Here is a 57671-nt window from a genome sequence, read left to right on the forward strand (position 1 = left end):
CCAGAACCGTCCCCATGGTTTCTAAAAAGCAACAAAGTTTAGGAAAAGAGCTTAATACTAAGAAAATCTTAAGATTTACATATAGCGTTTGTTAAGATTTCATGGGTATTATGAATCTAGAAGAGAAAAAGGGACAATTGGAGAGTGAAAATTCATGAACATATTGGTTTGTGATGATGATAAAGCCATTGTGGATGCGATTGGAATTTACTTAGAGAATGAAGGCTATCAAGTATTCAAAGCCTTTGACGGAATAGAGGCCATCGAAATCATCGGTGAGAAGGATATTCAGCTCATTATCATGGATATTATGATGCCTCGGATGGATGGAATACGAGCCACCATGAAAATCCGGGAAGACAATAAAATCCCATTGATTATGCTTTCTGCCAAATCGGAGGATTACGACAAAATCTTAGGATTAAATATCGGAGCGGATGACTACATAACGAAGCCTTTTAATCCACTAGAGCTAATCGCAAGAGTTAAATCGCAGCTGCGACGGTATACCACATTTGGAGGCGCTGAGACCAAGACCAATGTGTATCAAACAGGGGGGCTCGTCATCGATGATGAAACGAAAACCATTACGGTTGATGGGGAGACCGTTCACCTTACACCGGTGCAATATAAGATTTTAAAGCTATTGGCTGCAAACGCCGGAAGAGTTTTTTCGATAGAGGAGATTTATGAAAAGGTATGGAATGAAACGGCCTTTAGCCCGGAGAATACGGTATCTGTTCATATTAGAAAAATTCGAGAGAAAATAGAAATCAATCCGAAAGAGCCAAAATATTTGAAGGTGGTGTGGGGAGTTGGATATAAAGTTGAAAAAATATAGCCACTTATTGATAACAAAGATCATTGTTTTTATGATTATGATTCTTTGTTTTACGGGTGTCATCAAAGCATTTGTTGAGGTAGAAGTAGTTAATGATGGTAATTTTAGTATTGTCTTTGAAGACGATTACCTTTCTAGCAGGGCATTTGTCCAGGAAGGTGAAAATATTGTGGGCGACCTAACAAGACTGCTTGGGGAATTTAAGAATGAAGAGCATATTATTAATGGCGGGACCATCAGTGAGGCAGAGTTAAGAAGTGAAGAAGAAATCCTATTTGAAGATTATCAATTTGTTTCCAAAAGTTACAATCCTAATTTAAGTGTAGAGGAAAACTATAAAAAGTTTCAAGAAGAATATGCAGATAAAATCGATCAGGAAAGAAATAAGCTGATTAAGAATGATTTAAGAGATTTTCATTTAACGCTTCAAAATCTAGATGAGGTCCAGGGACCACTGTATTATGCTAGTGATGGCGTGAATGTCTATACGAACACCACGAAGACAGAAAAAGAACAGTTCAAAACCTATCCTTCTTATATGATATTTGAGGATTATAAAAGAGAGATTTATCCAAAAGAATTAGAAGAGAATCAATATGTAGATCGGAATACTGAAAGAGTTGATGTGTTGGACCCAGAAAGCAATGTTGTTTATGTTGCTTTTACGGAGAAGTTTCTAAACTCTAAGATAAAAGAATGGAAAGAGAATAAAGAACTTGTCTCGAAGAGCTTTTATCTTTTACTCGTATGTTTGGCAGGGTTTATCGTTTCATTTATATATCTTGTCCTTGTTATAGGAAGAAAGTCATTTAAGGATAATGAACTGCACCTGCTTGCAGGAGATAAACTATACAATGATATGAATATAGTTATTTTTATTAGCCTGCTATCACTTTGGGTTATCTTGATAGAAGACTTATTTGAAAATGTCGATAAAGTGATTGTTCCGGTCACCCTGCCAATCGCCATTCTAGGATTTCTACTCGTTCTATCACTTGTGAAGCAACTCAAAAATAGAACGTTTTTTACAAATACATTAATTTATACAATCATCCATAAAGTGGTTCAGTTTATAGGAGAGGTATATAGGAGCGGAAATGTTGCGGTAAAGACTGTCTTACTCGTCATCGGATATCCACTATTGGTGGCGGCAACGTTTTTCATGTTTCCGGTCACCCTGGGAATTGCAGCTTGGTTTGCTTTTAAGCGGGTTAAGAGGTTTACGGCGATCCAGGAAGGGGTGGAGCGAATAAAGGATGGCGATATTCTGCATACCATCCATGTAGAGGGAAAGGGAGAGTTTGCAAAACTTGCTTCCAATATCAACAGCATCACAGATGGTCTGAAAGCCGCCGTTAACAGTGAACTCAAAAGCGAGCGATTAAAAACCGAACTCATCACCAATGTGTCTCATGACATTCGCACACCACTTACTTCGATTATTACCTATGTCGATCTTTTGAAAAAAGAAAAGGATCCATCAAAGGTAGAACAATATATCGAGGTGCTGGACCAAAAATCGAAGAGGCTAAAGGTTTTAACAGATGATTTATTTGATGCAGCGAAGGCTTCCAGTGGGAACATTCCGGTTCAATTTGAGCGAATTGATATCATTTCATTAATCTCCCAAGGGCTAGGGGAAGTGAGTGATAAAATTGAAGATTTGGGTTTAGAATTTAGGTTCAAACATCCAAAGGAGAAGGTATATGTAACAGCCGATGGAAAATTACTATGGAGGTCCATCGAAAACGTATTATCGAATATATTCAAATATGCTCTCAATGGGTCAAGGGTTTACATCGATATAGAAGATGCTGGGAGCGAAATCCTTCTCACCTTTAAAAACATTTCAGCCTATGAGTTAAATATCTCCGCAGACGAATTAATGGAGCGTTTTAAAAGAGGAGATGAATCCAGATCTAGTACAGGAAGCGGGTTAGGGCTATCCATTGCCAAGAGCCTCATCGAAATCCAAAGAGGGCAATTTACCATTGAAGTGGATGGAGATTTGTTTAAGTCGATGATTTCTTTGCAAAAGGCGGTCCTATCACGGTCTTCTTAAAAAGCACATCCATGATACGAAAAATGGGGGAGACACATGGATCTGTCTCCCTCCTATTATTTTGTCTTACTCTTTAACGGTTTGCTTTTCTAATGAGGATTTAAAAAAGGCGATACCTAAACAAAAATTATCGGAAAGTCGCCTTTGATAGTTGATTTCATTTATTTTATACTTCGGCCCATGGCTGGCGAACTGTCCTTACCCTTTCTCGAGAACGGATGGCCTTTTCCATCATAAGACCAAGATATTGATCTTGTGATGCCTCAGGAAGGCTATAAAAGCTTGGACCACCAGCGATATATTCTTTCATTTTTTTTAAGCATGAAGCGATGGCGATTTCATCATCATAGAGCCTTGCAGGAGTAAAAGGATTCCGATAAAGCCATCGTTCTCCTGCCATGATTCCATCCAGATAGTACCCTTCTTGATTTTCCTCTTCACCTCTGTTAATCCGCTTTAAATCTAAGTAAACAGGTGTTGAATAGTCTGCCAATACTGTCAAACGGTTATCGAATATTTCCCCCCTGTCTCCACGAACGGACAAATGATTGGAACGAATCCATGAACGATGCTGGTCCTTTGTAAAATCATATATTCCCAGCTTTTGATCAAAGTCCAGCCAAACCAAGTCTCGCTCAGCTATAATGATCTTTTCTTCCCTTGGCGATCCGCTGCGATCCGGGCCAGCCACTATTGGCGCTTCAAATCTCATTCCCATAATGCTTGCATCCTCAAAGCCAATTCCGAGCATTTTCCTCATCAAGCTTACGCCATGATAAAAATGGGAAATCGAAACCGTTGCTTGTGAGACATTTCCTAAACTTCCTGATTGAATAATGGAAAGTCTCGCTTGCTGTACGGGATGTAAATGATACTGTTCTGCGACTTGTACTTTAGCCCCTCTGCAAGTGAGATCTTCATGCAGGGTTACTAATTCCTCTACTGATTGAGCTGGAGGAGTTTCAGCTAATACAGGGATACCAAGCTCTCCCAATTGAAGCAAATAGACAGGTATAGCTGATCCACTAACGGATACGACCACAAAGTCCGGGTTTTCATTTTCCAAGAGTTGAGCCACATTTCGGTAAGTTGTAACATTCCACTTTTTTTCTAAAAGGTTCCCCTTATCTTCGTCCCTGACCACCATTCCGCATACACGGAATTGCTCAGGAAGAGCCTGAGCTATTCTTAGATAATATTGAGCCCGAAAACTAGCGCCGCCAATAATACTGAATGAAATCATCGATCCTTTCCTCCAACCTTTTTTTGTCAGCCAAACAGGTATTACTTGAAAGTTAAAAACGCTTCACATATACTTAGTTTATATAATGAACAAACAAAGTTCAATACAATAATCCTTTTAGGATTCACGGATGTATTGTTCTATCAATTAGTAGATGGAGGGTTGAAAATGAAGAAAAAGGTAGTTATAACAGGTGGAAGTGGTCTACTTGGCCGAGAGGTCATCAAAGAATTTTTGGAACATGGTTATGAAGTCGTTAATGCAGATATGAAGTATCCAAAGGAAGCACTATGTAGAACAGTCATAACAGACTTAACAAATCTTGGTGAAGTGTATGGGGTATTAGCAGGTGCTGATGCTGTTATCCATCTTGCAGCGATTCCGGTTGCCTATTCCCATCCAAACGAAGTGACCTTTCAAAATAATGTCATGTCCACTTATAACATTTTAGAAGCGGCGGGGAATTTAGGAATTAAAAAAGCGGTAATCTCTTCAAGTGAGTCGTCGTATGGTATTTGTTTTTCAAAGCAAAATTTAAAACCACAATATGTACCAATAGATGAGGATCACCCGCAATTGCCGGAAGAAAGCTATGGTTTATCTAAGATTGTCAATGAGAAAACTGCTGATATGATCCACCGCAGAACGGGAATGCAGGTAGTCTCATTCAGGTTAGGAAATGTCATTGCCCCTGAAATGTATCAGAATTTCCCTGGATTCATTCATAATCCTGAGCAGCGAAAAACGATTTTGTGGAGTTATATTGATACACGGGATGCGGCGACTGCTTATCGATTGGCCGTTGAAACCGACGGACTTGGCTCTGTTGCCCTAAATATCGGGGCGGACGAAACAAGTATGGATATTGAGAGCAAACAACTAATGGAAATATGCTATCCGGATGTTAAAGATTTTAGAAAAGAACTATCAGGCTTTGAGCCGCTGTTAAACAATGAGAAGGCTAAGAAACTTCTAAATTGGAAGCCTATTCATAAATGGAGAAATTACGTAAATCTAAAATTATTAAAAGGAGAGACAAACAACTTTGAGTAGTCTACAAAGTACAACCACATTACACAACGGTGTAAATATGCCGTGGCTGGGCTTAGGTGTCTTTAAGGTCGAAGACGGACAGGAAGTAGTGAATTCAGTAAAGACTGCTCTTGAAGTTGGTTACAGAAGCATTGATACTGCCGCCATTTACGGAAATGAAGAAGGAGTCGGCAAAGCGATTGCTGAATCTGGTGTACCTAGAGAAGAACTATTTATTACCACAAAAGTCTGGAACGCTAATCATGGCTATGAAGCTGCTCTTGCTGCTTTTGATGTAAGTATGGAGAAACTAGGGTTAGACTATTTAGATCTGTATTTAATTCACTGGCCTCTTCCTTCTCAAGGAAAACTTGTAGAAACATGGAAAGCGCTTGAGAAGCTTTATAAGGATGGACGTGTTCGTGCTATAGGTGTAAGTAATTTTAACATTCATCACCTTGAAGAGATTATCGCAAACTGTGAAATAATACCGATGGTAAATCAGGTAGAATATCATCCACGATTTAATCAAAGGGAAGTGCATGATTTTTGTAAAAAGCACGGCATCCAGCTTGAAGCCTGGTCTCCATTAATGCAAGGCGGCCTGCTGGAAGAACCAACTTTGGTTGAAATTGCAAAAAAATACAATAAATCAACGGCCCAGGTCATTATCCGCTGGGATATACAAACGGGAGTAGTGACAATTCCAAAATCAGTAAAGGCTCACCGAATTGCAGAAAATGCAGATGTCTTTGATTTTGAACTTTCACAAGAGGATATGGATAAAATTAATGAGCTCAATCAGGACCAACGTATGTTTGCTGATCCTGATGATTTTAATAGAATATGACAGAGTGACAGGGGGACGGTTCTGGTGGCTTTTTAAGCCATCAGAACCGTCCCCCTGGTTTGTTTTTGGTTTATGCAATCGAACATGCCTGCAATGTATGGCTAGGAAGAGTTTTATTCATCTTTTCTTGAATAAATTGAGCCGCTTCCAGTAATTTGTCGGTTTGTATATTTGTTTGGATCCCCATTCCATTTAGCATATAAAGCAAATCATCTGTTGCTAAATTTCCAGATGCACCTGGAGCGTAAGGGCAGCCGCCAAGTCCTCCTAGTGAACTATCAAACTTTGTTATCCCCATTTCGAGTGATGACAGTACATTTGCCATGGCAGTTCCTCTTGTATCATGAAAATGCATGGCCAATTTATCTGCGGGAAAGCGTCTTAATAAGGTATCTAACACCTTTTGAACTTGTAAAGGGGTGGCAACGCCTATTGTATCGCCAAGAGACAATTCTCTAACTCCCATTTCAAATAGCGTTTCAGATATTCTTATCACATTTTCAATGCTTACCTGCCCCTCATACGGACAGCCAAAGACTGTTGATACATACCCTCGAACGGACTTCCCGGCAGCAATTGATTCTTTTGCCACCTCTTGTAAAATAGGAAATGTTTGTTCAATCGATTTATTAATGTTCTTTTGATTATGTGTTTCTGAAGCAGACATAAATATAGATGCTTCATCAATATTCGCTTCCAATGCCCGTTCTAGCCCTCTATGGTTCGGAACAAGTGCAGCATATGTAACTCCAGGAACACGCTCAATATTCCTAACGACTTCCTCCGCATCTTTTAAGGCAGGAATCCACTTTGGATTTACGAAGGAAGTGACTTCGATATATTTTAATCCAGTATGAGACAACTGATTAATCCATTTGATTTTATCCTCAGTTGATACAAATTCTTTCTCATTTTGGAGCCCGTCACGCGGGCCAACCTCGATAATCTCAACTGTTTCTGGGTAGTTTTTATCAAGAATAGAGTTAAGCAATTTATCTCCCCCTATATTACAGACCAAACAAAGTCATCATAATCCACGTAGACCCGTAAAATACCATGAATTGAACTCCAGATCCTATTCCTAGAATACGATTTAATAGTCCCCCTACTGTTGCCATCGTAAAGGTAAGAACAATCCCAACTAATCCAGCTTCATAGAATGCGAGTAAACATGCTAATCCTATAAACATACCAATGATCGCTTCCTGGCTAATCTTGTTCATTACAAAGATCGTCGCCTTACGGGCATAATTCATTGAAAAAGGGTAAGCAATAAGTGCTGCTACAACTAAACCGATAGCTCCATATAATAAAAACTCCGAAGGACTTAAAAATGAATGAAGGTTATTCACCGGATCACTCGAAAAAACTGGCGGTGCATTAAATAATGGTGAAGCTGGTCCAAGAGCAACAGGACTTAATGGAAGTCCAAATGCCACTAAAGGAATAAGTGCCTCTGCTATATACGTTGATTCCGTTACACCATTCATAACACTCAAACTAGAGGTGGACTTTTTATAAGCCCCTTTTGTACGTGCTGCTGTGATTTCTCCCATTAAAGACGTCATCCCAACTGGACTGAAGACAAAAGTTAATGAAGAGAGAAATGTAGCCCCTGATGTAAATGCTGTTTGTCTGCGTGTTAAAATGCGGAAAGGATTTGGAAAATATCCAGACCAAGCTTTTGTCTCTGGCGCTAAATGATATTCTTTCGGTTTAGGTTTCTCTAAGGTGTGTCGTGAACTAGACGATAAAGCAATAAGAAGGTCTGAAAACATCGGTCCAATCGCTATACCTAAAAAGAAACTAATGGATAAATGCTTTTCGAGAATACTGAAACTAAATGTATCGAGTCCCTTTATAAAAAAGGCGAGTGGAATAATCATCAAGACGCTAACCCATTTACCTTTTGAGAAGAACGCAATAATAACGGCAGCAATTGTAAAAATTAATCCCGTATAGGTTTTGAAAAATTCCCCGAATTGACCAAGAAATTGTCCTAAAAGAATTGCCGTTGGAAGAGCAATAAAAGCTCCAATTACCCCTCCAGATATCATTTTTCTTAATGCAATATGCGGCATTCCAAGTCTTTTCAAGACGGAGGCGTGCTCCATTAATGGGACAGCCATTGTGTCACCAGGAATACCCATTAAGGCTGTTGGAACAGCATGTGTTAAATGCTTAGCCAACACCGCTGCAAGGAAAAAGGCAAGGACTGCTGCTGGAGGAGCACCGAGTAGAATCACTATTAATGTAAATGGAACCATTATTGCCGTTTCATCCGTACCGGAAATTAATCCGATTAATGCGAAGAGTACTGCACCAATAATAGCTGCTATGATGGCAATCATTAATGTAGTCATTTATCTGTACCCTCCGCTGCTTTTTTAAATTTGCCTAGTATACCAAGTTCCTCCATCTCTTGTTTGGTAACCGGATCATTCATAATAAGTTCATACTCTTCACGAGGATCTATTTGTAGATCTCTAAATATTTCTTTCATATCTTCTTCACTTGCTTCTTCCTCTGTCAAAATCCTGTTGGGTTTAAATAAGGTTGCACAAAGGATAAGACAGATTACACTTCCTCCAATACCAAGCAATAAAGAATAAGAATTCACCATCTTTTCTTGTGCTAGTGCTGGGAATATCTTTTGACCCAAAAGGTAACCGCCTAAAGCAAAAGTGATATTTAGTATAACAGTCACAATTAGCTGGAAAGGGAGAACTGTATCTCCCAATATTTCTAGATAACTCTTTTGTTTTCTAGCATTCTCTTGTAAATGCGATTCAATGTTATTATCTTTTCTTACAGCATTAAGAGCCACTGACAACTCCCCTTTGTAATTGTTTGGTTAATTCTAAAATGCGGTCATATCGGAAATCCTTTTCTTTTACAGCCTGGCTAACAACCTGATCAATTTCGTCACCAGCAGCCCCAGCCATTACTGCTAAATTACGTGCATGCAAAGTCATATGTCCTCGTTGAATTCCTTCTGTTGCAAGAGCACGTAAACCTGCAAGATTTTGAGCTAGTCCAGTAGCCGCAATACAGCCTGCTAACTCTTCAGCAGTATTAATATTTAAAACTTTCAGGCCGACACGAGCAACCGGATGTGTCTTTGTGGCACCTCCAATAATTCCAACAGCCATAGGGAGTTCAATAGATCCTACTAAATCTCCATCTTCATTAATTTCATATTTTGTCAATGAACGATATCGTCCAGTTGTTGTTGCATAAGCATGAGCTCCAGCTTCAACAGCTCTTGTATCGTTACCAGTAGCTAAAACAACAGCTGAAATACCATTCATAATCCCCTTGTTATGAGTGGCAGCACGATAAGGATCTGTATCAGCAAACTCGTATGCGTTTACAATATCACGAACTACGTCTTTACCACCTAATGCTTCAGCAGAGAAAACTGCACGTGCTCTTGCTAATCTACGATCTGCAAGATTAGAAATAATACGTAAAATAACGCGCCCGGAAGTAATAGTTTCAACCATCGGTGCAATTGCTTCAGCCATTGTATTAACAGCATTCGCGCCCATTGCATCTTTTGTATCAACAAACAAGTTGAGTATTAACATCGTTTGAGTAGCAGTTTCTATCACATTCACTTCAATATCTTTAGCGCCCCCGCCAAAAGAAACTAAAGTTGGATCTTGTGCATTACATTTTTCTAGAATCTCAGACTTTTTTTCATAGATTCTTATTTTTGCAGCATGTGGATCTTTAACATCGACTACTTGAATCTGGCCTCTCATAATTGACCCGCTTAAAGAAGTAAAGAATCCGCCTTTGTTGTAAGCAATTCTAGCTGCATTACTGGCAGCCGCTACTACAGAAGGCTCTTCAGTTGCCATCGGAATAAACGTATCTTTTCCGTTTATTTTAAAGTTTGTTGCAATTCCTACTGGTATAGGAATGATACCTACAACGTTTTCAATCATCGCATCAGCAGTGCTCATAGGGAATGCCGTCGCACCATATAAAATATCCTTTTCCTCATTACTTAAGTTACATTGCTCTGCAATAATACTAAGTCTTTCTTCAACAGGTAAACGATAAAAACCAGAAATACGACTATTCAATTTACATTCCTCCTATTAAACTATGTAAAATTAAATTCAACAAAGTTGAATACAAGGAAATCTTACAATAATTTCTCAAGAATGTAAATAATAATTATTTTCAGAATAATAAATAGCTATAAATAGGATTTTCCCTCCTTTTATAGCTAGCATAACTAAATTGAACTTGGCTCAATAAAGATGGATAACACCTTGGCTTCTTTCCTATCTACAGGCAGGAAAACATGTGGGACTGTTCCATTAAAATAGGCACTGTCACCTTCTTCTAAAAGATAGTTTTCTCCATCATACGAGAGATAAATGGATCCAGATAGAACTAAGATAAACTCATCTTCTAAATGAGTGTATGGACCTTCTTCCGATGAATCTGGGAGAACGGTTGCGATGATAGGTTCAATTTTACTAAGTTGAGGACGATTTGCGAGCGTCTCATATAAATATCCCATTTCTTTATTGCCCACTTTTGATGTACGGCTTTTGCTAGGAGATATAATTAGGTTTTCCTCTTTATCTTCCCCGAGTACCCATGATAACGATACTTCTAATTCTTTCGTTATTTTGGATAGAGTTGCGATTGCTGAAGCTGTTTGTCCATGTTCAATTTTTGAAATTAAACTCTTTGTTAATCCACATTTATCTGCCAATTCTTGTTGAGTAAATTTCTTTTTCAATCTTGCCTCTTTTATACGTTTTCCAATGTGTCCTATATTACTAATTATGAACATCCCCTTTATTTAAAGTGTTATTAGTCTCATTCAACAATGTTTAATATCATTCAACATTTTAACATAATTTTTAAAAATTTGACATGGGGTGACATGGGGGACGGTTCTGGTGGCTTTTTAAGCCATCAGAACCGTCCCCTTGGTTTTCCTTGGTTTTCAAGTTTAAGAATTTCTTAAGGATTCTATCAATCTTTTCTTAGGTTTTTGTTTGTATAGTGAGAGTAGAAAAGTTGCTGCAGGAACTGGTGAGGAGGGTAAGAATGATGGAAAGAAAGGTTTATATTCTTTTAACAAATACAGGTTCCTTTTTAACAAAGTTGATTAAGCTCTATACGAAAAAACCATATAATCATGCCTCGATAGCATTTGATTACGAGTTGTCAGAGGTATATAGTTTCGGGAGAAAAACAGCCAGAAATCCTTTTATTGGGGGTTTTGTGAAAGAAGATGTTCTAACAGGTTTATTTACACATGCAGACTGTGCTATTTATTCCTTTACCGTAACTGAAGATCAATTGCGAAAGATGTATCAGTATATAGAAGCAATCGAAGCTCGAAAGAAACAGTATCGTTATAATTTTTTAGGATTAATCGGTGTTATGTTTAATACCCCAATAGATAGAAAAAAAGCTTTTTTCTGTTCTCAATTTGTTGCGTCGTTACTAAAAGACTGTGACACCCTTCATTTTGACAAGCCCCTCTCTCTAATCGCACCCTATGACTTGCAGCAGGTACCCAACTTTCAATTCGAGTATGAAGGAAAGCTAAGGGATTATCCTTTTAAAAATAAAGGTGCCGGGCACCATCCAGATACGGCATTTAGACCTTTTCAGTGGGGGAATTTGTTAGGCAGATAAACAGAGGAAAAATGCAGGTAAAATGAAATCTATGCAGGTAAGTGAGTGAGGTTCGCAGGTGAGGAACACATTTGGGCAGGTAGAGAGTTGTTTAATAATAATGGGTAACTAAAAAACAGCTTCCGAGTCAGAGTCTATATTTAATTTCGAGTAAAAATTCAATATATAGGGATTTTGAATACCTACGCCTGTCCTTTTAAACGTTAGGTTTAGGTGCCTGAATTTGTTAGGCAGATAAACAAAGGAAAAATGTAGGTAAAATGAAATCTGTGCAGGTAAGTGATTAAAATTTGCAGGTGAGGAACATATTTAGGCAGGAAGAGAGGTTTTTGATAAAAATGGTACCTTCAAAAACACACCAGAATTAAGAAATTACGTATAATTTCGAGTGTAATATCCATATAGAGGAAAAATAGATACTCAAGCTTGGTCACATCTTGGCTTTTTCAGAGTTGGATATGGGTGCCTGAATTTGTTAGGCAGATAAACAAAGGAAAAATGCAGGTAAAATGAAATCTGTGCAGGTAAGTGAATAAAGTTCGCAAGTAAGGAACATATTTTGGCAGGTAGAGAAATTTTTGACAAAAAGTAAGAAACTACGATTAATTTTGAACAATAATTTTCCCCCCTAACTTCCAAAGACCTAAAGGTTTTATAGTATATTATTTCCAATTCTGGTAGAATAGGTATATTGTAGATTTGGGACAAAGGTCATGTTAGAGGGGGAAAATTAAAGTGTCTAATTTTTTTATGTTGTTGATGTTTTTATTTATTATTGTGATCATCTTAGGTCTAATTAAACCTTCCTTGGTTAAAATGGAGTCAGGGAAAAGTGTAGTAATTAGAGGAGTTTTCGTATTTATCATTCCTTTCATTCTGTTGGGGTGTACAGCACCTGAACAAACTGATGAGGTGTCTGAACAAAAAACTGAACAATCAACGGACGATAAAAAGGAGGAAGCTGCACGTTTAGAAGCAGAGAAAAAGGATAAAGAGGAGAAAGAAAAGGCTGAGGCGGAAGCGCAAAAAGCAAAGGAACTAGAAGAACAAAAGAAAATTGAAGAACAAAAGGCTAGGGAATTAGAGGAACAAAAGAAAAAAGAAGAGGAGCTGGCAAAGCAGCAAGCCGCAGCTGAAGAAGAAAAAAGAAAAGCTGAAGCAGCAGCAGCCTTGAAAGCACAGGAGGAAGCTGCAGCTCAGGCAGCCACCGCTAATACAGAAGCAAACAATACCACAGTGGTAAGTTTTCAAAACTGTACGGAATTGAGAAAGGTCCATCCCAATGGCGTTCCTTCAACACACCCAGCGTATGAACCTAAACATGATAGAGATAAAGATAATTTTGCGTGTGAACGATAGAAATATGAAAGGATAGTTGGCCGGCCATTATGTCAACTATCCTTTTTTATGCCAAAAGTTATTTCTTTCATAACCCGTACGGTTAAAGATTTAATCATTCAGCATTTAAAATGGGACATCGCTTCTGGTTGTTTTTCCACCCATCCACGCTTCGTCAAAGCTAGCAACCCTGTCCTTCGGTTATAATAGGTCCTAAACAAAAATGGAAAAAAGTACGGCTTAACCCATCTTGGATTAAGCCGTACATTTTTAATTTCTAATACACAACCACTGGCTGATGAACACTAAGATTATCATAAACAGCTTTCATGACGTTAGGCGTTACGTTTACACATCCGCCGGATCCACCTGTTAGATAAGCGGTACTGCTCCAGTTTGTCCGCCAGCCGGCATCGTGGAAGCCTTGGCCGCTGTTTGTGAAGGGTGCCCAATAACTTACTGGAACGGAATAATCGGCTTTGCCGACGGCACTGCCCTTCAGTGTATAAGGTGTTCGTTTGAATAAGATATACCACACTCCTGGTGATGTATCTTCCCCGGTGCTGCGCTTGCCGGTAACGACATTTGATGTCAGGACTAATTTTCCGTCTTTGTAGAGCCAAATACGCTGTTCGGCAATTGAAACTTCTGCATAAGTATCCCCAATGCCGTTGTTTGCTGTGGTTTCATAGCCATAGCCCTCACCACTCCAGCCATTTCCCTGAATATTGGAAGCGGAAAGAGTTGTTTCTCCATTTTCAAATGCTGCTTGAATCTGGGCTGCTTCTTTCTCCACATCCAGCGCCCAGCCATATCCTTGCCCTTTCACAGAAATAATCGAACCGGAATGGGTCTTGAAGCTGAAATCTTTACCCAGTGTGGACTGAGCTTCATTAATTTCGGTGATTTTACTGTTAATCGTGCTTGGGTCGATTGAAACCTTTAAATCCTCAGAAATCGTTGCGTTTTTGATGAGTTCGCTGCCACTTAATGTATGAACTTTATCCTGTACTTTATACTCAACCGTATGTTGAAGGAGTGTCTGCAGTTTTTGCTTTTCATTTTTTACCTTCTCACTGTCTTCGTTGAGTGCAAGCAAATAGGTAGGTTTTAGACGAATTTCACTACGATATCCCTGCTTTTCGTATTCTTCCATGATACTAGCGACATCATATTGTGTCCCGTCAACACTTTTCGAGACAACGATATCTCCTTCTACCAATGACACATGTGCATCAACAGGAGCTGTTAAACTCTGATTCATGGTGGTGAGCTTTTGTTCTAGTTCAGTTTTAAGCGTCTCGCTGCGATATTGGTCCTGCTGGCCAGACACTAAGGTATACTCTTTTTCTTTAAAAGTGGGAAAGAATGACCATTGGTCTTTTAAATGTTGTTTTATTCCCGGCAGGTCATCATTTGTGAATCCCATCTCCGTATCTTTTCCATCTACAATTAGTTGCTCACCCAGGTAAATATCATTTTTTAAAAGTGATGCTTGTAATTTTTTTAAAGCCTTGCCAGCACTCATGCCGCCGACCTCGACCCCATTTATCTTTATGTTAGCGTTAAAGTGTGTGGCTTGATAAAAGCTGACGGCGGCAAGAATAAGTGCAATGGTACTTACCGTGATTATCTTCCAATTTTTAAACCATTTCTGTGTATAAAGATCTGCATCAATGGTTTGTTGTGCGGTGCTGCCCATACAAATTACCCCCAAATCCTACGACATTCTTATTAATATAGGTTATTACTACCACATTCTACCAAAAATCTGCGAGGAAGTTTGTCGATATTTGTAGGTTGTCGAGGTTTTATTTGTAAACCAAAACCCTCTTTGGACCTATTTAACCAAAACAATCAATATCGGTAATACAAAAAAGGACAATAGGGTTGTCCAAAGTATCGTTTTGGTTAACACCTTTGGTGAGGCATTGAATTTTTCAGCTAGAATGCCGGCGTTGATCGCAACGGGCATACAGGATAATACTAATAGCGTAGAGAACATAATGCCTTCAATGTTTAATAGAGTTAAGCACAATAAAGCAATGAGTGGTGCGATCAATAATCTCATGCTCATGCCTGTCCAGAAGGTAACGCGTGTATTCCTAGTAATACTTTCTGTTTTCACATTGGCCATTTGTGCGCCTAAAATCGCTAGTACAATGGGCGGGTAAGAGTCTGCAATCATGGAAATGCCGGTGGAGAGACCGCCTGGCAGTGTTAAATCAAACGTGCGTAACACGATGGCTAGCAATACCGCATAAATAGCAGGCAGGGCAAACACCGATTTCATCGCATTTTTTACTGTAAAGTGAGAGCGTGCTGCAAAGAAGATTCCTAATGTATGCATCATGATCATCTGCATAACGATGTAGATGGCTGCCTTTTCAAGCCCCAGCTGACCAAAAGCAAGCAAGGTTAGTGGGATTCCATAGTTGACCGAATTGGTAAAGGAGGAAATTAGGGTTAACCCAGCTATATCATTGGCAGGCAGTTTGAGCAGTTTGCCGAAAAGGTTGGCTGCAACCGCAAGTAAAATCAGATTTAACAGGGAATAGGCAACAGTCAAATAGACATCCTCTCGTGATAATCGCGCCTCCATTAAGGTATCAAAAATCAAGAACGGCGTTATGTAATATAAGACAAAGTTTAAAAGCGGCTTGATTTCCAGCTTCCCAAACCGGCTTAGCAAGACTCCTGCTATCACAGGCAAAGCAAGCGGGACAATCACATCAAAAAGTGTGGCGAAAATTTCTCCTAACATATAAAACTTCCTCTCTAAATATCAAACTACCATCACCCGAAAGGGAAAGACAAAATGGGCATGCCTTCGGATTGATATTTATTATATATTAATCGATTTTTCTTTCCACACCTTCACGCCTATTTTATGAAATAGTTTAGATCAACTCAGGCGGTTGATGTATTTAATAATACTGAAAAACTGCAAAATTAGAATTTTTGAAGGTTAATAGCAGTGGAAGGCAAAGCCCCTTTCATCCTATTGGAAAGGGGCTTTTTTAGTATAAATCAAAAGTATTGGTACTGTGGGAACAAACGCAGAAATTGCCGTCTGTGATAGTGATTATCTGTCCATCGCTTCTGGTTGTTTTTCCATCCAACCATGTTTAACCATAATATTGAAAGAAATTGCACCTGCCTCCATCGCATGGGTAAATACTTTACTATAGGTTACGATGAGATCCGACCTTAGGCTGGAACCTAATGAAGCGCCATAATAAGTAAGAGCTGCATTTACTAAAAAAGCAGCGTGAAACATGATCAATTTATCAGAAAATGGACTTACTGTTGAATCTGTGATCTCGTCATCCCATTTCGCAGGTATTGGTAAACGATCCTGTTGCAAGATAGCGTCAAAGCTTTCGGCATCTTTCCCTGCTAATTTAACGTTTTTCAACATAAAATTCCGAACATCTTCACGTACCGCCACCTGACTAAAAGCCAAACTTAACGACGTGATAAATCCAGTTTTCGTCGAATTAAAGAAAAGAGTGCTGATTTCGGAACTATTTAGTGGTCTTTTGTCTCCGATTAAATTGGAAATGAATCCTGGAGATTCCATAAACTTTGCCCCATGAGGTGATGGTATGGAGGGGACACTTGTATATTTTGGCTGGTTTTTAGACAATTCTACAATTTTTTGGAACAGCTCCTTAGATGATGCCGTACAGTCAAAGAAGTAATTTTGAATGTCTTGTCGCTCCGTGTTTGAAATAGCTAAGCTATAAGCTGTTAGCCCATGTATGGTCATAATATACGAGTAAAAAAGTAGAAATTGGTCAGAAAACAGACGTGGGGCATTCACATTCACATCATTATCTGTAAATCCGATAGGGATTTGGAAATTAGCACTTTTTAGGAAATCGGTAATTTTTGAAATATGGCTCTCAGCTAACTGCAAGGCGTATTCTAAAATGGGTTTTATCTCTTTGTTCTCAACAATCGTAAGAAAATATTTGTACACACATATTGCCATACTATCACCCATATACTGCAGCCAAAGGGCCGAAACTTCTGCAGCAGTTAAGGTGGTTGCCTTGGTTTTATTAAATAATCCCAAAGGAAATACCTCCAATTTTTTCATTTGTTATTCTGAGATTATTTTATGGTAATGGCAATGAAGTATACAGAAAAGCATGAGAAACTTTTGAGCTTATTATTTGGCAGTATTAACTCGGAATAAAATTTATTGGCGGGTTGAATAGTAATGAAGTAAAAGACAAAAGGAGGAATTGCTAGTATGTCATTAAAAACTATGCGATTATATAATATTCTTATGGTCATATTAGCGTTGTCGACATTACCTTTTCTTGGAAGGCGTAATATCAAGAGGTATTTTCCTGCAGCCATCCTTGTTCTAATCATACACTCCATTGAAGCTATATTTGGAAAACAACGTAAATGGTGGGTTTTCTATAGAAATTCCCATTCCTATCTTTCAGGGGAATTCCCTTTTCATATCGGACCATTTTTAGTTGGTGCAATGTGGATTTTAAAATGGACATATGGGGATTTTAAACGTTTTATCACTTTAAACGCAATTGTAGGTGCTATATTTGCTTTTCCTATTATGAAGGTACTTAAAAAACTAAAAATAGTGGCATTATTTCGTATAAATCATTTTCAATTTTTTCTACATATCTTTTATAAAGCAATTTTTCTATATGGGTTCCAATTCTATTTCGAAAATAGAAGAAAATAATGAATACGGCGAGATAAAAAAACCTGTCTTTGTACAACTCTCGACAATCCTTGCAGCTAGCTCATATATAGTGATAGTCCTTGATACTAAAGGGTTTATCCCAAAACTAATCAAGTGTTTGATTAGTTTTTTTCGTAATAAATCCACGGTAGTGCCATGGTATACGGAGGATTACAATCGCAGACAGTTTTATACATTGAAAATGGAATACGATTTGCTTTCCCGACTTAGAAATGGTCGTTTCTAAATACACTCCATCTTTTGTTGCGCAAATTACAAATATACCTGAGAGTAAACTCATTCAATGTGCTGAATGGATCGGCACATCCCAAAAAACCATTTCGAACCTTTTGCAAGGTGTTTATCAGAGCAACATATTAAGGAAATGGCGGAGTTTTTATGAAAAATATTTTTGTATTAGGCATTGTATGCAGAAGGAAAGCCATCTGAAGTCTGACAATAAAAAAATGGATTATAAATAATTTCGATAAACTAAAAATCAGTTTCTCCAAAATGTAAACAAAAGTTGATATTAAATTTATCTTCGATTAGTAAGATCATATTCGAAAGAGACTAAAGGAGGTTTACATTTTTGAGAAAACTGTTATTTCCAATTACAGATTGGGTTTCAACAAAACGAGGGATGTGGATTACGATTATCGCTTGGCTAGTCCTGATGGTCGGATTAAGTGCGGGACCAAGGCTTGGTGACTATAAAGTAACGAATTTTCAATCGCTCCCTGATGAAGCACAATCTTTATTAGCTGAAAAGAAGACAGAAGAGATATTTCCAAATGAGCAAGGGACACCAGGAATCCTTGTATTCCATAATGAAAATGGCAACATCAGTACCGATGAGGTCACACAAATACTAAATGGAATAGTAGAAGAAGATATTAAAGGAATTGAGAATATCCTTGATATAAGCGCACTTCCACCTCAAGCGTTAACGGGCTTTATTTCCGAGGATGGTTCAACGATGATTGTTCCGATGGAATTAGAGCAGGGGCTTGGTAATAGCCAATATGCCGAAATCAATGATAAGGCTTCTGAGATAGGCAATAAGATCGCAGATGGATTTGAAAATATTTCCTTTTATATCACTGGTCCGGCTGGAATTGCTGGGGACACACTCAAGCTTTTTGAACAAGCGGACTTTGTGTTATTACTTGCTACAATCGTTATTATTTTAGTATTACTTATTGTGATTTACCGCTCACCGTTACTTGCGTTCATCCCTCTGCTTGCAACAGTTATTGTCTATCAGGTTGTGAATCAAAGTGTTGCATTACTAGGGGCGGGCGGGTTAGAAATCAATAACTCAACAACCTCCATTATGAGTATTTTACTTTTTGCTGCAGTGATTGATTATTCACTATTTGTATTCTCCCGTTACCGTGAGGAGCTTAACAAGGTTGAAAGCAAATATGAAGCAATGAAACTTGCAATGCGTGCAACTGGGGAACCTGTATTTTTTGCTGGAGGCACGGTGTTAGCGGCGATGTTAGTCTTATTCTTCGCTAATTTCCGTGATTATCAAAACTTTGCTCCAATTTTCGGTCTTGCCATGTTCTTCATCATGTTAGCATCGATCACATTGGTGCCTGCTTTATTTACGCTATTTGGTCGCAGAGCATTTTGGCCGAAAGTTCCAAAGTACGGCCAAGAAAAAGAAGTAAAACACGGAATTTGGGGACCTATTGCGAAGTTTGTGGTGAATAAACCAGGTATATCCGGAGGGATTGTTGGTATTTTTCTTGTCATTACTGCTTTAAATGTGTTTAATCTTGATTTTGAATTTGATACTGTCAAAAAGTTTCCTGAGGATTTACCGTCTCGAGTTGGATATGAAATTGTAGAGACAAGATATGACAAAGGGGAACTAGCACCTACAACATTGTTAATCGAAAGTGATGAAGCTTTAGTAGAAGAAGACGTAACTGCTATTACCGGAAAACTACAAGAATATAAAGAAATTACATCTGTACGATTGACTGCACAATCTGAGGACTCTAAGGCTATAAAGCTTAGTGTTGTGTTAGCAATGAATCCATATTCTACGGAAGCTATGGATATGATACAAGATTTACGTGAAGAATCACCAAAACTATTAAAGGACGCTTCTATATCCGGCGAAGCATACTTTAGCGGAGTAACTGCAAAGCTAGTAGATGAACGAGATGTGAATACGAAGGATATTTTTACCATTGTCGCACTTGAAACATTACTAATCCTAATTCTCTTATTCGCCCTGACTCGTTCCATTAAAATGCCTATTTATATGATGGCGACCATTTTACTTTCCTATGTATCTGCTATGGGTCTTGGCATTTTTCTAGTTGATATCTTGTTTGGTTATGAAGCATTAAGTACTCGTGTACCTGTCTACGCTTTCATCTTCTTAGTGGCGTTAGGGATTGATTATAATATTATCCTTGCCTCTAGATTCATAGAAGAGCGGAAGACGCACCGAGTTAAAGATGCTCTTGAAATTGCAATCCGGAATACCGGTGGTGTCATTTCATCGGCGGGTATCATTCTAGCGGCAACTTTTGCAGCGTTGACTACGATGCCAATTGCTGACCTTTTCGTATTTGGTTTTATGGTTGCAATTGGAATCTTAATTGATACTTTCCTAGTTCGGGGGATGCTTCTACCAGCTTTAATCCTACTATTTGAAAAAGACAGGCAAGTCTCCCATAATGGACAGTAAAAAAGGATACAAAGGACTTCCTATCCTTTGTATTCTCCTTTTAGGAGGTTCCTATAATGAAGATGAAGATTCTTGTTGTAGATGATGATGTATATATTCAACAGCTTGTATCTATCCACTTAAGTCGAGAAGGCTATCAAGTATATAGAGCGAATCATGCTGAAGAAGCCTTAAATCTGTTGGAAGAAAAAACTGTTGATTTAGCAATTGTCGATGTCATGATGCCAGGAATGGATGGGTATGAATTGACAAAGACATTATCAACTGACTACGATCTCCCCGTTATCCTGCTGACTGCCAAAGGGCAGATTGATGACAAAGAACAAGGCTTCTTAGCTGGTTCAGAGGACTATATCGTGAAGCCATTTGAGGTAAAGGAACTTCTATTTCGTGTTGCCGTAGTGTTAAGGCGCGTCGAACGTGCCATGGAAACGGTTATAAAGGTGGGAAATCTCACCATCGATCGGAAAAACTTTGAATTAATGATCAATCAAGAAACAGTCCTTCCACCACTAAAGGAATTTGAATTATTAAGTTTATTAGCTTCACGCGCAAATAAGATTACACCTAGAGCCTTTTTAGTCGAACAAGTATGGGGAGTTGATTATGAAGGCGGAGAACAAACTCTTAATACTCATATAAACCGAATCAGAGATCGTTTAAAAAAATATGATGCATCGGTGGAAATTCAAACGGTTCGAGGGATTGGCTATAAGCTTGAGGTAACCAAATGAGAACTTTATATCAAAAGTTCATTGTTGCAACGCTATTGATTTTAATAATAAGTGTCACGATTGGGATGATATTAGCCAATTTTATTTACATGTCTTCTACCAAGCAGAAGATGGATCAGCAAAATGTAGAGATCGCCCAAACCATTACATTAAACCTTGAGAGTATGCATTCTGATCATTCTTCCTTAGAGCCTTTCTTAGAATCGATTGGTAATCTTGGGTATCAAATATATGTGGTAAACGAATCTGGGGAAGAGGCTTATTTTGGCAAGCCTTTTACAAAGACAGAACTTCCTATAGAAGCCAAGAAGGTAGTCTTGGAAAAAGAAATCTACCATGGTATGAGCCACTTTTCCAATAAGTTTTTAATGATGGGACATTTCTCAAATGATGTTAAGAATACGGTAGGTGTGCCATTCACCATGAGTGGGGAGGAATATGGTTTATTCCTACGTCCCAATAATAAACTGCTCTTTTCTGATATTCATATGATTTTAGCATGGTTTTTTGTAGCAGTTACAGTTGTTAGCATTAGTGGGGTAATCCTGTTTGCAAAGCATCTCATCAAACCGATTACAAGGTTAACAGAAGCGACCAGAGAGATTACTCGTGAGAATTTTCTTTATCCGTTAAAGATTGATCGTAATGATGAGCTTGGCCAATTAGCAGAAAGCTTTAACAACATGCAGAGGCAGTTGCAACATAATGATGAAGCTCGAAAATCCTTTATCAATAATGTGTCACATGACTTTCAATCTCCACTAATGAATATTCGGGGGTATGCTGAGCTTCTACTGTCACAAAACGTAAATGAACACGAATTAAACGAGTACCTGCAGGTTATTGATCATGAATCAAAGCGACTTTCCAATCTAACTAAGCAGCTATTGGTATTAACCTCACTTGATCAGAAAGCATATCCGATGATGATATCAGAGGTGCAATTGGATGAACAGATAAAACAAACCATCCGCAGGTATCAATGGCGACTACAGGAAAAGGAAATTGAAGTTTCTTATAAACTGTCACCTATTCGGATGAAGGTTGATGTCGAACTGATAAGCAACGTCTGGGACAACTTGATAACGAATGCGATAAAGTATAATGCTCATGGAGGGAATATTTGGATAAGTTTATCTAAAAGTGAAGCCTTCATCACGATCATTGTGAAAGATTCCGGAATCGGGATGTCTAAGAAAGACGTGACCCAAATTTTCGAACGTTTTTACCGTGTAGATTCATCTAGAAAAAGTGACGGTACAGGGCTAGGCTTATCGATTGTTAAACAGATTATTGACCTGCATGGAGGAGAAATAAAGGTTGATAGTGAGGTTGGCGTGGGAACAACCTTCACAATCATACTTCCAAATAAAGAAAGAAAATTGGAGGAATAAATAGATGGAACAAACTTGGAGTTTAAGGCTCATTCGTTTTTCAGCGATATTCGGAATAATCGGTACTTTTATTGGTTCTCAAATGTCAGGAAGTATGGATTATTCATTGAGACCCATTCATGCTCATATTCTATTAGTAGGATGGCTTTCGGTATTCGCTTGGGGAATTTTTTATAAGGTGTATAAGATTAAATACAAAAGACTTGTAGCAATTCACAGTATCCTTGGAATGCTGGGTGCTGCAGGTTTGACCGTAGGAATGTGGATGTACAATCTAAATCCATTCAATCTTAATGAAACCTTTGTCATGGTGTTCTTTATCGTGGGTGGAAGCTTACTTTTACTAGCTTTCTTATTATTCGTGCTTATCACCTTTCTAGTTGATAAACAGGAAAATTAAAATTTAATTGGTATTCCAAAAGCAATCGACTTAAAAATGCCGTGAAGGCTGACAAATCACCATTCCTGCAATCCTAACCTTGCCTGCTTTGATGTATTTGTCAAATTAATAAAACCTATAAGGCCCTTCACTCTTCTTCAATAGATTTTTGGTCCATAAGGGGGAATTCTTGAGTAAGGAATAACATTTGACCAAGCATAAAAATCAGGGAACTTCAAATGAAGTTCCCTGATTTTTTGATTTTGATGGAAATGTAATTGACATATAAAATAGCTCACGGAAACGATGGTTTTTCAGCGGTTTCGGACGGTTCTGGTGGTCAAAAGTTTACTAAAAATAAACCATGAGAACCGTCCCTTTGGCACCCCACTAAAGGATTTATCGCCTAACTAATCAAGTGTTTGATTAGTTTTTTTCTTGTATAAAGCTGTCTTAGATTGTAACAAATTGGTGAAGGAGAATTAGGGTAGAATACTAGAAACACTCCATTGCATGTCCAGAGTTAGGCAGGTATAATGGTTTTTATATGAAATTTTCGAATATTGTATTATTTGATGATTCTGACGAAAGAAGGAATCAGTCTCTATTTATGTATATCTACTGTGTAGATACATGGGGTCTCTTCATAAAACTATTATTTCTACAACAAGGGGTGCTAAAAGGATGAATCAATTTACTTTAGGTAGTTTAATAAGAAAGAATGCAGTCCAATATCCTCAAAATGAAGTATTTGTTTCTGAGAATCATCGATATACCTATCAAGAAGCAAATCAAGAGGTAAATCGGATTGTCAACTGGCTGGAAGCGAAGGGAATTCAACATGGTGACCGTGTGGCGATTCTATCGGAAAATAAAGTTTCTTACGGCCTATTTATTTTTGCCATTGCGAAAATGGGTGCTATTTTTGTACCTATTAATATTCGATTAAACAACAGTGAGATTGATTATATATTGAAAGATTGCTCCCCTAAATTAATGTTAACTAGTGAATTGTTGTACGGGAATGCACAAACCAGTGCCAATAACTGTAATGTTCCACTCTATCTTGATACAACTATATTGGAGGAAAGCGGGAATTTCCCTTCACGAGAACCTGACTGTAAAGTGATGACTTCCGATATTTTTACCATCAAGTATACGAGCGGAACCACTGGGTTTCCTAAAGGATGTATCGCGACTCATCAAAATTGGCTGTGGAATGATAATAATATTAACGCTTTTATTAAAAATGGACCGGAAGACAGCTATATTGCGTTACTTCCACTTTTCCATGTAGCAGGGTTTGGGGCATTCCTTACTCATATCCATTATGGTGGAAAAGTAGTTTTCCCATCTGCGAAATTTGATGCCGAAGAAGCCTATCAACTGATTGAAAGAGAAAAGGTCTCTACTATGTTTATCCTCGAACCTCTATTAAGTAGATTCCTATATTCGGATTTTTATGATGTGAAAAAGGTTGAATCACTTAAGAATCTGTTGTCAATGGCTGGGGTTGTTTCTTCTAAAATTGTTACGGATATCAATAACAAGCTTCGTTGCACCTATTTTGGTATTTACGGTTCCACTGAAGCAAGCAGTATTGTAACCGCGATTCACTATAAGGAAGATATGGAAAACTTTAAATCATATGGTTATTTACTGCCAAACTTTGACGGAAAAATCGATAACATCAGCAATGACCCCGATGAGGAAATTGGTGAGCTTTTACTTCGCGGCCCTTCCATGATTCAAGGTTATTGGAATAAAGAAGAGGCAACAAAAGAGTTGTTGGACGGAGGCTGGATTCATACCGGCGACGTATTCCGAAGATCGGCAGATGGAACGCTTGAGATGGTCGACCGGAAAAGGTACTTAATAAAGACAGGCGGAGAAAACGTTTATCCAAATGAAGTAGAAGCGGTTTTGAGGGAGCATCCGCAAATTGGAGATGTCGCCGTCATTGGAATTCCTGATCCAACCTGGGGTGAGGCCATAAAAGCATTCGTCGTAATAGCCCCTGATGCTGCCATTGATGGTGAACAGATTACCAAATGGTGCCGAGACAAGTTAACAGGTTTTAAAATACCAAAGTATTATGAAATGATTAATGAAATTCCAAGAAACCACTCTGGAAAAATATTAAAGCATGAATTACAGGCCATCGGATAGGCTATTTCGTAACGATTGTTGTGAAAATCCTAAAGCCGATTTTAACGTGGCAATAGTTATTTTGTGCCTTTGAATTTAGTATGCAAGCTCTTTTCTTATTAAAATTCATCTGTTTTTTTTCGAAAACACAGGACAATTATTAATTTTTGTTATAAAAAGCAACAAAGTTTAAGAAAAGAGCCATAGGGTAAAAGGAGAGAAAAATGGAGAAATCACTAGAATACATCCTTTATGAAAAAAAGAATAACATAGCCATTATTAAATTGAATCGACCGGAAGTTTTAAATGCAATCAACCTCCAATTATTTTCTGAATTGGAGCATGTTGTAGACGTGATTGAAAATGACCCAGAAATCAGAGCCGTGATCTTAACAGGTGCGGGAGATAAAGCGTTTGTTGCAGGCGGGGATATCGCCATGATGAAAGAAATGACACTTATGGAAGGTGAAAAATTTGTTTATGCCGGTCAAGCCTTTTTAAACAGATTGGAAAACAGCCGTAAAATTGTCATTGCTGCCTTAAATGGATTTACATTAGGCGGCGGGTTGGAAATTGCGTTGGCTTGTGATCTCCGTATTGCAGCAGAGCATGTCCAGTTGGGATTACCGGAAGTAACGGTAGGTGTTTATCCTGGCTGGGGAGGTACGCAGCGATTGGCCCGGCTTGTTGGGGTAGGGATTGCCAAACAGTTAGTTTTTACCGGTGACAGGATTCCTGCGACTGAGGCCAAACAATTAGGTATCGTCAATAAGGTTGTACCAAAGGATCAGTTAATGGAAGAAAGTTTGGCTTTAGCAGAACGGATTTTAAAAAATAGCCCGATTGCCGTTATGCAAGCAAAAAAAGCACTCAATCACGGCGTTGATCTTGCTCTGGAGAAGGCTTTAACATTAGAAGCCGAGGCATGGCTGGTTAACTTCGCCACAGAGGACCGCGTCGAAGGATTACGTGCCTTTTTAGATAGAGAAAAACCGAATTATAAGGGTAGATAACCGAATGCGCCAAAAGCTAACGGAAAGGGGAAAATGATATCCCTTTTCGTTAGCTTTTTTTATGACCGAGGGTGACCAAGGGGACGGTTCTGGTGGTTTTTTGCCAAGCTGTCGTGAAAATAGTATGAATTACAACTAAAATATAATTTCAATAAATATAATTTATATTTAAAACTTTATTTTTATATTATATAATCAAACTATCAATCTACAAGCTGTTTTTGGAGGACATTTACATGTATGTTTTAGGTATTGATGGCGGAGGAACGAAGACAGTCGGTGTTATTGCTGATGAGTTTGGAAAAATTGCTGCTCAGCAAACAGTTGGCGCGACCAATCAAAACGGCGTTGACCGTAAACAGGTAGAATCGGAATTACGAAACTTAGTTACTTCTTTAAGGCTCCAAAATGAAAGCGCATTCTCAAATCTATCTGTAGTGTTTGCTGGAATGAGCGGCGTTGATCGTCCTGATGCGAGAAGCTTTATGGAAAAGAGTATTTCAAAGTTGGTGCCTACTGGTACAAAGGTTGTTGTTGATATTGACGGAGTGAATGCCTTGTATTCCGGAACCTACGGGGCACCGGGAATCGTCCAAATTGCAGGCACTGGCTCCATCACTTTCGGTATGAATGCAAATGGTGATAGAGGCCGTGCAGGAGGGTGGGGCTATTTAATCGATGATGAGGGGAGCGGGTATGACCTTGGTAAGGAAGCATTACATGCAATTTTTAAAGAATATGATGGGCGAGGCAAAAAAACGATCCTAACGGAAAGTATCTTAAAGCATTTCAATGTTAGTCTGCCGCCCGAGTTAATCCAGACCATTTATCAGGTTGGAAAGGCACGTGAAGTCATTTCACCATTGAGCAGGTATGTTGCAGAAGCAGCAGACCAACAGGATGAAATAGCGAGAGAAATCATCCATCACGCAGGGAGAAAGATTGGGAATTCAATTAGCAGTTTAGCACAGCAGCTATTTCATAGTGATGGAACCGTTCCAGTTGTATTGGTTGGAGGAGTATTTAACCGCTCAGACTTATTTATACCTGCGATTGAATCCGTGTTGAAAGATCAAAAAGTACGTGCAAACTTAGTAAAACCGAAGCTTCCACCAGTCGGCGGTGCGGTAATCAAAGCACTCCAATGTAAAAATGTATCCATTCAGGAAGGTTTTGAGGCTGCATTTATTTTTGGCTCTGTTAAGTTAGGGTGTTGATTTGCCCTCCAGTAACCAGGCCAAGTAAAATAAGCGGAGATTTTCCAGTTAAATGAAAAATTGAGCCAATTTTGACTTAAATAAGCGGAGATTTTCCGGTTAAGCATAGAAAAAACCTCCATTTTCATGTTTTTTAGATAAATAGTCGGAATTTCTCCGTCTATTTACGCTATTTTTATTGGTAAATTCGAATTTAGCGGAATTTCTCCGCCTATTTAGATTCCGAAAATGGATTAACACTGCCATATTTTAAAATGTGAAATATTAGTGCGAAAATATTTATAAAATTTTGAATTTTTATTTCAAAAATGAATACATAGTCGTATAATAGTAGATGGAAGTAAAAAACATAATAGTTAAAAACTCGGAGATGTGAGGGGGATGCCAACATGAAATTGATCGGCTGGGATCATCAAAGGCTTAAAGAACTAGTCGCGCTTTGGAACTCAGAAATTGGTATGCAGTTCCCACTGAGAGAAGAACTTTTTATTCAGAATAGCTTTGATGATGCAAATGTATTACGTTCTGGGTCGTTTATTGCGATAAATGATGAAGATCAAGTCATTGGTTTTGTCGTATCTAAATGCTGGCAGGAAAATTTAGACGTTCAAATGAATCACGATATCGGCTGGATTCAGGTGCTTTTAGTGAAGTCGAGCTATCGTTGCAGGGGAATTGGAAGCGCTCTATTAGGAAAAGCGGAGCAGGCATTAAAAGAAAGAAACATAAAAACAGTACATATTGGGCGAGATCCTTGGCACTACTTCCCAGGAATTCCGAAGAACTTTGAGAAGTCAAAAACATGGTTTGAGAAGCGAAATTATGTAAGTGGTTACATCGAGTATGATTTAATCCGTCACGATCAAAACCGGCCAAATTGTTTTAATCCATCTAGATATGATGTTCAATTTACTCTACTTAAAAAAGAAGAAAAACACGAGTTCCTTTCGTTCTTACAGCGTTGCTTCCCAGGAAGATGGGAATATGAAGCCATTCACTATTTTCAAAGAGGCGGTACTGGGAGAGAGTTTGTCATCGCAAAGAAAAACGGGAACATCATTGGGTTTTGCCGAATAAACGACCACAATTCTCCGTATATTGCACAAAATGTATACTGGGCACCGTTGGTGAATGAGGCGTTAGGTGGAATAGGTCCATTGGGAATTGATCCCAATGAACGAAAAAATGGATATGGGCTTGCCATTGTTGAGGCCGGTATTTCTTTTTTACGGGAACGAAATATACATAGTATTGTTATCGATTGGACTGGGCTCGTTAATTTTTACGGAAAACTAGATTTTGTGATTTGGAAGGAATACCAGCAGATGAGTAAGGATTTAAGTAAGGAACTCAAAAGATAAATAGTAAATTTGGAAAGGCGTGTCCAAATGAAAGTGAATATATTAAACCTAACAACAGAGCAGCGCAACCACAAATCAATCCATAGCGATCAACTGTCAACGAGTGAAATCGTTGCCTTAATGAATGAAGAAGATCGAAGCGTGGCAGATGCGGTTCAAAAGGTTCTTCCAGAGATTGAATTGGCAATAGAAGCAATCTATCAATCTTTAAAAAATAATGGGCGTTTATTTTACATTGGTGCGGGTACGAGCGGGAGAATAGGGATTGTTGATGCTTCTGAATGTCCTCCAACCTTTTGTACACCGCCAGAATTAGTGCAAGCAGTTATGGCTGGTGGAGAAACAGCGATGTTCAGAGCTGTTGAAGGTGCGGAAGACAGTCTAGAATTTGGGGAGAAGGATTTAGCACAAAGAGGACTAACTCAATCCGATGTTGTCGTTGGAATTGCCGCAAGCGGCAGAACTCCATATGTCATTGGTGCATTGAACTATGCAAAAGAGGTAGGAGCCGTAACGATAGCAGTATCCTGTAATCCAAATTCAGAGATTGGTAAAATCGCGGATCATAATATTGAAGCGGTTGTTGGACCAGAGTTTTTATCAGGATCTACACGATTAAAATCCGCTACGGCTCAGAAAATGATTTTAAACATGTTTACGACAACCACCATGATTAAACTTGGCAAGGTTTATGGGAATTTAATGGTGGATTTGAATGCAAGTAATGCGAAGTTAATTGAACGAGCGAGAAATATCGTAAGTACGATTACGGGTGTTTCTTACGAAGAATCAGCCAGGGTTCTTAATGAAACGGATCAAAAAGTGAAACCTGCTATCGTGATGATCCTTGCAAATGTTTCTTATGAAGAAGCGAATGAGGCCATCAAAGAAGCGAATGGATTTACGCGAACAGCCATTGAACTAGCAAAGGAAAGGAAGCTCTAGATTATGAAACGGAAAGTTCTTGATTTTCTTCAGAAGGAAATTCAATCGAATCATATTCCTGGAGCTGTGATTTATGTTTCCTTTCAGGGAGAGTGTGTGTTGGAAGAGGCAATCGGAAATCGAGTTGTTTTTCCTAACAAAGAGCCTATGGCCATCAATACTGTCTTTGATTTAGCGTCCTTAACCAAGCTAGTTGCCACACTTCCTGCGATTCTTACACTGGTTGAAAAAGGCACCCTGCATCTCGATGACCCAGTTTCCTTCTTTTTACCGGAGTTTGGGCGATATGGAAAATCAACGATTACGATAAAACAGTTATTAACGCATACATCAGGACTGCCTGCTCATCGAGAATATTTTTTGGAGAATTTAACGACTGAACAAATCTTGAAGCGAATCTATGACGAGCAATTGGTTGCACCCATTGGTGAAAAGGTTATTTATAGTGATTTGGGATATATAACCCTCTACAAATTAATTGAAAGTGTCACAAATGAGTGTTTTCAAGATTATGTCAAAAGAGAACTATTTGACAAGCTTGAAATGACGGAAACGACATTTAACCCGACATTTGAAAGAAGTCGTTATGCAGCAACGGAATATAGTGAAAAGCTAAATGATTACAAACATGGAATCGTACATGACGACAACACCGAAAGCATGGGAGGAATTAGCGGACACGCCGGGTTGTTCTCGACTGTTCGTGACCTTACTAATTTCACTAGGATGATTGAAAATGAGGGTATGTTTAAAAAAGAACAAGTGCTGTCTAAGGCATCGATTGAAGTGAGCAGAAAAAACTTTACAGCTTTTAGTAACGAATACCGCGGACTCGGATGGATATTGAAAAGTCCAACTTTTTCAAGCTGTGGAGATCTTTTTTCAGCGTCATCCTATGGTCACACAGGATTTACAGGCACAAGCATATGGTTTGATCCTGAAATAAAGCTTCATGTCATTTTACTTACAAATCGAGTGCATTTTGGAAGAAAAGATCCTATCCTTCGTCTTCGACCAAGATTGCACAACATCATTCGGTCACATTTTTAAATGAGGAGGAATTGACGTGTCCAATAAATTTCATTTAATGGTGGTTGGCGCACATTGTGGGGACGCAGAAATTCAGGCAGGTGCAATCGCCCATAAATATGCCAAAGCAGGGCACGAGGTGACGTTCCTGCATTTGACTGCAGGTGAAAAAGGGACACCAGCAGGTCTAACGGTAGAAAAGTATCGTGAACAAAAAATTAGGGAAGCGGAAAAAGCTGCAGCTGTATTAGGTGCAAGGAGTATCACGCTTGATTATAAAGACGCAGAATTAAGTGATAACGATGCTACCATCTCACATGTTGCAACCATATTCAGAAAGCTTAAGCCGAATGTAGTCATCACTCATTGGGAAAACAGCATGCATCCAGATCATGCACTGTGTCCAAAAATTGTTCAAGCAGCATGGCTTAAAGCGGCACTGCCTGGTTTTGATTTAGAAGGGCTGCCTCCACATTCGTTAACGAGAATGTTTCACAGTGAGAATTGGGAGGACATGGAAGGCTATTTGCCGGATATATTTGTCGATGTCACCGATGAATTTGACACCTATTTGGAAGCGCTGTCGCAGTACTGGTTTATTATGAATTCATCCTCTTTCCGTTACTATGATTACTACAAAGCACTTGGAACGATGAGAGGATGCCTCAATCGAACTACCTATGCACAAACACTCAAATTCCCAACAGGTGCGAATGTAAGAAAAGGATCAAGCATACCTGGATTTGAGCTTTAAACAAGAAAATGGAGGTGACAAGATGAATCTTCGGAACAAGGTCGGCCAGCTTATGGTCGTAGGATTCAAGGGTAAAACTGCTTCAGAAGAAATAAAAGAATTGATAAGAGATTTCCATGTGGGCGGTATTATTCTTTTTGGACGGAATATTGGAACACCACAGGAAATTTTAGCGTTAACCTCCGAACTACAGAAAACGGCAAAAGAAGCGGGACATGAACATCCACTGCTAATCTGTATCGATCAAGAAAATGGAGTCGTACGCAGGCTGGGGGAAGGTGCAACGATTTTTCCGGGTGCCATGCTGCTAGGTGCAACGAATCTCCCTGACAATGCCTATAAAGTTGGATTAGGAACTGGGAAAGAACTAAAAGCCTTGGGGATTAATTGGAATTTAGCGCCTGTATTGGATGTCAATAATAACGCAGACAATCCCGTCATTGGAGTAAGATCATTTGGCGAGAGTGCAGAAAAGGTTTCATTGTTTGGAAAAATGGCCATGAAAGGCATGCAGGATGCAGGTGTGATTACAACCTTAAAGCATTTTCCAGGCCATGGAGACACCAATGTGGATTCACATTTAGACTTACCTGTTATTGCACACGATATGGAACGATTAGAAGAAATAGAGTTGAAGCCATTTGTAGAAAGCATTCAAGAAGGTGCGGATACCGTCATGTCAGCACATGTCTATTTCCCTGCGATTGAAGATCAACAAGGCGTGCCAGCCACATTATCTAAAAAAGTCATTACAGGACTTTTACGAAATAAGCTGCAGTTTAACGGAGTGGTGACCACTGATTGCATGGAAATGAATGCGATTGCAAACACGATTGGAACAGCTCGGGGTGGTGTAGAAGCTATCAAGGCTGGAGTGGATTTGATTATGGTCTCTCATCTTCATAACCTGCAAAAAGATACCATTGAGGCAATTGCCAGAGCTGTTGAATCAGGAGAAATTGAAGACGCTGCATTGAATGCAGCCTTTGAACGAGTTACTAGATTGAAAGAAAAGTATTTAAATTGGGATGAACTTCAGTTAAAAGATGAAATTTCCGTTCCAAGTGTAGTGGGCTGTGAAGAGCATGAACAGACTGCGAAGGATATATATCGACAAGGCGTAACGGTGGTGAAAAACTCTGGAGTACTGCCGCTTGCAGCTGACAGCACACAGCGTGTATTGGTTGTTTACTCTGAGAACAGCTACACCATGCAAGTGGAAGATAAAAGATATTCATCCATGCTGCTAGGTAAGTCGATAAAGGAAATTGATCCCTCAGCACATGTGGTGGAATTATCAAACCCGCCGACGGAGGAAGAGATTAACACTATTTCTGAGCAAGCGAAAGAATATGAGGCAATCGTTGTCGGCACTTTAACTGCACTTCCTGGTAATTCGCAGATTACATTAGTGGAAAAATTACATGACACTGGAGTACCTGTTGTGGTTGTGGCAACGAGAAGTCCATACGATATTGCGTATTTACCAGATGTTGCTGCCTATTTATGTACCTATGAATTTTCCTATCCGGCGTTAAAAATGGCAGCCGCCGCTATTTATGGTTTAGAAAAAGTATCTGGAACTTTACCTGTTACCATTCCTTCATTTCAAAACAAATAAACGAGTGAGAGAGGGTGAAAAACATGGAAAATGAGAAGTTAGTCGTTGGACTAATGTCAGGCACTTCACTTGATGGAATTGACGCCGCATTAGTGTCAATTAAAGAAGAAAATGAAAAATTTGATATCAAGCTAATCTCTTTTTCAACACTAGGTTTTTCAGGTGTGATGAAGGAAAAATTACTAGAGTTATGTAATCCAGAGCGAGCTAGAATACAAGATATTTCTTCTATGAATATGCTCTTGGGAGAACTATTTGCAGATGCGGCCAAAAAGGTTGTAGCTGAAGCGGGTTTAAACATGAATCAAATCGACATCATTAGTTCACATGGTCAAACGATTTTTCATCAGCCAGAAGCTGTCGAAATCGATGATCACCCTATTACGTCAACCCTGCAAATCGGAGACATTGCTGTCATTGCCGAACGTACAGGTGTGATGACCATCGGTGACTTCAGAACAAGAGATATGGCAGCAGGCGGACAAGGAGCTCCATTAGTACCATATGCTGATTATCTACTCTTTAAAAATCCAGCATTTGGCCGTGTGCTCGTTAACATTGGCGGAATTGCCAATATAACGGTATTACCAGCTGGATGCGACGAACAAGCTGTCCTTGCTTTTGACACAGGACCAGGAAACATGCTAATCGATGCTTTTACTGAACTTGCAACAGATGGGAAACAATCCTTTGATCAAAATGGAGACATTGCCGCGGGTGGTAAGGTGAATGAAGAATGGCTAAAAGAGCTGCTCGCTCACCCTTATTACCAGCTTGAACCTCCAAAAAGTACAGGAAGAGAGCTATTCGGCCATGACTATGCACAGCGGTTATGGAAAGAGTCCAGCCATCTTACGGTGGAAGATCGAATTGCAACCATCACGGAATTAACAGCTCAAACACTAGCAAATGGCATTACTCACTATATTGAAAAAGGCAAGATTGAAGAAGTCCTCATCAGCGGCGGAGGATGGCATAACAAAACATTACTAAAAAGCCTGCGAAATAGTCTCCCGCAACATATCACAATGGATAGTACAGAGCAGGTTGGGTTATCAGGTGATGCCAAAGAAGCCATTGTTTTTGCACTATTAGGGTATCAATGTTTTATGAAGAGAACAAACAATTTACCAGCTGCAACAGGTGCAAAGAAACCTGTCATCATGGGGAAAATCGCCTGGTAAGAATTTAGCCTTGAAGGGGGGCGGGAGCCAAGAGGATAAAAGAATGATTGGTTGATTGAATGGAAAAAAACAAATAATTCTAATGGGGGTACTAACGTGAAAAAAAGAATTCGGTTTATTAGTCTTTTACTTGCAATCGTACTGTTCTTAGCTGCATGCAGCAGTAAAGGTAAGGATGAGAAAGCTTCAGGTGACGCGGAGGAAAAAGAATGGACAGGAACAATTACCATTTGGGATGGACCTCGCTGGCCAGACGATAAAGATAACAAATTCCACTGGATGGAAAGCAAAATTAAAGAATTCGAAGCAGAACATGAAGGTGTTAAAGTTGAATTGGTTCAAGTTCCGTGGGCAGAACTACCTGATAAATTAGGTGTTTCCATTGCTGGACAATCATGGCCAGATATTGCACCAGTTGATATTAGCGGCAGTGCAGTAAGTATAGACCATATCGACCAAGGTGTTATCGAGTCAGTAGATGAGCTTTTCACAAAAGAAGAATTAGAAGATTTTTATCCAAATGCACTTGATGCGTATAAGTTTGAAGGGAAACTTTATGGAGTTCCTAACTCTATGACGGTTCATACGATGCTATTAAACTTAGACCTATTCAAAGAGCGTGGAGTAGAGCCGCCGAAAAATGGTGAGTGGACATGGGAAGAGTTCTTAGCAACTGCAGAAAAACTAACATTTGACCGTGATGGCGATGGAAAAACAGACGTATTTGGCTTCTCAACCTATATTTTACCAGGCTATTATGAAGCATGGCCATTCTTCTACATGAATGGCGGAAGTCCATTAGATAAAGACATGAAGAAATTTACATTTAGTGATGAAAAGGCAGTTAAGGCAATTCAACAGCTTGCTGATTTAAAACTAAAAGATAAAGTATCTCCTGAAACATCTGGCGGACAAGACGTTGGGGGTACATTCCAAGCATGGGCAAATGCTGAACAAAGAACGGTTGCTATGCAGCCGTGGGCAACATGGGCAATTGGTGCTGCACAAGGTAAATATCCAACAAACTTCATGGTAGCAAATTACCCTACTGGTGATTCAGGTAAGCCTGTAACCATCGGCGGTGTTGGCGGCTGGACAATGTTCCACCAAGAAGAAGCTGGTAAAAAGAAAGTTGTAGGCGAGTTTATTAAATACATTTCTTCAACAGAAGAGCAATATACAATGGCAACAGAATATGGTACATTCCCTGCACTTAAGAGCGCTGCAGACAAAGATCCTTATAAAGACAACCCAGAAATGGCACGTGCGCAAGAAATGTCTTCACAGATTGTTATGCTTCCACGTCACCCTGAGTGGAAAAAAATTGATGAGGCCATTCAAACAGAATTACAGCTCGTATTTAATGGCGAAAAGACAGCTAAAGATGCAATGAAAGATGCAGAGAAGAAAGTAAATGAAATACTAAAATAGCAGCATCAAGATTTGCAGACTACCATTTTTTCTTGGTAGTCTGCAAGCTTATGATAAATTGGGGGCGTTAAATTGAAACCCGTTCAACAAACTTCAAATACGATTGTAATCGAAAGAAAACCATCGATCCTTTCTCAAATAAAAAAAAATCTTCCCGCTTATTTGTTTTTATTTCCAAAGTTAGTCCTGTTTATCGCCTTTATTGCCATACCCGTAGTTTGGGCTTTTATTTTATCCTTTCAGGAATATAAAATTTTTGGAAGCGAATGGGTAGGCCTTGATAATTATGTGAAGGTCTTTCAAAGTGAAGCGTTTTTTATCGCACTAAAAAACACGTTTTTATTTACGGTTGTAACGGTACCGTTTAATGTGGTGAGCGCGCTCATCATCGCAAGTCTAATCTACCCTTTAGGAAAACTGTCACAAAGCTTTTTCCGAGCGGCATTTTATTTGCCTACAGTTACATCCATGGTAATCGTGGCCATGGTTTGGCGCTGGATGTATAACACTGATTTTGGGATTTTTAATTATGTTTTAGGCTGGTTTGGCGTGAATCCGATTAACTGGCTGGGGCAATCCTCCTCAGCACTTTGGGCGCTTATTATCATGCAATGTTTAATTCCTTTTGGAGTGGGGATTATTTTATATTTAGCTTCGATGGGATCCATTTCTGAATCTCTTTATGAAGCAGCAACCATTGATGGTGCCAATAGTATCCAAAAATGGATTCATATCACTTTACCATTATTAAAGCCATCAACGCTGTATTTAGTTTTATTAAGTACAATCGGTTCATTCCAAGTATTTACGCAGATTATCATGATGACAGGCGGCGGACCGGGTTCCGCAACAGAAACACTTGTTCATCTTATTTATAAGACTGGTTTTAGGGATTTTGAATTTGGATTAGCTGCGGCACAATCTGTTGTTTTATTCTTTATCATTCTATTATTCTCAATCATTCAATTCCGTGTACTTAAGTACGATGAGTAGGGGGGAACTAAATGCGAAATTCAAGAAGTGTTCAGAAGCTAAATAAGACGATCATCTATGTATTACTAGGCTTTTTTTCAATCGTTTCCCTCTTGCCTCTTTATTGGGTTTTTAGTACATCGATGCAATTAAGCAGTTACCAAGATGAAGAATTAGAACGTTCCGTATCCTATGTAGATTCTAATCCTCCAAAGATGTATCCGATGGGGATTCCTGAGTATTTTGAGCACTGGGGGAAAGCCCGCGAAGCAGATAAAAATGGTGATGTGAAGGAAGAGGAGTATCACCGCGAAGTCATGGACAATATTGTGTCCGATACCTTTTCTGGTTTTACCACATTGTTTCAAAAGAATAATATTGGCCGCTGGTTCCTAAATAGTACCTATATTGCAGTGATTGTCACGATAGGGATTCTATTAATCGATTCGATGGCAGGATATGTCCTGGCGAAGAAACAATTTCCGGGTAGAAATATCATTTTCTGGTCCATCATCGCGACGATGATGATTCCTGGTCAAGTTACCCTCGTACCATTGTTTATGATGGTGAAAAATCTGGGAATCATGGATACCCATTATGCACTTATTTTTCCAGACTTAGCCATGGTATTTGGCGTATTTTTAATGAGACAGTTTATGTACTCGATTCCAGATGAATTACTCGATGCGGCGAAAATTGATGGTGCAAGTGAATGGAAGACCTATTGGAAAATCGTCCTGCCATTAGCAAAACCAGGGCTGGCAGCATTAGGAATCTTTACGTTTATGAGCGTCTGGAATTCATTCCTATGGCCGATCATCGTCCTAAATGATGCCAATCTTTATACGCTGCCAGTGGGTCTAAAATCATTGCAGGATGCCAACCTTGCAAGCTTTAAATTACTCATGAGCGGTGCAGCCATCGCAGCTGTTCCGATGATCATCGTCTTTATCATGTTCCAGCGTCATTTTATCAAAGGTTTGACATTGGGCGGTGTCAAAGAATAATAGCGTTACAACAACAAGAGAGATCTTATCTCTCTTTTTTTTGAAGGCTGTTACGTAACGATTGTTGTTAAAATCCTAAAGCCGATTTTAACGTGGCAATAGTTATTTTGCGCCTTTGAATTTAGTTTGCAAGCTCTTTTCCTACGTTTATGCTGTTTTTCTGTGAAAACACGGGACATTTATTAATTTTTGTTTTAAAAGCAACAAAGTTTAGGAAAAGAGCCTTTTTGAAGGGAGGAATACATGTGAAGCTAGGACTTGATGTGTTTTTTGAAAGGAAGATTCAAGAATTTAAAGGGAAGAGAATCGGACTTGTGACTAATATGACGGGGGTTAACCATCGGCTGGTGCCTACGATTGATCTTTTCCATGGTCATCCTGATATTCAGCTGAGTGCTCTTTTTGCACCAGAGCACGGAATACGCGGTGACGCAAAGGAAGGGGAGAAGCTGGATTCCTTTATCGATCCGTACACGAAGGTTCCGGTCTATAGCCTATATGGAACCTCGAAAAAGCCGAGTATAGAAATGCTTGATAGTGTAGATGTGATCTTTTTTGATTTACAGGATATTGGTGCACGCTATTACACGTTTATTTACACCATGGCCTATGTGATGGAAGCATGTGCGGAACATGGGAAGCATTTTGTTGTATTAGATCGGCCGAATCCTATTTCAGGGTCATTGATGGAAGGGAATTTAGTGAAAAAAGACGTTCGTTCCTTCGTCGGACTTTATCCGCTGCCCAATCGCCATGGGATGACGGTGGGTGAAATTGCGTTACTGTATAAGCATGAATTTGGAATCCATTGCGACCTAACCGTCATTCCAATGGAGGGTTGGGAAAGAGATATGTATTACGATCAAACGGGTTTGTTTTGGGTGCCTCCATCCCCAAACACAACAGGGATGGATATGAGCATCCTGTATCCTGGAACTTGTTTAGTAGAGGGAACAAATTTGTCGGAAGGAAGAGGGACAACTAGGCCATTTGAATTCATTGGCAGTCCATATATAGATGGTTACCGCTTGGCAAAGGTGTTTAATGAAAAAAGCTTACCTGGAGTGCTAGCACGACCGATTTCCTTTATTCCAACCTATCAAAAACATAAAGATACCGTCTGTGAAGGTGTTCAATTACATGTTGTAGATCGGCATTCCCTAAATTCTTTTAAAACAGGATTAACATTAATTGAGACCATTGCCGAAATGTATCACAATGACTTTGAATTTTTAGAGCACAGTAACGGAAAATTCTTCTTTGACTTATTGGCCGGAACAAAGGATTTAAGAGCTCGAATTTTAAGTGGCGATACCAAGACGTTTTTAGAAGAGTGTGAGGAAGAACTACACGCTTTTTCAAAGCAGAAACAACCTTACTTACTATATAATTAAAGGAGGAATAAACTACGTGAATATTTTTCGATATTATCAATCTGGTGATGAGAAGGAAATTGTTCAACTTTGGAATGAATGTTTACCGAAGGACCCCATTACTTCTGTAAGATTTCGAAATTTAGTGCTGTTAGATGCAAATTTTGATCCAAAAGGAATGCGTCTGGCTTTTCATGATGATACATTAATTGGTTGTGTCTATTCTGTAAGAAGATTATTACCGATGTTCGGTGTGGATTTAGAACCTGACAATGGCTGGATTCCTTTCTTTTTTGTAAAAAAGGAATTTAGAAGATCGAATGTTGGCGCTGCCCTTGTTGGTGAAGCCGTTGATTTTCTTGCATCAGAAGGCAGGAAAAATGTCTTTTTCGCGTCCTATGCACCGAATTATATTTTACCGGGCATTGATGAAGAAACCTATCCGGCCGGGTTCCAGTTTTTACAAAAGTTAGGTTTTGAAAAACTGAACTCACCTGTAGCGATGGATCGAAACTTAATCGGATTTGAAATCCCAACAGAAGTAGCGGAGTTAAAAAAGCAGCGGGAGCTTGAGGGATATACATTTTCTTCTGCAGATGACAAAGACCTGTATGAAGTGATTCAATTTGCGAATACAAAATTTAATCCTGATTGGGGACGAGCCATTCGTGAAGGGATCCTCCAGGGTCTTCCACTCCATCGCATTTTCGTTGCGAGAGAAGGAAGCAAGCTTGTTGGCTTTTGTATTTATGGGGGCTATGAAGGGGTGGCTGATCGATTTGGTCCTTTTGGAGTGGACCCAGAGCAGCAAGGTAAAGGTTTAGGCAAGATTATGTTACATGTATGTTTACAGGCAATGCGGGCTGAAGGGCTCCATGGTGCGTGGTTTCTATGGACAAGTGAAAAGACCTCTGCAGGACATCTTTATAAAAAGACTGGATTTGAAGTCACACGTAAATTCCATGTCATGAGAAAAATAATCTAGTTATAGTAGAATTTAAAGAAAAAGTGAGTTGATGGCCATGTCGTTTATGACCGGAGGATTAGTTATGCTTTCCGAAATGCAAAGTAAACTCCCTCCATCTGAAAAGAAAATTACTGAATATATATTAGAAAATCCACATGAAACGATATCCTTAACTGCCAGTGAACTGGGCAAGCGAAGTTCTACGAGCGGTGCAGCCGTCATCAGACTTTGCAAATCATTGGATTTAAAAGGGTTTCAAGAATTGAAGCTGAGGATCGCCGGTGATTTACAGAAAAAAGACAAGCAGGGATTTAGAGATATTGAACCGAATGAATCACCTTTATCGATCATTGAAAAAATGACGAATAATAGTACGAAAACGCTGCATGAATCTGCAGAACTATTAAGTATAGATGAGCTTAATAGGGCAATTAAGGCGATAAAAGAGGCAAGAAATATCCATTTCTTTGGAGTTGGGGCTTCTAGTATTATTGCACAAGATGCACAGCAAAAGTTTTTGCGGATCGACAAGACTGCCACCGCATTCCAAGACATGCATATGGTCGCTACCTTAGTAGCAAACGCACAAAAAGGTGATGTTGTCGTTGGTATATCCTTTTCAGGCAAGACCTTAGAAGTTGCAAAGATTTTAAAGCTTGCAAAGAAGAAGGGGATAACAACGATCAGTTTGACTAAATACGGCACTTCTTTAGTGACAGAGCTTGCAGACATTAAATTATACACCTCTGCTACAAGAGAACCTACCTTTAGGAGTGGAGCAACTTCGTCAAGAATTGCACAGCTGCACGTCATCGATATTCTTTTTATGTGTGTAGCTTCACAGCAATATGAAGAGACGGTTAAGCATTTAGATGAAACAAGGGAATCAATTGATTTCTTAAGGGAAAATATGAGCTTGTGAAATACTAGTAAACTTGTAACTCTATTAGGTCACATTAATAGAGTTTTTTTATTAGTATATAGTCATTCGGGACTTTAGTATTGGAAAAATTTTAATATGGGTGAAATAAAATTTTAAAAGTATTATGAATTATTTGAAATATTATATTGACCTCGATGTATGCGTTTCCTATAATTAAAGAGTAATAGTATAAAAGGGAGGGAGAAATCTTACATATTACCAGCTTTATCTGACAAAAAGAAAACGCTATCAAAATTTAGGAGGTCTATGATGATAATAAAAAAGGTATATAAGTTAATTCGTATAGTAGCAGCAGTCATGCTACTAGTTGGACTTTTTCCACAGCTGTTACCTGGACAGGCGAATGTTTCAGCAAGCTCCTGGGATTTAGTTACAGAAAAGATTATGGCGAAAGATACTGCGAATAAAACGCTAGAATTAGAGATTCATGGAGTTCTGCCACTGCATGAAGATTATGAAGTTACACAGATCATTGACGGGAAAAAAGTTGAAAAATCACTAAAGGATGTAAGAGTCGGTGCAGAAAATGTCACTGTTAGGGTAAATCATAAAGGTGAAATTCATAAAATCTTTATTGAAGGGCCGACTCCAGTTGAGAATATGAGAGTTGGTATCATGACTACAGGTTTTGCATCAATGGACCATGATAAGATTGAAATGAGTTCTCCAACAGGGCTTACGATTCTTGATAAGAGAGCAAATGCAAGTTTTGAGATTGTTGCTAATGAGAAGATTATTTTTACAGCAGTTTCAAATGTAGTCACAGTTAAAAATCAAGATGGTACGGAAGTTTACTCGACCTCAAATCGTCTTTATGTGTCTACAGAAGAGGGCAGTAAAATTAAGGTAGACAATATTACGAGAGCTGCGGGGGTTCCTTCCTATCGAGGAATTTTTGAAATTACAGCAGCTGCTGGTAAACTAAAATTAATCAATGATGTGGATTTTGAAGAGTATTTATACCAGGTAGTTCCTAGTGAAATGCCAGCTTCCTTCGGACTAAGTGCTTTAAAAGCACAGGCGGTTGCAGCTAGAACGTATGCTTTAGGAGATTATTTAGGTGATCGATTTGCTAAAGATGGTTATTTTGTTTTAGACAGTGTCATGAGCCAGGTGTATAACAATACTGCTGAAAATGCTTTAACCACACAAGCGGTACAGGAAACAAAAGGGGTTATTATGTATAGTAAGGATGGCAGTTTAGTAGATGCTAGATACTATTCTACTTCAGGTGGTTTTGGGGCATCTAAACACCAGGTATGGGCCGATGGGGATGGATCATTCCCAGGGCAGGCAGTTCCATATTTACTAGCACAAAGCCATACGTTTGATCCCAATGATTCTAGTAAAATGCTTACTATCGATACGTCAGACGAACAACAAATACTAGACTTTTATAAAACACTTTCTTATAGAGGATATGATGACACATCTGCTTACTTCAGATGGAAAGTAAGTTTCACTAAAGAAGAGCTAGCGAATACCATTAATAGCAATATTAAGGGTAGATATGCTGCTGATCCTAATTTTATTTTAACAAAAAATGAATCTGGTGAATTTGTAAGCCAGCCGATTCCTGCGGAAGGCATTGGAGAATTTTTAAATATGTACGTTATAAAACGTGGTGATGGCGGCAATATTATGGAACTCGTCATTGAAGGTACGACTGGAACCTATAAAATTGTCAAGGAATATAATATTCGTTTCACTATAAGACCAGTAAAAGCTTATACTGGTGGTGGAGATGTATTATTGTACCGTGCTACAGGTGGAAGCACTGGTTATACTGCTGCACCGCTAACAAACTATACGATTCTACCTTCTGCGTTCTTTAGTTTTGAAATCGACGGAGAAAATGGTGTTACCTTCTTCGGAGGCGGGAATGGCCATGGTGTAGGAATGAGTCAATACGGGGCTTCTCAATTAGGTCTAAGCGGATGGGCGTTTAATGACATATTAACACACTATTATCCTAATATGACTTTGACGGATGTTTCTGTTATTGGTAACTAATTGGAGCCAAAATAAAAAAGAGAGGGGGAAGTGCCAATCGGCATTTCCCCCTCTCTTTCTAATGAAGAACACTTACTCGGTATCTACATCTGCCCATTTATATTCGTAGGTTGCTCCAAATGGGTTCACGAACACACCCTTCACTTTTGGAGAAACTAATTGTGCTCTTGAAGATTGGTAAACTGGGGCAATTGCCGCATCCTCAAATAGTACTTTTTCAGCCTCTAAGAAGTTGTTGTATCGTGCCACACTATCTGTAGCAAGGGTTGAAGCTGTTTCACTTACTAACTTGTCATATTCCGGGCTAGAATATCCAGTCCAGTTGTTACCGCTATCCGTGGTCCATAAGTTCATGAATGTAAATGGATCAAGGAAGTCAGGGCCCCAACGGGTAAGCTGCATTTGATAATCCATATTCGAATCTAAATCTAGACGCTGTTCTTTCGGAACTTGTTTAATATTAACCTTTAAACCTTCTAGATTGGTTGAAAGCTGGTTGGCAACATATTCAACTAAATTCTTAGTGGTTTTGTCATCATCTGCTAAAAATTCGAGCTCAACAGAATCGGTACCTAACTCTTCCAGTCCTTTTGCCCAGAATTCTTTTGCTGCTTTTAGGTCATACGTGACAAGATCTCCACTTACTTTACGGAAATCCTCACCTGTTTCAGGCATTGGAGTAAAGTCAGCTGGAATCAGCCCATTCGAAGCGATCGAACCATTGTTTAAAATCTCGCCGACTAAAGCATCTTTGTCAAATGCTCTGCTGATGGCAGCACGAATATTCTTATTTGCCAGCGCATCCGATGTGGTTTGATTGAATTTTATGAAATAGGAAAAAGTTTCTGGTGAAACTATGTAATCATCACTTGTAGAATACTGGTCTACTAAATCGGATGTTAGATCGATTCGATCTACCGTTCCTTCTTCATATAAATCTAAAGCAGTTTGTGGATCTTTTACGACTTTGAACGTCAGTTTATCCATTTTCACTGTATTGGCATCCCAATACTCTTCATTTTTCACTAGATCCCATGAATCGCTTGTGCTTGTCCAATTGGAAATCGTGTATGGTCCATTCGATAATATGTTTTCTGAACTCGTTGCAAAACTATCGCCCTTTTCCTCCACAAACTTTTTATTTAATGGGAAGAATGTGCCGAATGTCGTTAATGTTTCAAAGTACGGTGTGGCGTTTTCTAATTCAACCACAAGTGTAAAATCACCGTCAGCTTTTACTCCCAGCTGATCCACGGCAAGTTCTCCTTTGCTGATCGCTGAAGCATTTTTGATTACGCCGCTCATCATGTATGGTCCATATTCTGATCCTGTTGCAGGATCAACGGCACGCTGCCATGCATAGACAAAGTCATGAGCTGTTACTGGATCTCCATTTGACCATTTTGCATCCTCACGTAAGGTAAAGGTCCAAGTCAGACCATCTTCACTTACTTTATGACTGGAAGCAACCCCAGGAGAGGCTTGTGTTTTTTCATCTAATCGGTATAGACCCTCCATTGTTGCAGCTAAATTAACAAAGGAAGATTCATCTGTAGCTAAAGATGGATCCATGGATGGAATGGCTTCTGGGTTTATAAAGTTAAGTACCTTTTCCTCCGTAACCCCGTCACTTTTTGTACCTGAAGATTTCTTGGATTCATCGCCTGAACAAGCTGCTAATACACTAAGCGCTAATCCAAACATTAAAAGTAATAACCAATTTTTTGCTTTCACTTCTTACTCCTCCTTGATGCGTATTGATTCTGAAAATTATATCTCTACAGAAAGTTGAAACTATAAATGCTAATTATAGGCATTACTAGATTGCTTGTAAAGTATTCTGCAATAATTTTTAGAAGATTTGATTTTTTTGTTGAGTATAGGCAGCTATCATGAACCGGATAATTTTCTGGATTGGTAGACTAATATTTTATCGCGAAGGAAATTACGAAATAGGGCTAGAAAGATAATTGTGCTAAAAATGAAGGGAATATTTTGCAGGCTACAGAAATATATAATGAACGATTACAAGTAAACAAGAAGGTGAAGATCTTGTTTTATGGGAGAGTAAAAAGGCTAAGCTATCACCTCACAGATATCTTAAAAGAAAGGCCTTTGTTGTCTGAAGGGGCCATTGTTTGGTGTGATCTTTTATTAGGGTCCGCAGAACATTCAGGGATTTATGTGGGGAATAATAAGATTGTTGAATTGACGGGGGATGGCGTGGTAAGAGAGGTAGGTTTTGAGCAATTTGTCTCTATAGGAGAAAGTCTGGTGAGAACGGGATTTACTGTTTATGCCCTATGTAATAAAGAGGGAGTCTTGGCTGATCCCAAAATAGCGGAAAGAGCATTGGATAAAAGAGATGACCCAAGGGGGTATAACCTGTTTACAAAAAACTGCCACCAGTTTACGGCAGGGTGTATCACAGGAAACTTTACGAACAAAACCCTGACGTTTGAACAATTAAAATGGGTAACTGCGTTACATTTTGGAATCCTATCACTTACATCTAGAGTGGTTTGCGAGGTTAAAGTTTAACCATTTTACGTGGTGCCTGTCACCGATGTGGTGGAGAAAGCAGCCATATGTTGCTGTACTGTTGATTTGTGCTCCACTTGCCCGAAACCATGGGAGCCCGATGATTTGGGTAACATAGAAACGCCCCACTTGAAATAACGGAATGACAACAGCCATTGTCATTCCGCTATTTTGGGTGTGATTATAGTTGTTATTTGATGTTATAAAGGTAAATAAAGGAATAGGAAATTTATGTTAAAATATAATTGTAGTGAATTTGTCTTGTTCCGTTAAAGGACAAGATTGTCGAATAAGGAAACAGGTTGAATATGAAAATAATAATCGAACTTAACTTTTTATAAAGGAGATGACTTTATGTCGATTGGTATTAGTAAAGTTCAGGACGTTCTAGAAAATTACAAATATGCCGTTTATGAAAAAGATGCTGAAAAATTCCTATCTGCCTATGCTGCTGATGTACATATTTATGATTGCTGGGGAAACTGGGAGTGTACGGGTATTTCTTTATGGAGAGAAAATGTGATTGAGTGGTTTAATGGATTGAGTGAAGACGGAGATATACTAAAAGTAGATTTTAATGATTTAACTATAGAGGAAAATACTAATATTGCATTTATTCATTGTGCCGTTACGTTCGCTGCTTACAAAGAAAAATCTGAAGAGAAACTTCGTCAAATGACAAACCGTTTTACATTTTGCTTAAAAAAAGTAAATGAGTCTTGGCTCATAACACACGAACATTCATCATTGCCAGTAGATATGCAAACTGGAAAAGGTATGTTCAACCTAAAATAATAAGAGTTACAGGTAGTAGGGGAAAAAAGTAAAATAATTTCACATATAATCCCTCTATTTGCTTCTACAATCGGAGGCTTTAATGAAAAAACGCCTCTAAAAAAGGACAAGCTTGGAGTTACTCTGAGCTTTTTTTGTGTGCTATTTAACGTATGATAGAAGTTGCTGAGTGCGGTCTTTTGTTTTTTAAGGAAAATTTTTCTAATACCCTTGTATTGCAAGGTATACCGATTTATACTGGATGTATACCTTGCAATACAAGACATTGAGAGTGGTGAGTGAATGTCACAAACACAAATGATGAAGGGAATATTAGATGGCTGCCTCTTGGCAATCATCTCGAAGAAGGAATGCTATGGCTATGAGATGGCTGAGAGCTTAGGCAGGTATGGTTTTGATACGATCAGTGAAGGCACCATCTATCCATTATTAATGAGAATGCAGCGTGAAGGGCTAGTCACGTCTGTCCTTAGAAATTCTACAGCTGGCCCCAAGAGAAAGTATTACTCTTTAACAAACGAGGGACAGCAAGCATTGAATGATTTTCTAAGTAGATGGGAGCAACTTGAAAAATGTGTGAATGCCGTTATTAAGGAAGAAAATTAAGAGGCGAGGTGGAGAATGTGACAGCAAATCAATTATCAATAAAGAGTAAGAAATTTCTCGATGACTTACGAGTATATTTGTTTTCAAGCGGGAAAAACGACCGAGAGATTAGAGAAATTACGGAAGAACTTGAGGATCATCTATATGAAGCTGAACAAAATGGTAAATCCATTGATCAAATCGTAGGTGCCTCACCAAAGGAATATATGATGAGTATTTCAAGTGAAATGAAGACGGACTATCGTGCTTGGGCAAAATATATACCACTTATAATTGTTGGTTCTTTGTCTTATTTTGTATTTGGAGACCTAATACATGGGACATTAAGCTATAGCCTATTAAAAATTATTGGAAGTATTGTGTATAGCATCTTGTTCCTTGGCGGAGTAATGATTGCTTTTCGCTATATAGCTAGAAATCAACTGTCGAGAATGGTAGAGTTTTTCATCTTATTGGTGCCGGTTATGATTAGTATGTTATTAATCGGAGGAATACTAATCGTTGATTCTATTTATAAAACGCCGGTCATTGATTTTGGAATGATAGGCAGTTTGGTCATTGGATTGTTTACTCTTTGTTTTATTATCCTATTTTCTGTTTGGGCGAAGACGGTTATTTTGCCTGTAACATTACTAGCACTTCACCTGCCCACATATTTATTATCATTTACTTCTTTTAATGTAGTTACACAGTTAATTACGAGCACAGTCATCACTTATGTATGTATTGGACTATATTTATTTTACATGGTGAAGAAGGAAAAAAGGAATAAGGAAATAATCGAATAGAAACCTGCTGATACTTCTAAACTAAATAGGATTACCTATCATATTAAAAGGAAACAATGTAAAAGTAGCGTAACTTTTCTCCATCATCTACAATATAGTCAGACAGCTATTGTGGACAGATCGCTAGAAATTATTAGAGAGGCGGAAAATGGTATGGAAACATCTAAAAAAGTAACAGTAGCAACAACCGTTCAAGCACCAGTAGAAAAGGTATGGGAATATTGGACAGAGCCAACTCATATCAAAAAATGGAATTCAGCTTCAGAAGACTGGCACACACCTATTGCTGAGAATGATTTACGAGTAGGCGGGAAATTCCTTTCAAGAATGGAAGCAAAAGATGGCAGTTTTGGTTTTGACTTTGGCGGAGTTTACGATGAAGTGAAAGTACATGAGGTTATTGCGTATACACTGGGTGATGGAAGAAAGGTAAACATCACTTTTAAAGGTCAAGATCACGCAACCGAAGTCATTGAAACGTTTGATGCGGAAACGGAAAATCCAGTTGAGATGCAGCAACAAGGATGGCAGGCAATTCTAGATAATTTTAAAAAATATGCAGAGGAAACATCTATTTAAAAAGTACTAAACGGAATTAATGGCGTGTGTCTGTGGCGATGATTTTTCAAATTGCCAGGGATACTGCCATTTTTTCTTTGGCTTGTTAGACAGCAATAATAACGGTTGGATTAATTGTGCCCGTAAATCGAGAGGGAAGGAAATAGGGTAACAATAATGGAAGGATTGTGCCCGTAAATCGAGAGGAATGGAAATAGGGTAACAATAGTGGCCCGCCTCTTATTTTGAGGAATCTATTCGTCGCAGTTGAACCAAAGACGACGAAAAGGCTCTCTACGATCCGAAAAAATAGGCCGCCCTAGGCACAAAGTGCGACCGATTATAGAAGGCTGGCTTCTATCTGAGACCGGCCTTCCACCTTTTTAGAAAAACTGCTCCTCAATCAATCATATCAAAAAGAATCCTGCCAATATCACTATTTTCCATTCTTCCACTGAACATGTGTCGGTTAACACCATATGCATAGATGGGAACGTCCTCGCCGGTATGACCTTTGGTCGTCCAGCCCGTACTGGAATAGTGATTGATGATGTTGATGAGCGTTTGACGTGTGTTTTCGACTTCCATTTCTAAAGTAGATTGGATGGTTTTCAAGTCATCTTCCTGAAGGGAAAGCTGCATATGGCGTGTTATGGTTGATAGTTCTTTTGTTTTATGCAGATGTGCTGCAATCTTGGCCGGAGTTGATTTTATCGATCTAATAACACTTGGGTCCCATTTATAATTATCATTACGATCGATACTCATTCCTCCCGTTGAGTGATCGGCTGTTGAAATCACAAGGGTATCCTCTCGAGTTGACGCAAATTGTAATGCCGCATGAAAAGCTGCTTCAAAGTCTTTGACCTCACTCATTGCCCCCACGATATCATTGTCATGTCCCGCCCAATCGATTTGACTTCCTTCCACCATCAGAAAAAAGCCATTTGGATTTTGCTTCAAGCGCTGCAGTGCAGCGTTAGTCATTTGTGAGAGAGAGGGTATGGTTGTTTTCAAATAGCGATCGATGTGTTTAGGAAGTTCCTTTGGAGCAAATAGACCCAATAATTTTTCGTTACGATCGGCAAGAAGCTCAATGGAATTTCTGGCATATCCAAATCCATTTTTTAAAAACTCCTCTACTAAATTTCGGTCATCTCGAGAAAAATAGGAAGTTCCTCCCCCTAGCAGCACATCGATTTTGTGCTTGCCATCAATCCGTTCATCGAGATAATCATCCGCAATTTCATTATAGTTCTCCCTGGATTCATGATGTGCAGCGAACGCCGCAAGTGTAGCATGATTGATTTGACTCGTTCCTACGAGTCCAGTAGATTTGCCGCGAAATTTGGCATATTCTAAAATCGTCGGAACCGCCTGTTTTTCACTATTTAATCCAAGCGCACCATTATAAGTTTTATAGCCTGTTGCTAAAGCAGTCCCTGCCGCAGCAGAGTCTGTGATATTGCTATTTGCGTCTAATGAATAGGTAGATTGTGTGCCAACAAAGTATCGATCAAAAATGGTGGGATTCATGAGTCCCTTTCGAGCGTTATGATTGAAATAACGAAGGCCTGTGGTGTAGGAAAAACCCATTCCATCACCGATTAATAAAATTATATTTTTTACTTTTTTCATTGGGTGGAACAGACCATTCGCCATATAAGGAATACCATTTACATTAAAATCATTTAACTGAATGGTGGAATGTAACAAACAAAACAGCACCTTTCAAATGTAGTTCCATCTTTTTGGGTCAACCATTTGCATGAAACCAATGTAATCATTAATGTCAATCAAGTTATAACACAGAAAAGGGATCTTTTTTCAAAAAATACAATTGTTTAACAAAAACTCAAAAGATTCTTAATAATCGGCTCGAACAATGACGCTCGGCCAGGACGAACGGTAATTTACCTGATAGTGTCACCACTTAACGGGAAACCGCAGTTTTAAAAAGACACAAAAAAGCAGAGATCATCTATTTTTGGATAATCCCTGCTTTTATGGAAGCTAGTTTAGCTGATATAATTAATCTCTTTCTCTTGCTCTTTGTGTATCTCTAATATTCTTTTGAACGGTTATGGCCGCAAAGATACTTAGAACAAATGACATCGCATAAAATCCTTTTTCGCTTAGTACAATACTTCCTGCATTGTATAAGCCGATGCCCATTAAGGAAATCGCAACAATCACGGCAAACCAGCTAATACCATAGTAAATATTCGTAACGGGTATTCCTTCTTCTTTATCCCGTACTGCTTTTTGTAACGATACCGCCGCATAGAGGCCGAATACTAATACTGCAAAGTAATAGCCTTTTTCGTTCAATTGCATTGCCGCATTAAACAAGCCGATAAGATAAGCTGCAACACCTACCAATAATGCTGCCCAGGAAGCCCCGATAAAAGCAGCAGTCGGTTCTCCTTCTTTTCTTACTGCTTTCATTTTTGGTTCCTTTTGTTTTCCTTTATCTACTATAACCTCATTTTCATTAGACATTAATGAATCCCCCCATTTTTTATCTAAATAAAAAAGGAGCTGTTTTGCTCCTGCCTATATCCATTATATAGAAAATTTTGACAAAGAAAAGAGAATTTTACCCCATTATTTACATTGGAAAGAACCGTACCGGCCATCATTAAGTGTTTTTTACTCTCACGTGAAGCCACACAATTAAAAGAGGCCAGTTCTCAAAGAAACCGGCCTCCTCGCTATTAAACTAGTTCATATTCGGTAACATTACGGTCGATTACCCTTGCTCCCTTCACAGAAGCATAGTTCCCGTTTGATGAAGTAAAAACGCCAGACGCGATCATTACTTCCATTGCTTGTTTTACAACTGCTTCCTCAATTGGTTCCTTCGGATTTTCTACCGATAAACGAGCAGGTTTACCAAAATCGGTCACAAACTCTAACTCCAATGTTTTTGCCAATTCATTCACCTCCTATCCTATTTTTCTTTTCTGCTTACGCTAGTAAATCTGAATTGTCGACTCTCTCAATATTTCTGAGATTGTCGCCGGACAAACCAATAATAGCTTGTGCTGCTTGTAACAGCTGTTCAGGAGTTGCAGATTTGTGGATATTGCTGAAGGTCTTCGCCTTCAGAAGTGGTTTGCCATCGTCATCCATGCCAACCTGGAACACCAAACGTAACTTGGTTGTAGTTATCACTGCTTGTGCCATCGTGATCACCTCCTTTCACCCTTTATATATAATTAAGAAGGCGAAAAGGACATGGTGTTTGGAGAAAAGATTTACTATTTTTTTCTGGAGTGCCCCCAAGTGGTAGATGATGGAGGATTTTGGTCACTGCAGGTGAGACTTGAGTTATCGACCAGGCAAAATATCCAATCGATATTCTTATTTTTAAAAAGTTGTAGAAATGTTGAAACCACTCCGTTTGAAACACTTTTAATTAATGCGTTAAGAAAATAATAGTCGGAAATTTTCGATGTTTAGGGGGGGCCTATTAGAAATTTTAAAAAAGTCACCTTAAAAAGGTGAATATGATTTGGTATCAGAGAGTGGTACTTCTCTAGAAAGACTTTAACCTGATTCCAGTAAATAGTTGTTGTGACAAGGATGCAACCTCATTTGGCTGTTAATGTTGTTGCCCATTTTAACAGTTTGTCCAACCATTTTTCCCTACTCTTAATAAACTGAAGGTAAATAATATGTTTTTTAAGATGGGAGAGAGGGTTAATGAAAGGCAATAAGAAACACCATCATCGGAAAGGCCATGGAAAAGATCAGAAAGAAAATAAGAAAGGTCAGCAAAACGACCAGCACCAAGATAAAAATAAGCATGGTAATAATGATCAGCATGATGACTGCAAAAAACAAGATAATGATCACAAGCATGATGATTGCAACTGTAGAAAGAAGAACAATAACTACAAACAAGAAGACTGCAAAAAGCAAGATAATGAGCGCAAGCATGATGATTGCAACTGCAGAAAGCAGGACAATGATCACAGACATGATAACTGCAACTGCAGAAAGCAGGACAATGATCACAGACATGATAACTGCAACTGCAAAAAGCAAGACAATGATCACAGACATGATAACCGCAACTGCAGAAAGCAAGACAATGATCACACACATAATAACTACAACTGTAGAAAGCAAAACAATAACCACAAACATGAAGATTGCAGAAAGCAGGACAACCAATGCAAAGATGATAACTGCAACTGCAAAAAGCAAGACAATGATCACAGACATAATAACTGCAACTGTAGAAAGCAAAACAACAACCACAAACAAGAAGACTGCAAAAAGCAGGACAACCAATGCAGACATGATAACTGCAACTGCAGAAAGCAAGACAATGATCACACACATAATAACTGCAACTGTAGAAAGCAAAACAATAACCACAAACATGAAGACTGCAGAAAGCAGGACAACCAATGCAAACATGATAACTGCAACTGCAAAAAGCAAGACAATGATCACAAACATGATAACTGCAACTGCAAAAAGCAAGACAATGATCACAAACATGATAACTGCAACTGCAGAAAGCAAAACAATAACCACAAACATGAAGACTGCAAAAAGCAGGACAATGATCATAAACATGATAACTGCAACTGTAGAAAGCAAAACAACCAATGCAAACATGATAACTGCAACTGCAAAAAGCAGGAAAATGATCATAAACATGATAACTGCAACTGCAGAAAGCAGAACAATAACCACAAACAAGATGACTGCAGAAAGCAGGACAACAATCACAAACATGATGACTGGGACAACAAAAAGCAGAACAACCACGACGGATATGATGACTGGGACAACAAAAAGCAGAACAACCACGACAGATACGATGACTGGGACAACAAAAAGCAAAACAACCACGACAGATATGATGACTGGGACTACGAAATGCAAGACGACCATGACGGATATGATGACTGGGACTACGAAAAGCAGAACAACCATGACAGATACGATGGCTGGGACAACAGAAAGCAGAACAACCATGACAGATATGATGGCTGGGAGAACAGAAAGCAGAACAGCCATGATAGATATGATGACTGGGACAACAGAAAGCAGGACAACCATTACAGATATGGTGACATGGACAACAGAAAGCAGGACAACCATGACGGATATGATGATTGGGACAACAGAAAGCAGGACAATAAACGCAAACAATGCAGGAACATGGGATGTTTATTTAGATGTAATTGCCGTAAATAAAATAGGGAATCTCAAACTACTGAGCCAGGCTGTACGCCTGGCTTTTTCATTTGGATGCTGTTCCTCCGTTACTAAGTTGGCAGGGTTGTTTGATACAATTAATTAATATAAAATCATTATATTATATATTAATCCGATATCGGATTTCAGCAGCAGGGGGATAAATATGAGTAAGGAGAAGCTGTGGACAAAAAATTTTACCATCGTGTCGCTGATTAACTTCCTAGTAGTACTCGTTTATTTTTTATTGATAGTGACGATTGGCGGTTATGCGGTTGAACAATTTCACGCCTCTACTAGTGTTGCCGGCCTCGTCTCTAGTATTTTTATTATTGGATCGCTAGTTGGCAGGCTACTAACAGGACGTATGATTGAAGGTACAGGAAGCAAAAAAACGCTCGTTATTGGCTTAATTCTGGTTATCCTTGCGAGCGGGTTTTATTTTGTTACGTTGAATTTACCATTATTGCTAATGAATCGATTGTTTCATGGGGTTGCAGTCGGAGTAGCCAGTACAGCAACGGGGACGATTATTGCTCAAAGTGTACCGAAATCCAGAAGAGGAGAGGGAATTGGCTTCTTCAGTTTGAGCGCTGTTTTAGCAACAGCCATCGGTCCATTTGTGGGAATGCTATTCACTCGCTATACGGATTTCCAAATGATTTTCATGTTCAATTTACTTCTGGCAGCTATTTGTTTGGCCATCTCGTTTGCAGTGAAGCCCCCGGTGATATCGATACCTAAAAAGGAAAGCAAACAGGCTGAAAAGGGATTTAAATTATCTAATTATCTTGAGTATAAGGCAGTGCCGATTTCATTTGTGGCACTTGTCGTTGGATTTGGCTATTCTGGCGTGCTATCTTTTCTATCTTTTTACGCGAAGGAAATTCATTTAGTGGACGCAGCTGGCTTTTTCTTTCTTGTGTATTCGATTATGCTGTTACTCTCACGGCCATTTTCTGGCCGCTTAATGGATGCAAAAGGGGCAAATATCGTCATTTACCCAAGTCTGATTGTTTTTGCAATTGGAATGGTATTGTTTAGCCAGTCATATATTGGAGTGATATTATTAGTATCCGCAGCACTTATTGGTTTGGGTTATGGTAACTTCGTTTCTGTTGCGCAAACGATCGCAATTCAAGTCTCACCCACACATCGGTTTGGCTTGGCCACCTCTACTTTCTACATTCTTTATGATTTAGGACTTGGTGCAGGACCTTATTTACTTGGGTATCTGATTCCAATTACGGGATACCGTGGCCTGTTTTTATACATGGCAGGAGTCATCCTCGCAGCGCTCGTCCTTTACTACTTCTTGCATGGTAGAATAGAAAAAGAACTTAGAGGAAATAGAGCGGGGGCACTGCAGGAAAATTGATTTATTAGGGTAGTTGGTGCAACCAGCTGTCTTTTTTGATTGGTGAATGAAGGGTCAGAGTATCTGGAGTGACCGAAGAGCATGTGGAATGAGTAATTGGCTCCGTGCAGGGGGGCAAATATACTTGAACTCTATGAGTGTTAGGTATCGACTTCATTTTAATAGTTAGAATCTTTGAGATATGGGCATAGTAATTACTAAGGATTTGTGTTAGCATTTAAAGCACTGTTGAAAAAGGAAGTGAGCTTACGTGATCAATATAACTGTTCCAAAACCGGACGTTACGATTACCAAACAAGACAATCCAGAGATGAGTAATATTTATGGATTTACAGATTTTCATCTTATCCCACGTGATAAGGGTGGGATCTTCATGTTTTTTAATAAGAATAAAGAGCTTTTATTTGTGGGGAAGGCTAGGAAGCTGCGACCTAGAATTAAGAAGCATTTTGAAGATACAGTATCTCCAATCAAGGACCATCGCGATGAAGTGACGAGGATTGAGGTTTGTGTGATTGACGACCCTGTACATAGAGAAATTTATGAAACCTTTATCGTTAACGAATCCAAGGCGAAGTACAACATCGATAAGGTGTTTTTTAGATAACCAAAGGGAAAGGCAGTAGGTATCCACCTATTGCCTTTTTTCTTTTAAGAAGTCTGTTTTTCGCAACCATTGTTGTTTTTTGAAATCGGGTTCAAATTCAATCAGGTACTCGTCTGATTCCCGCAAGCAACAAATTTTTAGAAAATAGCTTTTAAGAATGAGTCACGCCACGCTTACCCCCTCTTTGTACTTCAACTTCACTTTGTAAACCTTTCTTTAAAGAGAAGCACATGACCACCAAAATAATGGCAAATGGAAGTGCCGCTGCAATGGAAGCTGTTTGCAATACGTTTAAACCGCCAGCTAATAGCAAGACAGCCGCCAAAGCTGATTGAATGACGCCCCATGTCATTTTTATTTTATTGGAAGGATTTAAGGTGCCGCCTTCACTGAGCATCCCCAAGACAAAGGTGGCCGTATCGGCAACGGTTATATAATAAATAGCGACGACCGCAAACCCCAAAATGCTTAACACAGAACTTAATGGCAGATAATCGAAAAAGGTAAAGATGGCCAAGGATACGTTTTCGGTGATATGCTTTGCCAGTTCATGATTTCCTGTGTTTTGTACAATTTCAAGTGCTGAACCGCCAAATACGGACATCCAAAGACAGGTTCCGAGCGTGGGAACGATTAATACGCCAATCACAAACTCCCTTACGGTTCTACCCTTCGAAACACGTGCGATAAACATCCCGACAAATGGAGCCCAGGCAATCCACCATGCCCAATAAAACAGTGTCCAGGATGCAATCCATTCCCCCTCACCAAAGGGCCTCAGCCGTAAACTCATATGGATAAAATCACTAATATAGAGCCCTGTTGTATTAAAGAAAACTTTAATCACGGTCATGGTTGGACCAACGATTAATATCAGCAGCAGAATGGCAAAGGATAAAATCATCGCCGCATTGGATAAGTATTGAATTCCTTTCTCTAAGCCAGTATTGATAGAGATGATAAATATGACTGTCGCAACAACGATCACGATCAGCTGGACGAATAACGTATTGGGAACTCCAAATATATGATGCATTCCGGCTGTCACCTGCATGGCACCAAGGCCTAAGGAGGTTGCGATCCCGAAGACGGTTGCGAAAATAGATAGGATATCAATGGTTTTCCCAATCGGCCCGTAAATTCGATCACCTAGTATCGGATGAAATGCCGAACTGATGGCGGCGGGCAGCTTTTTATTGTATTGAAAAAAAGCTAGTGCTAACCCGATAACGGTATAGATGGCCCATGGATCCAAGCCCCAGTGAAAAAAAGTATATTTCATTGCAGTATTGGCTGCGTCAACGGTGTAACCTTCGCCATAAGGCGGAGTCGTGTAATGGGTGACCGGTTCGGCAACACCCCAGTAGACAATCCCGATTCCCATTCCTGCACCAAACAGCATCGCAAGCCAAGAAGCGGTGTTAAAATCAGGCCGGTCCGTTTTTTTGCCGAGCCGAATATCTCCGTATTTGGAAAAAAGTAAATAAACCGAAAAGATCACAAAGAACAGTGTGGCAGCTAGATAAAACCACCCAAGGTAATCAATCGATCCACTATAGACGATATCTGTCACTTTAGTGAGATTTTCGGTAAAAAAGACACCCCAGATAATAAAAATGAGGGTTAGTAATAAAGAAATGATAAAAACACTGTTACCGCTTCTTTGATTTTTCCTGGTCATAGAAACCTCCTAGTTGAGTGGAAGAGTATTAAATGTATTACTGGTTTCACTTATCGAGTAGATTGTAGAGAAATTCCCACTTCTCACTGTTCATCAACTCTTCCTGCGGGACCTCAAGCCCGCCTCCAAGATATACCGTATGGCCTTTAACGGCGACCACCATTGCTTCAACAATTTCGTTACTGTCGTTCTTTTTATAAATGTCTCCCAATGTCGGCAACGGTTGGTTATTATGGACCGTTGGCGGAAGATCTTCTAGGTTTTCTGTATTACCACTATCACTATTTTGATAATCGATTGGATGACTGTCAGAAGCACGGCCTGGTATCATCAATAGGTATTCATTATGTTTAATTCCGTGAGAGTTACTCGTAATGACCCCATGTTTATCTACCGTTTCCACCACATCGATTTCATTTAACGAATAGGTATCTAGTGAATCCGGAATAGGATTGTGGATTAATACAAAATCACCTTCTTCTGCCTTTCGATCCTTATTGAGTGTATAGGCCTTATGATTGAAGATAAAACTAT

At 39.1% G+C, this 57671-nt stretch carries 53 protein-coding genes (1 of these 53 running past the window's edge); 36 read left to right on the forward strand and 17 right to left on the reverse strand.

Translation table 11 applies throughout. The features are described 5' to 3' along the window. The first annotated feature begins 154 nt into the window (after window positions 1-154). Both V7108_RS14600 and V7108_RS14605 read left to right on the forward strand, forming a co-directional pair. Complete coding sequence (locus tag V7108_RS14600; protein ID WP_335568611.1) at window positions 155-841, forward strand: response regulator transcription factor; 687 nt, start codon at window positions 155-157, stop codon at window positions 839-841. Continuing rightward, on the forward strand, window positions 816-2903 hold the full coding sequence (locus V7108_RS14605; protein WP_335568612.1) for a HAMP domain-containing sensor histidine kinase: 2088 nt from the start codon (window positions 816-818) through the stop codon (window positions 2901-2903). Before V7108_RS14600 ends, V7108_RS14605 begins: the two co-directional genes overlap by 26 nt. A gap of 166 nt (window positions 2904-3069) precedes the next feature. On the opposite strand, the gene V7108_RS14610 is transcribed toward V7108_RS14605, so the two are convergent. Continuing rightward, complete coding sequence (locus V7108_RS14610; protein ID WP_335568613.1) at window positions 3070-4146, reverse strand: Gfo/Idh/MocA family protein; 1077 nt, start codon at window positions 4144-4146, stop codon at window positions 3070-3072. A 168-nt stretch (window positions 4147-4314) separates the two neighbouring features. On the opposite strand from V7108_RS14610, the gene V7108_RS14615 reads away from it, so the two are divergent. Together V7108_RS14615 and V7108_RS14620 are read left to right on the forward strand one after the other, a co-directional pair. Next, the gene (locus tag V7108_RS14615; RefSeq protein WP_335568614.1) at window positions 4315-5199 is read left to right on the forward strand and encodes an NAD-dependent epimerase/dehydratase family protein; all 885 of its coding nucleotides are present in this window, start codon (window positions 4315-4317) and stop codon (window positions 5197-5199) included. Between the two features lie 37 nt (window positions 5200-5236). Then, window positions 5237-6028: an aldo/keto reductase gene (locus V7108_RS14620; protein ID WP_335568885.1), complete on the forward strand. Its 792-nt coding sequence runs from the start codon at window positions 5237-5239 to the stop codon at window positions 6026-6028. A gap of 70 nt (window positions 6029-6098) precedes the next feature. On the opposite strand, the gene V7108_RS14625 is transcribed toward V7108_RS14620, so the two are convergent. The 5 genes from V7108_RS14625 to V7108_RS14645 form a co-directional block, all read right to left on the reverse strand. Then, a complete protein-coding gene (locus V7108_RS14625; RefSeq protein ID WP_335568615.1) occupies window positions 6099-7019 on the reverse strand; it encodes a hydroxymethylglutaryl-CoA lyase in 921 nt (306 codons plus the stop codon). A 16-nt stretch (window positions 7020-7035) separates the two neighbouring features. Next, window positions 7036-8391 carry a tripartite tricarboxylate transporter permease gene (locus V7108_RS14630; RefSeq protein WP_335509735.1) on the reverse strand — a complete coding sequence of 452 codons (1356 nt, stop codon included), beginning with the start codon at window positions 8389-8391 and terminating at the stop codon, window positions 7036-7038. Continuing rightward, window positions 8388-8855, reverse strand: a complete 468-nt coding sequence (locus V7108_RS14635) for a hypothetical protein (protein WP_335568616.1) — start codon at window positions 8853-8855, stop codon at window positions 8388-8390. Before V7108_RS14635 ends, V7108_RS14630 begins: the two co-directional genes overlap by 4 nt. Beyond that, window positions 8845-10122, reverse strand: coding sequence for a hydroxymethylglutaryl-CoA reductase, degradative (locus V7108_RS14640; protein WP_335568617.1), 1278 nt, complete (start codon window positions 10120-10122; stop codon window positions 8845-8847). The genes V7108_RS14635 and V7108_RS14640 overlap by 11 nt, the downstream gene beginning before the upstream one ends. Window positions 10123-10277: 155 nt before the next feature. Continuing rightward, on the reverse strand, window positions 10278-10847 hold the full coding sequence (locus V7108_RS14645; RefSeq protein ID WP_335568618.1) for a helix-turn-helix domain-containing protein: 570 nt from the start codon (window positions 10845-10847) through the stop codon (window positions 10278-10280). Window positions 10848-11107: 260 nt separating this feature from the next. On the opposite strand from V7108_RS14645, the gene V7108_RS14650 reads away from it, so the two are divergent. Together V7108_RS14650 and V7108_RS14655 are read left to right on the forward strand one after the other, a co-directional pair. Beyond that, complete coding sequence (locus V7108_RS14650; RefSeq protein WP_335568619.1) at window positions 11108-11704, forward strand: hypothetical protein; 597 nt, start codon at window positions 11108-11110, stop codon at window positions 11702-11704. Window positions 11705-12439: 735 nt separating this feature from the next. Further along, on the forward strand, window positions 12440-13063 hold the full coding sequence (locus V7108_RS14655; protein WP_335568620.1) for an excalibur calcium-binding domain-containing protein: 624 nt from the start codon (window positions 12440-12442) through the stop codon (window positions 13061-13063). Between the two features lie 256 nt (window positions 13064-13319). Here the strand turns inward: V7108_RS14655 and V7108_RS14660 are convergent, their stop codons facing one another. From V7108_RS14660 to V7108_RS14670, 3 genes are all read right to left on the reverse strand, one after another. Continuing rightward, window positions 13320-14744 (reverse strand): L,D-transpeptidase family protein, encoded by a 1425-nt coding sequence (locus tag V7108_RS14660; protein WP_335568621.1) that lies wholly within the window; start codon window positions 14742-14744, stop codon window positions 13320-13322. A gap of 138 nt (window positions 14745-14882) precedes the next feature. Further along, a complete protein-coding gene (locus V7108_RS14665) occupies window positions 14883-15806 on the reverse strand; it encodes an AEC family transporter (RefSeq protein WP_335568622.1) in 924 nt (307 codons plus the stop codon). A gap of 321 nt (window positions 15807-16127) precedes the next feature. After that, window positions 16128-17123: a DUF3231 family protein gene (locus V7108_RS14670; RefSeq protein ID WP_335568623.1), complete on the reverse strand. Its 996-nt coding sequence runs from the start codon at window positions 17121-17123 to the stop codon at window positions 16128-16130. Window positions 17124-17303: 180 nt separating this feature from the next. On the opposite strand from V7108_RS14670, the gene V7108_RS14675 reads away from it, so the two are divergent. The 21 genes from V7108_RS14675 (at window position 17304) to V7108_RS14775 (ending at window position 42963) form a co-directional block, all read left to right on the forward strand. Further along, entirely contained in the window at window positions 17304-17765 is a 462-nt protein-coding gene (locus tag V7108_RS14675; RefSeq protein ID WP_335515213.1) for a hypothetical protein, read from the forward strand. A 592-nt stretch (window positions 17766-18357) separates the two neighbouring features. Next, window positions 18358-20478 carry an MMPL family transporter gene (locus V7108_RS14680; RefSeq protein ID WP_335568624.1) on the forward strand — a complete coding sequence of 707 codons (2121 nt, stop codon included), beginning with the start codon at window positions 18358-18360 and terminating at the stop codon, window positions 20476-20478. A 62-nt stretch (window positions 20479-20540) separates the two neighbouring features. Then, window positions 20541-21212 carry a response regulator transcription factor gene (locus tag V7108_RS14685; RefSeq protein WP_335515229.1) on the forward strand — a complete coding sequence of 224 codons (672 nt, stop codon included), beginning with the start codon at window positions 20541-20543 and terminating at the stop codon, window positions 21210-21212. Next, window positions 21209-22606, forward strand: coding sequence for a sensor histidine kinase (locus tag V7108_RS14690; RefSeq protein WP_335568625.1), 1398 nt, complete (start codon window positions 21209-21211; stop codon window positions 22604-22606). Before V7108_RS14685 ends, V7108_RS14690 begins: the two co-directional genes overlap by 4 nt. Window positions 22607-22610: 4 nt before the next feature. Further along, window positions 22611-23006, forward strand: a complete 396-nt coding sequence (locus V7108_RS14695; protein WP_335515204.1) for a hypothetical protein — start codon at window positions 22611-22613, stop codon at window positions 23004-23006. Between the two features lie 663 nt (window positions 23007-23669). Next, entirely contained in the window at window positions 23670-25154 is a 1485-nt protein-coding gene (locus V7108_RS14700; RefSeq protein WP_335568626.1) for a class I adenylate-forming enzyme family protein, read from the forward strand. 203 nt (window positions 25155-25357) lie between these two features. Then, window positions 25358-26146, forward strand: a complete 789-nt coding sequence (locus tag V7108_RS14705; protein WP_335568627.1) for an enoyl-CoA hydratase/isomerase family protein — start codon at window positions 25358-25360, stop codon at window positions 26144-26146. Window positions 26147-26382: 236 nt separating this feature from the next. Beyond that, window positions 26383-27363 carry an N-acetylglucosamine kinase gene (locus V7108_RS14710; protein ID WP_335568628.1) on the forward strand — a complete coding sequence of 327 codons (981 nt, stop codon included), beginning with the start codon at window positions 26383-26385 and terminating at the stop codon, window positions 27361-27363. Between the two features lie 389 nt (window positions 27364-27752). Next, on the forward strand, window positions 27753-28724 hold the full coding sequence (locus V7108_RS14715; protein WP_335568629.1) for a GNAT family N-acetyltransferase: 972 nt from the start codon (window positions 27753-27755) through the stop codon (window positions 28722-28724). Window positions 28725-28751: 27 nt separating this feature from the next. Further along, complete coding sequence (murQ, locus tag V7108_RS14720; RefSeq protein ID WP_335568630.1) at window positions 28752-29669, forward strand: N-acetylmuramic acid 6-phosphate etherase; 918 nt, start codon at window positions 28752-28754, stop codon at window positions 29667-29669. 3 nt (window positions 29670-29672) lie between these two features. Then, the gene (locus V7108_RS14725) at window positions 29673-30719 is read left to right on the forward strand and encodes a serine hydrolase domain-containing protein (RefSeq protein WP_335568631.1); all 1047 of its coding nucleotides are present in this window, start codon (window positions 29673-29675) and stop codon (window positions 30717-30719) included. Between the two features lie 16 nt (window positions 30720-30735). Further along, window positions 30736-31452 carry a PIG-L deacetylase family protein gene (locus V7108_RS14730; protein ID WP_335568632.1) on the forward strand — a complete coding sequence of 239 codons (717 nt, stop codon included), beginning with the start codon at window positions 30736-30738 and terminating at the stop codon, window positions 31450-31452. Between the two features lie 22 nt (window positions 31453-31474). Further along, window positions 31475-33073 carry a beta-N-acetylhexosaminidase gene (gene nagZ, locus V7108_RS14735; RefSeq protein ID WP_335568633.1) on the forward strand — a complete coding sequence of 533 codons (1599 nt, stop codon included), beginning with the start codon at window positions 31475-31477 and terminating at the stop codon, window positions 33071-33073. Window positions 33074-33096: 23 nt separating this feature from the next. Continuing rightward, complete coding sequence (locus V7108_RS14740) at window positions 33097-34257, forward strand: anhydro-N-acetylmuramic acid kinase (protein ID WP_335568634.1); 1161 nt, start codon at window positions 33097-33099, stop codon at window positions 34255-34257. A gap of 96 nt (window positions 34258-34353) precedes the next feature. Next, window positions 34354-35688, forward strand: coding sequence for a sugar ABC transporter substrate-binding protein (locus V7108_RS14745; RefSeq protein ID WP_335568635.1), 1335 nt, complete (start codon window positions 34354-34356; stop codon window positions 35686-35688). A 72-nt stretch (window positions 35689-35760) separates the two neighbouring features. Further along, entirely contained in the window at window positions 35761-36681 is a 921-nt protein-coding gene (locus V7108_RS14750; protein ID WP_335568636.1) for a carbohydrate ABC transporter permease, read from the forward strand. Window positions 36682-36692: 11 nt separating this feature from the next. Continuing rightward, entirely contained in the window at window positions 36693-37667 is a 975-nt protein-coding gene (locus V7108_RS14755) for a carbohydrate ABC transporter permease (RefSeq protein WP_335568637.1), read from the forward strand. Between the two features lie 245 nt (window positions 37668-37912). Further along, complete coding sequence (locus V7108_RS14760) at window positions 37913-39061, forward strand: exo-beta-N-acetylmuramidase NamZ family protein (RefSeq protein WP_335568638.1); 1149 nt, start codon at window positions 37913-37915, stop codon at window positions 39059-39061. A gap of 16 nt (window positions 39062-39077) precedes the next feature. Beyond that, window positions 39078-40025, forward strand: a complete 948-nt coding sequence (locus V7108_RS14765; RefSeq protein ID WP_335568639.1) for a GNAT family N-acetyltransferase — start codon at window positions 39078-39080, stop codon at window positions 40023-40025. A 64-nt stretch (window positions 40026-40089) separates the two neighbouring features. Beyond that, on the forward strand, window positions 40090-40929 hold the full coding sequence (locus V7108_RS14770; protein ID WP_335568640.1) for a MurR/RpiR family transcriptional regulator: 840 nt from the start codon (window positions 40090-40092) through the stop codon (window positions 40927-40929). A gap of 270 nt (window positions 40930-41199) precedes the next feature. Beyond that, entirely contained in the window at window positions 41200-42963 is a 1764-nt protein-coding gene (locus tag V7108_RS14775) for a SpoIID/LytB domain-containing protein (protein ID WP_335568641.1), read from the forward strand. Between the two features lie 72 nt (window positions 42964-43035). Here V7108_RS14775 and V7108_RS14780 read toward each other — a convergent pair whose 3' ends face one another. Further along, window positions 43036-44697: a peptide ABC transporter substrate-binding protein gene (locus V7108_RS14780; RefSeq protein ID WP_335568642.1), complete on the reverse strand. Its 1662-nt coding sequence runs from the start codon at window positions 44695-44697 to the stop codon at window positions 43036-43038. Window positions 44698-44958: 261 nt separating this feature from the next. Between V7108_RS14780 and V7108_RS14785 the strand changes: the two genes are divergently transcribed. The 5 genes from V7108_RS14785 to V7108_RS14805 all read left to right on the forward strand — a co-directional run bounded on the left by V7108_RS14785 (window position 44959) and on the right by V7108_RS14805 (window position 48272). Further along, complete coding sequence (locus V7108_RS14785; RefSeq protein WP_335568643.1) at window positions 44959-45504, forward strand: hypothetical protein; 546 nt, start codon at window positions 44959-44961, stop codon at window positions 45502-45504. Window positions 45505-45858: 354 nt separating this feature from the next. Next, window positions 45859-46299 (forward strand): YybH family protein, encoded by a 441-nt coding sequence (locus V7108_RS14790; protein ID WP_335511346.1) that lies wholly within the window; start codon window positions 45859-45861, stop codon window positions 46297-46299. A gap of 282 nt (window positions 46300-46581) precedes the next feature. Beyond that, window positions 46582-46905 (forward strand): PadR family transcriptional regulator, encoded by a 324-nt coding sequence (locus V7108_RS14795; RefSeq protein WP_335568644.1) that lies wholly within the window; start codon window positions 46582-46584, stop codon window positions 46903-46905. Between the two features lie 17 nt (window positions 46906-46922). After that, on the forward strand, window positions 46923-47693 hold the full coding sequence (locus V7108_RS14800) for an HAAS domain-containing protein (RefSeq protein ID WP_335568645.1): 771 nt from the start codon (window positions 46923-46925) through the stop codon (window positions 47691-47693). Window positions 47694-47846: 153 nt separating this feature from the next. Further along, the gene (locus V7108_RS14805) at window positions 47847-48272 is read left to right on the forward strand and encodes an SRPBCC family protein (RefSeq protein ID WP_335511339.1); all 426 of its coding nucleotides are present in this window, start codon (window positions 47847-47849) and stop codon (window positions 48270-48272) included. 378 nt (window positions 48273-48650) lie between these two features. On the opposite strand, the gene V7108_RS14810 is transcribed toward V7108_RS14805, so the two are convergent. The 4 genes from V7108_RS14810 to V7108_RS14825 all read right to left on the reverse strand — a co-directional run bounded on the left by V7108_RS14810 (window position 48651) and on the right by V7108_RS14825 (window position 51440). Beyond that, on the reverse strand, window positions 48651-49967 hold the full coding sequence (locus V7108_RS14810; RefSeq protein WP_335511336.1) for an alkaline phosphatase: 1317 nt from the start codon (window positions 49965-49967) through the stop codon (window positions 48651-48653). A 315-nt stretch (window positions 49968-50282) separates the two neighbouring features. After that, window positions 50283-50753 (reverse strand): inner membrane protein YiaA, encoded by a 471-nt coding sequence (gene yiaA, locus V7108_RS14815; RefSeq protein ID WP_335511333.1) that lies wholly within the window; start codon window positions 50751-50753, stop codon window positions 50283-50285. Window positions 50754-50968: 215 nt separating this feature from the next. Then, window positions 50969-51187 (reverse strand): DUF2922 domain-containing protein, encoded by a 219-nt coding sequence (locus tag V7108_RS14820; RefSeq protein WP_335568646.1) that lies wholly within the window; start codon window positions 51185-51187, stop codon window positions 50969-50971. Between the two features lie 34 nt (window positions 51188-51221). After that, window positions 51222-51440: a DUF1659 domain-containing protein gene (locus V7108_RS14825; protein WP_335511329.1), complete on the reverse strand. Its 219-nt coding sequence runs from the start codon at window positions 51438-51440 to the stop codon at window positions 51222-51224. A 99-nt stretch (window positions 51441-51539) separates the two neighbouring features. Between V7108_RS14825 and V7108_RS14830 the strand changes: the two genes are divergently transcribed. Further along, window positions 51540-51692, forward strand: coding sequence for a hypothetical protein (locus V7108_RS14830; RefSeq protein WP_335568647.1), 153 nt, complete (start codon window positions 51540-51542; stop codon window positions 51690-51692). A 264-nt stretch (window positions 51693-51956) separates the two neighbouring features. Here the strand turns inward: V7108_RS14830 and V7108_RS14835 are convergent, their stop codons facing one another. Continuing rightward, a complete protein-coding gene (locus tag V7108_RS14835) occupies window positions 51957-52928 on the reverse strand; it encodes a hypothetical protein (RefSeq protein WP_335568648.1) in 972 nt (323 codons plus the stop codon). Here V7108_RS14835 and V7108_RS14840 point away from each other — a divergent pair. The 3 genes from V7108_RS14840 (at window position 52927) to V7108_RS14850 (ending at window position 55456) form a co-directional block, all read left to right on the forward strand. Next, window positions 52927-53577 (forward strand): hypothetical protein, encoded by a 651-nt coding sequence (locus tag V7108_RS14840; RefSeq protein WP_335568649.1) that lies wholly within the window; start codon window positions 52927-52929, stop codon window positions 53575-53577. The two genes, V7108_RS14835 and V7108_RS14840, sit on opposite strands and share 2 nt — an antisense overlap. Before the next feature lie 60 nt (window positions 53578-53637). Next, window positions 53638-54849 (forward strand): MFS transporter, encoded by a 1212-nt coding sequence (locus V7108_RS14845; RefSeq protein ID WP_335568650.1) that lies wholly within the window; start codon window positions 53638-53640, stop codon window positions 54847-54849. Between the two features lie 250 nt (window positions 54850-55099). After that, a complete protein-coding gene (locus tag V7108_RS14850; protein WP_335514642.1) occupies window positions 55100-55456 on the forward strand; it encodes a nucleotide excision repair endonuclease in 357 nt (118 codons plus the stop codon). A 151-nt stretch (window positions 55457-55607) separates the two neighbouring features. On the opposite strand, the gene V7108_RS14855 is transcribed toward V7108_RS14850, so the two are convergent. Together V7108_RS14855 and V7108_RS14860 are read right to left on the reverse strand one after the other, a co-directional pair. After that, entirely contained in the window at window positions 55608-57137 is a 1530-nt protein-coding gene (locus V7108_RS14855; protein WP_335514639.1) for a glycine betaine uptake BCCT transporter, read from the reverse strand. 46 nt (window positions 57138-57183) lie between these two features. Beyond that, window positions 57184-57671 carry the 3' portion of a hypothetical protein gene (locus tag V7108_RS14860; RefSeq protein ID WP_335514636.1) on the reverse strand. The gene runs 175 nt beyond the window's last position, so the window shows 488 of its 663 coding nt (coding positions 176-663); its start codon lies off the right edge, out of view — the gene reads right to left on this strand; it ends in the stop codon at window positions 57184-57186.

This window comes from Neobacillus vireti (assembly GCF_036962345.1).
Taxonomy (GTDB): Bacteria; Bacillota; Bacilli; order Bacillales; family Cytobacillaceae; genus Neobacillus; species Neobacillus vireti_A.

Coding starts and splice junctions, on each gene's coding strand:
- V7108_RS14845 (WP_335568650.1), top strand. CDS start 53,638: ATGAGTAAGGAGAAGCTGTGGACAAAAAATTTTACCATCGTGTCGCTG.
- V7108_RS14660 (WP_335568621.1), bottom strand. CDS start 14,744: ATGGGCAGCACCGCACAACAAACCATTGATGCAGATCTTTATACACAG.
- V7108_RS14770 (WP_335568640.1), top strand. CDS start 40,090: ATGCTTTCCGAAATGCAAAGTAAACTCCCTCCATCTGAAAAGAAAATT.
- V7108_RS14715 (WP_335568629.1), top strand. CDS start 27,753: ATGAAATTGATCGGCTGGGATCATCAAAGGCTTAAAGAACTAGTCGCG.
- yiaA (WP_335511333.1), bottom strand. CDS start 50,753: ATGTCTAATGAAAATGAGGTTATAGTAGATAAAGGAAAACAAAAGGAA.
- V7108_RS14755 (WP_335568637.1), top strand. CDS start 36,693: ATGCGAAATTCAAGAAGTGTTCAGAAGCTAAATAAGACGATCATCTAT.
- V7108_RS14825 (WP_335511329.1), bottom strand. CDS start 51,440: ATGGCACAAGCAGTGATAACTACAACCAAGTTACGTTTGGTGTTCCAG.
- V7108_RS14705 (WP_335568627.1), top strand. CDS start 25,358: ATGGAGAAATCACTAGAATACATCCTTTATGAAAAAAAGAATAACATA.
- V7108_RS14855 (WP_335514639.1), bottom strand. CDS start 57,137: ATGACCAGGAAAAATCAAAGAAGCGGTAACAGTGTTTTTATCATTTCT.
- V7108_RS14685 (WP_335515229.1), top strand. CDS start 20,541: ATGAAGATTCTTGTTGTAGATGATGATGTATATATTCAACAGCTTGTA.
- V7108_RS14840 (WP_335568649.1), top strand. CDS start 52,927: ATGATAACTGCAACTGCAGAAAGCAGAACAATAACCACAAACAAGATG.
- murQ (WP_335568630.1), top strand. CDS start 28,752: ATGAAAGTGAATATATTAAACCTAACAACAGAGCAGCGCAACCACAAA.
- V7108_RS14610 (WP_335568613.1), bottom strand. CDS start 4,146: ATGATTTCATTCAGTATTATTGGCGGCGCTAGTTTTCGGGCTCAATAT.
- V7108_RS14710 (WP_335568628.1), top strand. CDS start 26,383: ATGTATGTTTTAGGTATTGATGGCGGAGGAACGAAGACAGTCGGTGTT.
- V7108_RS14630 (WP_335509735.1), bottom strand. CDS start 8,391: ATGACTACATTAATGATTGCCATCATAGCAGCTATTATTGGTGCAGTA.
- V7108_RS14650 (WP_335568619.1), top strand. CDS start 11,108: ATGATGGAAAGAAAGGTTTATATTCTTTTAACAAATACAGGTTCCTTT.
- V7108_RS14690 (WP_335568625.1), top strand. CDS start 21,209: ATGAGAACTTTATATCAAAAGTTCATTGTTGCAACGCTATTGATTTTA.
- nagZ (WP_335568633.1), top strand. CDS start 31,475: ATGAATCTTCGGAACAAGGTCGGCCAGCTTATGGTCGTAGGATTCAAG.
- V7108_RS14675 (WP_335515213.1), top strand. CDS start 17,304: ATGTCATTAAAAACTATGCGATTATATAATATTCTTATGGTCATATTA.
- V7108_RS14665 (WP_335568622.1), bottom strand. CDS start 15,806: ATGTTAGGAGAAATTTTCGCCACACTTTTTGATGTGATTGTCCCGCTT.
- V7108_RS14600 (WP_335568611.1), top strand. CDS start 155: ATGAACATATTGGTTTGTGATGATGATAAAGCCATTGTGGATGCGATT.
- V7108_RS14695 (WP_335515204.1), top strand. CDS start 22,611: ATGGAACAAACTTGGAGTTTAAGGCTCATTCGTTTTTCAGCGATATTC.
- V7108_RS14790 (WP_335511346.1), top strand. CDS start 45,859: ATGTCGATTGGTATTAGTAAAGTTCAGGACGTTCTAGAAAATTACAAA.
- V7108_RS14775 (WP_335568641.1), top strand. CDS start 41,200: ATGATAATAAAAAAGGTATATAAGTTAATTCGTATAGTAGCAGCAGTC.
- V7108_RS14795 (WP_335568644.1), top strand. CDS start 46,582: ATGTCACAAACACAAATGATGAAGGGAATATTAGATGGCTGCCTCTTG.
- V7108_RS14740 (WP_335568634.1), top strand. CDS start 33,097: ATGGAAAATGAGAAGTTAGTCGTTGGACTAATGTCAGGCACTTCACTT.
- V7108_RS14835 (WP_335568648.1), bottom strand. CDS start 52,928: ATGTTTATGATCATTTTCCTGCTTTTTGCAGTTGCAGTTATCATGTTT.
- V7108_RS14615 (WP_335568614.1), top strand. CDS start 4,315: ATGAAGAAAAAGGTAGTTATAACAGGTGGAAGTGGTCTACTTGGCCGA.
- V7108_RS14725 (WP_335568631.1), top strand. CDS start 29,673: ATGAAACGGAAAGTTCTTGATTTTCTTCAGAAGGAAATTCAATCGAAT.
- V7108_RS14645 (WP_335568618.1), bottom strand. CDS start 10,847: ATGTTCATAATTAGTAATATAGGACACATTGGAAAACGTATAAAAGAG.
- V7108_RS14805 (WP_335511339.1), top strand. CDS start 47,847: ATGGAAACATCTAAAAAAGTAACAGTAGCAACAACCGTTCAAGCACCA.
- V7108_RS14620 (WP_335568885.1), top strand. CDS start 5,237: ATGCCGTGGCTGGGCTTAGGTGTCTTTAAGGTCGAAGACGGACAGGAA.
- V7108_RS14700 (WP_335568626.1), top strand. CDS start 23,670: ATGAATCAATTTACTTTAGGTAGTTTAATAAGAAAGAATGCAGTCCAA.